Origin of the sequence: Chromohalobacter canadensis, assembly GCF_034479555.1 — a bacterium.
Lineage (GTDB): Bacteria > Pseudomonadota > Gammaproteobacteria > Pseudomonadales > Halomonadaceae > Chromohalobacter > Chromohalobacter canadensis.
The window spans coordinates 739,180-794,027 of sequence record NZ_CP140151.1 but is presented as its reverse complement, the minus strand read 5'-3'; the positions used below and the strand labels follow the sequence as shown (position 1 = coordinate 794,027).

Genomic DNA, 54,848 nt, shown 5'->3' with positions numbered 1-54,848 from the left:
TGCCGCAGAGCGTGTACAAGGTCGCACGCCCGAGGCGCGTGGCGGCCGACCCGCCGTGCTCAGCGAGCATTACGACGTGCGTCGTATGTTGCTATCGATGCGCGCGCGCCTGGAAAGCCTGCGCGCCTTGGCTTTGCTCTCAGCCAGCGAGATGGACCATGCCCGGCATGCGTCCACAGAGGACGAACGCCAACGCGCCCAACAGCGGGCCGATCTCTACACACCGGTGGTCAAGGCCTTCTCCACCGACCAAGCGGTAGACATCACCTCGTTGGGCATTCAGGTACATGGTGGTATGGGATACATCGAAGAGACTGGTGCCGCGCAGTATCTACGCGATGCGCGCATCGCGCCGATCTACGAAGGTACCAACGGCATACAAGCGCTCGACCTCGCTGGCCGGAAGATCTACCGCGACGGCGGGGCCGTCTTGAGTGGTGTGCTTGACGAGGTCGCTGCTTGCGCCGATGCGCTCACCGCCGAAGCTCAACTCGCTGACTTAGGGGTGTCGCTTCATCAGGGTGTGGTGGATCTACGCCGGGCGGTGGCAATCGTACTGGCGCGGGGCGACGATTCCGATGCCCTCCAAGCGCTGGCGACGCCGTTATTGGCGTTGACGGGTCATGTGCTGTGCGCCTGGCAGATGGGACGCGCGGCACTGATAGCGCAGACGGCGTTGGTAACCGGTGATGACGAGGCCTTCTATCGCGCCAAGTTGGCCAGCGCGGACTTCGTACTGCGTCAGTGGCTGCCCATCGGGCGGGCGCAGTTGGCCGCGATCGAGGCCAATCCTGGCGTGCTCGACGAAGCGTGGTGATGCGGCGTCTTCAGCGGGCCGGATCGACGGTGCCGCCCAGCGATGCGTTGCGGCGGAACCAGCCGGCGATGCTGGTGCGTGGAGCCTGGGTCGGCAGCACCTCGTGGGGGAGGCGGTCGGCGAGAAAACACACGAAGGTCCCGAGCTCGGGGCGTATGCGCGCAATTTCACGGTCGGGGTCATCGGGGTCGAACAACGCCATCTCGCCGCCGTGCGAGGCCGTCCACGCGGGATTGAGGTACAGCACGGTCGAGACGATACGGTTGCTGCGGCCGCGAAAGCTGTCGAGATGCTTCTTGTAAAAGGCGCCGGGCGGGTACAAGGCAAAGTGCGCCTCGAACTCGAAAAGCCCCAGGTAGAGCGCGCGATTGATGGCCTGCTGCAAGAATGTCATTACTGCCAGGTATTGGCGCTGGGCTCGGCTTTCGCGATCCAGCCAATGAATGGCATCGCCACGAACATCGCGTTTGATACGGTGCGCCTGGCCGCGGCCGATGCCGGCTTCGTCGAGCTGTGATTGTGTCTTCAGCGTCTGCAATTCTGCCTGCAAGCTGTGGCATAGCGCGGTATCGATGAAGCGTTCGCCGACGAACCAGCCCTGCGTGACCAGCGCATCCAGCAGCCGGGGTAACGCGGCCTTGTCGAGGTAGTCGGCGGGGTCATGTCGCGACATGCGAATAGGCTCCGGTGCAGTTTTCAAGACCGTGGCGGGGGTGGTGCGGGCAGATGACGCAACGGGCTACCGAGGGGCGCACGGTCGAGACTGATGGGGCGCGCGAAACCCACCGCCAGTAGTTCGACCAGCATCATCGCCGACAGCCCCCATATTACATGATCGGCGTAGGCATAGCTGGGCACATAATACGTGTGCTCACCGTGACGGATGACATCCGTGTGGCTGCGGCGATCCTCGAGGAACCACGTCAGCGGCACCTCGAAGATGGTATCCAGCTCATTATGGTCCGGCCTAAGGGGAAGGTCGGGAGGGATCAGGCCGACGAACGGCGTCACGCAGATGCCGTGGCGCGAGATGACATCGCTCAACCGGCCGAGACACGTGACATGAGAAGGCGGTAGGGCGATTTCCTCATGGGCTTCTCTCAAGGCCGTGGCCCACAGGTCGGCATCTTCGAGCTCAGCCTTACCGCCGGGAAACGCGACTTGTCCACCGTGTTGCGCGAGGTGGCCGGCACGGCGCGTCAGCACGAGCGTAGGCTCGCGGCGCTCGACGATCGCGAGCAGCACTGCGGCTCTCGGCAGATCGGCGTTCAAATAGCGCGGGTGATGCGCTTGCAGGCGTTCACGCAGTGTCTCTAACATGTTGCTTTTCACCTAATGGGGCGCCGTACCGCTCGCCCGAGGACGACCATGAATTTCTGTAGCCATTGTGGCCAAACCGTGCGTTTTGCGATTCCCGAGGGCGACGACCGCGGACGCTTTCTCTGCGATGCCTGCGGCACCATCCATTATCAGAATCCTCGAATCGTGGCCGGTACCTTACCGGTAGCGGGCGAACGCATCTTGCTGTGCCGCCGAGCGATCGCGCCTCGCAAGGGCTACTGGACGCTGCCAGCCGGCTTCATGGAGAACGGCGAGACCACGTCCGAGGCCGCTATGCGCGAGACACGCGAGGAAGCCTGCGCCGACGTCGACCTCGAGAACCTTTATACGCTCATCAACCTGCCGCATATCGACCAGGTCTACATGATCTTCCGTGGCGCGCTGCGCGGCGACTATGCGTCCGGTCCCGAGAGTCTCGAGGTGGCACTGTTCGAGGAGGCCGAGATTCCCTGGCACGAGTTGGCCTTCCCTACCATCGAACGCACCTTGCGCCACTATTTCGACGATCGCCGGGGCGGTGACTATCCGCTTCACGTGAGCGACATCACCGCCGAAGACCGCGAACGTTACCTGGGTAGCGCCTAAACGTCTGCCAGATGCCACGCCTCATATGCCGGTTCCTCGTACGGGTGGGCCAGTTTGAGTGCCGCTACGGCGGCTTCCAAGTAGTCGTCCTCGCAGACCAGTTCGACCTTCAACTCTTCGACATGGCTGAGCGCACCGACCTGGCCGATATGCGGGTCGGCGCCGTCGAGCGGGCGAAATTGGCCCTGTCCGGGCGTCTGGAAACAGCAGGCTTCGTAGTCACCGATGCGCCCGGCGCCGGTAGCGAAAACCGCTTCCTTGACGCTTTCGGCGTCGTCCACGGGAACGAAAAACGCGAGTTTGTACATGCAGGGCTCCTTGACGTCGCTATCAACGGGGCGCGTCACGCGGCGATGGCTCGCCGCGTGGACTGCGCGGGTGCCTTGATGATGGCATAATGCCGGGCAGCTGTCGGTCCAGGACGGAACCAACGATGTTGAAGTGGATATGCATAACGCTAGTGGTACTGATTGGTCTACTGCAGTATCACCTGTGGTTCGGTGAAGGGGGAGTGCGTGAACTCAACCATATTAGCCACCGTGCCGATGTGCTTGAAGAAAAAAATGACCGGCTGCAGGCGCGCAATGACCGTCTGGCGGCGGAAGTGATCGATCTCAAGAAAGGGCTCGATGCCATTGAAGAACGGGCACGCAGCGATCTGGGCATGGTACGCCGTGACGAACAGTTTTTCTGGGTGCCCGGCGTGACCGCCGAGCGTTCCATCATCGAGCAAAGTGCCACTACGGTACGGGGCGACCCCGAAAAGGCCGCGGCGATGCCTGAGGAGGTCGCACCGTGAGTCAACTGTGGTTGATCGTACCGGCGGCGGGGCAAGGCCGCCGCATGGGGGCCGCCTTGCCCAAGCAGTATCTGGACATTGCAGGCCGGCCGGTACTGGCGCATACCTTGGCGAGGCTACATGCCGCCTTTCCGGACGCGGCGCTGCGCCTGTGCCTCGATGCCGACGATGCCCACTTCTCGCCTGAGTGGGTGCCCTTCGCCGACTGGGAGCGCGTGCCCGGCGGCCGGGAACGTGCCGACTCGGTGACGAACGCTTTGGCCGCGCTCGAGGGTGTCGCGGCGGACGATGATCTGGTGTTGGTGCATGATGTCGCGCGGCCTTGCGTGGCGCTCGATGACTTACGTCGCCTGCGCGCCGTGCTTGAAACCTCGCCCGGCGGTGGGCTGCTGGCGGCGCCCGTGGCGGACACCATGAAGCGCGCCGATGCCGACGGCCATGTCGTGCATACCGTGTCGCGTGAGGGGTTATGGCATGCCATGACCCCGCAAGGCGCGACCTATCGCGTGCTGTGCCGAGCATTCGCGCATGCCCGCGACACGCGCGTGGCGCTCACCGACGAGGCATCGGCACTCGAGGCGCTGGGTCTGGCGCCGCGCTTGGTGCCCGGCCGCCGGGACAATCTCAAGATTACGCATCCTGAGGATCTTTCCCTCGCGACACGGCTTCTCAGCGAGGCCGCGTGGGATGCTCCGCTTTCCGACGAGATATGCTCATGACGTTACGTATTGGTCACGGTTTTGATGTGCACCGCTTCGGCGATGGCGATCATCTGATGATCGGCGGTGTGCGCATCGCACATACGCACGGTTTTATCGCCCATTCGGACGGCGACGTTCTGCTGCATGCGTTGTGCGATGCGCTGCTCGGTGCCTGCGGCCTGGGCGATATCGGTCATCATTATCCCGATACCGACGCGACCTGGGCCGGTGCTGACAGTCGCGAATTGTTGCGCCGGGTATATGATCAAGTCGCCGCCATGGGCTATCGAATCGCCAACCTGGATACGACCGTGATCGCCCAGGCACCGCGCCTGGCCGATCACATCGCGCTGATGCGCACGCGTATCGCCGAGACGCTCGGTGTGGCGGAAGACGCAGTCAACGTCAAGGCGACCACCAGCGAGCGGCTCGGTTTCACCGGGCGCAAGGAAGGCATCGCCGCCGAGGCAGTGGTGCTACTGACACGCGCGGACGCCACATGATCGATATGTCGCTCTGGCCACCCGATTGGCCACGTGTCCACGGCGAGCCGCTGGCCTCGGGCGATTTTCGCATGACGCCCGAGGACTTCCTTGTTGAGGAAATATTCGATTTCGCGCCGGAAGGGCAGGGTGAACACCTCTGGCTGTGGATCGAGAAGCGCGATCTGACGACACCGGAAGCCGTCAAGCATGTGGCGCGAGTGTGTGGTGTGCGTCCGCGTGACGTGGGCTATAGCGGCCTCAAGGACCGCATCGCGGTTACCCGCCAATGGCTCTCGGTGCATCTGCCCGGACGTGATGCCCCTGACGCGTTTGCCACCCAACTGAGCGACGTGGGGGTCGTGGTGCAAGAGACGCGACGTCACCCACGCAAGCTCAAGCGCGGCGTGCACCGCGCCAACCATTTTACGCTTCGTCTGAGCGGCGAGATCGCCTCGCATCCCGAGTTATCGCGTCGCTGGCAGGCCCTATGCGCGGATGGCGTGCCCAATTACTTCGGCCCGCAACGCTTCGGCCGCGAAGGGCGCAACCTGGTGCTCGCTCAGAAGGCTTTTGCGCGAGGTTGGCGTAAGCGTGACGATCCGCATGGTATGCAGCTTTCTGCGGCACGTAGCTTCCTGTTCAATGAGGTGCTGGCCATGCGCCTGCGCGCGCAGACCTGGCGAACGCCGCGTCCGGGCGATGTGCTGGCGTTGGCAGGTACGGCCAGCCGCTTTGTAGCCGACGAGATCGACTCTGCCTTGCACGAACGCGCTGCGCGTGGCGACGTCGCGCCTACCGGTCCGTTGTGGGGGCGCGGGCGTTTGGAGAGTGGCGCAGAGGTGGCCGAGGAAGAAGCGCGGCTCGCGGCGCGACATGAAGTACTCATGCAGGGGCTGGAAGCGGCCGGCGTACGCATGGATCGACGCACGCTATGCGTGCCGCTTGACGCACCGTCGCTGGAGCATGAGGCCTCAAACCGAGTGACGCTCGGCTTCGGCTTGCCGCGCGGCGCCTTCGCGACCTCGGTATTGCGTGAGTTGATGCATCACCCGTTGCTGTGAAGGGATATCGGCTATCAGAAAAGCGAGAGGATAGGTATGCGCAAGTTACTGTTATCCAATGATGATGGCGTCCATGCACCGGGGCTTCGTGCGCTGCATGACGCGCTCTCGGCACATGGGCGTCTGCGCGTGGTGGCACCGGACCGCGATAAGAGCGGCGCCAGCAACTCGCTGACGCTGACGCGTCCCCTGGCGTTGACGGCCCTCGACAATGGTTTCTATTCAGTCGACGGAACGCCTGCCGATTGCGTGTATCTGGGCGTCAACGGGGTCTGGGACGAGAAGCCCGATCTGGTGATTTCAGGCATCAACCATGGTGGCAATCTGGGCGACGACGTGCTGTATTCGGGCACTGTGGCCGCCGCCATGGAAGGACGCAATCTGGGCATGGCGGCGATTGCCGTATCGCTTTGCGGCGAGCGCTATTTCGAGACGGCCGGTCGCGTCGCGGCGACCCTGGTGGGCGCGGCGGAGTCACTGTCATTGCCCCCAAGGAGTCTGCTCAACGTCAATGTACCGGACGTGCCTTGGGAAGATATTCAGGGCGTACGCGTGACGCGGATGGGGTATCGCGGCCCGGCGGCCCGACCGATGAAAGTGAAAGATCCGCGTGGCCGCGAGCGTTATTGGATTGCCGCCGTCGGCGATAACGCCGATGATGGCACGGACACTGATTTCGCGGCTATCGACGCAGGGTACATATCGATCACGCCTCTACAGACCGATCTCACGCGCCATGCCGCGTTGGACGACGTACGGAACTGGCTGGATGCATTGTCGAATTCCTGACACACACGATACACACCGACTCGGTGGCATCGGCATGACCTCACAGCGTACTCGCAATCGCTTGATACGGCGCTTGCAGGCAGGTGGTATCCAAGATCGCCGGGTGCTCGACGTCATGGCGCGCGAACCGCGTCATGTCTTTCTCGACGAGGCGCTGGCGCACCGATCCTATGAAGATACTGCCTTACCGTTGGGCCATGGCCAGACGCTTTCGCAGCCGTGGATCGTGGCGCGGATGACCGAGCTTGTGCTGGCCGCGCAGCCGCGTCGCGTGTTGGAAGTCGGGACCGGCTCAGGCTATCAGACCCTGATTCTGGCGCGCCTGGTAGAGTCGGTATGGAGCATCGAGCGCATTGGTGCGTTGCATCGCAGCGCCGCCTCTCGCCTGGCCATGCTGGGGGCCGGTAATGTGCGCCTGCGCCATGAAGACGGCGGCCATGGATGGCCGCAGGCTGCCCCCTTCGATGTCATTCTCTTCACCGCCTGTGCCAGTGTGCTGCCTAAAGAACTATTGGACCAACTGGCTGACGGCGGAGAACTGATCGCGCCGCTGGAGGATGAAGTAGGTCATCAATGGCTGACGCGAGTACAGCGGTGCGGCTCCACCTTCGAACGTACACGGCTCGAGCGGGTCAGATTCGTACCGCTACTGGAAGGGGTCATAAAATGAAGCGTTACCTGACGCTTTTTTTCAAAGGCGCCGGGATGGGCGCCGCGGACGCAGTACCCGGAGTTTCCGGCGGCACCATTGCCTTCATCACGGGCATCTACGAGGAGTTGATCCACTCGATCAAGCAATTCGGCCCTCGTGCCTTTGGGGCGTGGCGTCGCGGTGGTCTGGCGGGGCTCGTGAAGCATCTCAATCTGGCATTTTTGCTGCCTTTGCTGCTAGGGATCGTGGCGAGCCTGGTGAGTGTCGCACATCTGGTCACCTGGCTGCTGGATCATCATCAGTTATTGCTCAATGCATTTTTCTTTGGATTGGTGCTAGCCTCGGCCGTCGTGGTGGGTAGACAGGTCGGCCATTGGCAGTGGCGGCATGGCTTTCCCTTGATTCTGGGCGTCTGCGTGGCCCTGTGGCTGCCCAGCCTTTTGCCCGCTCCTACGGGAGGCAGTCAGTGGATATTATTGGTGGGAGGCGCCATTGCCATCAGTGCGATGCTTCTGCCGGGCGTCTCGGGGAGCTTCCTGCTATTGGTGATGGGGCTTTACGGGACGGTCATGGAGGGCATCAAAAGTGCCGACCTGGCCTTGATCGCGACCTTCGGTACCGGCTGTGTCATCGGCTTGATGGTGTTCTCGCGAGTCCTGTCGTGGCTGTTCCATCATTACCGACTGGGAACGCTTTTGACCCTGGTCGGCTTCATTCTCGGCTCGTTACCGCAACTCTGGCCGTGGCGCGAGCTGGTTAGCTACCGCCTCGCAAGTGGCGATAAGATCGTGCCGCTCGACTATCGCTATCTCATGCCTTCGGACTATAGCGTGATAACCGGTGAGCCGGCCCAATTGCTGACGGCGGCCGTCTTGATGATCGCTGGCATGGTGTTGGTCATGGTCATCGGCGAACGCAGTCCATCCCCGTTTAAAGAGGACCGACCCCATGTCTGACGCTCGTCGACTACTGCCCGCGCTGGGACTCGTGGCACTGGGCCTGGCGGGGTGCGTAAGCTCCAGTGGCGCACCCCAGGTGCAGGATCTCTCGGTCAGCCGTAACAGCGAGCCGCCGAGTTCGTACACCGTCAAGTCGGGCGACACCTTGTATGGCATCGCCTGGCAGAACAACCTCGATTTTCGTGACTTGGCGCAACTCAATGATATTACGCCGCCCTATCGCCTCGATCCGGGGCAAACGCTACGCCTGCCCCCCGAGGGCGATGCCCGGGCGGCGTCAAGTCAAGCGTCCGACGGAACCAGTGGTGCGGTCGCAACCCCGTTGGGTGGTGGTGCCGATACGACTGGCGGCGTTCAGGATGATGACTGGCTGGCGCCGGCGGATAGCGCGTCGTCGCAAGGTCGCGACCTGGATATCGCGTCTATCGACGCGCAGGCCGTGGGCGCTGCTTCCGAGGCCAGCGAAAGCGGTGCGCCGGGGCCGGTCTACGACGCGAACGATGCAGCCGAGGAGTCCGCGAGCGATGACGAAGGCGAAAGCGAGGCCTCGGGTGCTTCAGCCGCCAGCGATGAGCCGCAAGAGGCGCAATCCGATGATACGAGCACGGATGATCAGGTGGCGGGCGAAGAGTCGTCCGAGTCCACCAGCGATGCCGGCACGAGCGTCGCCGGTGAAAGCGACACAACGACCGACCGCTCGCAACGCGAATATCAGCCGGTAGAAAATGTGGCTTGGCAGTGGCCCACAGAGGGCGATGTCGTCAACGGTTTCGATGACAATTCCACCGTGACGGCCGGCATTGATATCGCTGGTGAAAAGGGGCAACCTGTCAAAGCAGCGGGTCCGGGCATCGTGGTGTATGCCGGCAGTGGTGTCCGTGGATATGGCAACCTCATCATTCTCAAGCATAACGACCATTTTCTGAGTGCTTACGCGCATAATGATACGTTGCGCGTGGAGGAAAACGATGTCGTCGAAGCAGGCGAAAACATTGCCACCATGGGCGATACCGATGCTGATCGCGTCAAGCTGCATTTCGAGGTGCGCCAGGACGGCCAGCCTCAAGACCCAATGGAGTACCTGCCGTCGCGTTGAGCACGGTAGGACACAGACCCTGAACATGCGCACAACAATAAACGGGTAGTCCGCCATGGCCGGTGGCTCGCACGTCCCCGGCCGTGGTATCAAATCGGCAGTAGTAAAGTGGGGTATCGGATATGAGCATGCTGGAGCGGGATATTCAGGGTGTGGATCTCGACGACGTTGAAAATGAAGTAGAAGTCGACGCCGAAGAGGTCGCTAGCGACAAGGATGCCGACGCGTTCGAGAAAGCGTTGAATCGTGACGAAAAGAGTTACCATCAAAGCCTCGACGCAACACAGATTTACCTCAATGAGATCGGCTTTTCGCCGCTTTTGACTCCCGAAGAAGAAGTGCATTACGGTCGCCTGGCCCAAAAAGGCGATCCTGCTGGTCGCCAGCGTATGATCGAGTCCAATCTGAGGCTGGTGGTCAAGATCGCCAGACGCTATCTCAACCGTGGGTTGTCACTGCTCGATCTAATCGAGGAAGGCAACCTGGGGCTGATTCGTGCCGTGGAAAAGTTCGACCCCGAACGGGGCTTTCGCTTTTCGACCTATGCGACCTGGTGGATTCGTCAGACCATCGAGCGGGCGCTGATGAATCAGACGCGCACGATTCGCCTGCCCATTCATGTGGTCAAGGAACTCAACATTTATTTGCGGGCCGCGCGCGAGCTGACGCAGCGACTCGACCATGAAGCGACAGCCGAGGAAATCGCCGACTTTCTGGATAAGCCGGTCGGCACTGTCAAGAAGATGCTCGGGCTTAACGAGCGCGTATCGTCAGTCGACTATCCGATGGGCGGCGAGAGCGATAAGCCCTTGATCGATACGCTAGCCGATGAAAATGAAGCTGGCCCCGAGTCGTTGCTGGTCGGCAACGACGTCAAGCAGCACGTCGACGACTGGCTGGCGGAGTTGACCGACAAACAGATGGAAGTTGTCGTGCGTCGTTTCGGTCTGCGCGGGCATGAAGCCGCGACTCTCGAAGATGTCGGGGCGGAAATCGGTCTGACGCGTGAACGGGTGCGTCAAATTCAGGTCGAGGCGTTGAAAAAATTGCGCCGGGTACTGGAGAAGCAAGGATTGTCGCTGGACTCGATTTTCGAATGACGCGCACCAGGCATGATGAGCCGCATGGCTTGTCATGTCACGGGGCTGTCACGGCAATGACGCGCTTTCCACGCTATCCTTGGTACTTGCTTATTTGCTTGATACATTGATCTGAGGCAATACATGCGGCATTGTATGTAACCCCGATGCCCCTTGTTGGCGGTGACGCTGCCGGTCGTCGAGCCCGTATTCAGCCCGCCCCCGAGAAAATCTGTGGGAAGCAAGTCAGTCAAAAGCACGTTCGTCAAAAGACCGTGCGTCAAAAGAAAGGAACCCAAGCCGATGTCCTCTCGAGAGCCGTCATCGCCGAAATTTCGGCTGCGTTTATTGCCGGTGTTGGTCGCCGCCGCTGTCACCTCTCAGGCGCACGCTGCCGATTTGTGGACCATTACTCAGGATGCCCTGCAGAACAACTCCACCCTGGGTGCCTCGCGGTCGACTTTTCAGAGCGTCGATGCAGGGCGTGACGTGGCGCGTGGCAGCTTGTTGCCGCAGATCGATGCCACTGCGCAGGTTGCCCACAACAACACCCTGGAGAGCCAAAGCTCGTCGAATGCTGCGGGAGGTAGCGGATCGGGAGGCACTGGGACGGGTTCCGAAAGTAGCTATAACTCGACCAGCGCTAGCCTTGAATTGACCCAGGCGCTGTACGATGCGACTAGCTGGGCCGCGCTTGAAATCGCTAAGCGCGAAACCGGTCAGCAAGCGCTCTTGCTGCAGGCCGACCGCCAGCAGTTGCTCTACGATGTCGCCTCGGCGTATTTCGAGATCCTGCGCGCCAATGACGTGCTCGAGGCGAGTATTTCCCAAGAGAAGGCAATCAAGCGTCAGCTTGACCAGGCGCAGGAGCAATTCGATGTCGGGCTAGTGGCAACCACCGATGTCAACGAGGCGCAGGCGTCTTACGACCTAGCCCGCTCCCAGCGTATTTCCGCCGAAAACGACCTGCAGGTCAGTTTCGAAGCACTGGAACGCCTGACCGGCAAGCGTTACGACAGCATCGACGCCTTGTCGGACGATATTCCCATCGAGTCTCCCGAGCCAACGGGGCGCGATAACTGGATTCAGATGGCGATCGCCAATAATCCCAACGTGCAGGCGGCGCAAGCGGCGGTGGATGTCTCCCAGGCGGAGGTCGAGCAGGCGGAAGCCGGCCATAAGCCGACGCTCTCGGCGTTTGCCAATTATAACTATTCGGATAGCGACCAGGATTATCTGGACGGGCACAATGCGGACACGCAGGTCGGGCTCCAGGCCTCGCTGCCTATCTACAGTGGCGGGACGACCAGTGCCCAAGTGCGTCAGCAGACCTACTCGCTAGAGGCGACGCAGTACGATTACGAGGCCCAGCGTCGCGATACCACGCAGCAGGTACGCTCGCTGTTCACGCAGGTCATGAACGATGTCGAAAGCGTTGAGGCCCAGCGACAGGCGATTGTTTCCAACCGTAGCGCACTGGAAGCCACGCGTTCCGGCTACGAGGTGGGGACCCGCAATATCGTCGATGTGCTCGACGCCGAGCAGTCCTTGTATCAGGCGATTTCCGATTATGCCGATGCGCGCTATACCTACGTGACCGACATGGTGGAGCTGCGCCAGCAGGCCGGGGTACTCGATCAGGACGTGATTCGCGATCTCAACCAGTGGCTGCGGGAGACAAAGACCGTGACGCTACGCCTTCCCGAGGATGGCGGCATGAGCCAGATGGAAGACATCGGCGAGCGCCCCACGATGGAGGAGTCGTCCGCGCCCTGAGGCGAGTTCGACAAGTGCTATTCTCCACGCCGCACCTTTGGGTGCGGCGTTTTGCGTCGTACCGCGCACCACACCGTGTGGGCGAGGTAGAATAGGGCGCCCGTTATTGCCTTGTCAGAAGGAACGTTTGCCATGTCCCGGCCGTTGATCGCCGATATCGACCTTGGCGCCTTGCGCCACAATTACCGTCTTGCCTGCGATCAAGCGCCTCAAAGCCGCGCCATGGCGGTCCTCAAGGCGGGTGCCTACGGCCATGGCGCGCTCGAGTGCGCCAATGCCCTGGCCGATGTTGCCCCCGCGTTTGCCGTCGCGAGTATCGAGGAAGCCGTGGCGCTGCGTGAGGCGGGTATCGCGCAGCCGATCATGCTGCTGGAGGGATTCTTCGACGCCGAGGAATTGCCGCTCATCGACGCACATCGGCTCTGGGTCGCCGTACACAGCGATTGGCAGCTCGACGCCTTGCTGGCGTTTCGGCCTCAGGCGCCGATTCCGACCTGGCTAAAGCTGGATTCCGGCATGCATCGCCTGGGGTTCGCGCCGGAGGCCTTCGTGTCGCGTTGGCAGCGTCTGAAGGCGGCGCCGGATCAGGCCACCGACCTGCATCTGATGACGCACTTCGCCACTGCCGATGCGCTCGATCCTGGTTATTTTCGTCGTCAGATGGCGTGTGTCGAGGCGCTGCGCGAGCGGCTCGAGGCGCCGGTCTGCCTCGCCAATTCGCCGGCCACGTTGGCCTGGCCGCAGACGCACGGTGAATGGACACGTCCGGGCGTCATGCTCTATGGCAGTGATCCGCTGGAAGGTGCCAACGATGCGAGTCGCGCCCTCAAGCCAGTGATGACATTGCGATCTGAGGTCATCGCGGTGCGTGAATTGGAGACGGGGGAAGCGGTCGGCTACGGTGGGCGTTGGCGGGCACCACGCCCCTCACGCATTGGCGTGGTCGCGTGTGGCTACGGCGATGGTTACGATCGCCACGCAGGGGATGGCACGCCGGTGCTCGTCGAGGGACGGCGTGTGCCATTGGCCGGCAAGGTGTCCATGGACATGCTGACGGTCGATCTCACTGAGGTGCCCGAGGCGCACATCGGCAGCCAGGTCGTGCTGTGGGGTGAAGGGCTGTCCATTGATGAAGTGGCGCGTCACTGCGATACCATCAGCTATACGCTGATGACCGGGGTCTTGCCCCGCGTGCCACGTCGCTATCGGGTGGCCGACACAGTGTAAAAATCCGCTACAATGAGCGGCGTTTCGATGCCTCGAGAGAGATATGGCCAAGCACGTATTGCCTGATAATTTCGCCCATCCCCGCTATTGGCCCACCTGGCTGGCCATCGGGCTGATGCGTCTCGGTGCCTGGTTGCCCTGGCGCCTCAAAATGGCGGTAGGGCGCCTCATCGGCCTGTGTGCCTGGCGCTTCGCGCGCAGTCGCCGGCGCATTACCGAGACCAATCTGGCGTTATGCTTTCCAGAGTTGAGCGAGGAGGAGCGGTCTCGGCTGGTACGTGAGACCTTCATCGCCAACGGCAAGGGCATTCTCGAGACTGCTACTGGCTGGTGCCGTGATCCCGAGCATTTGCGCCATCGCGTGACTTTCAAGGGCGAAGAGCACATGACTCAAGCCTTGGCGCAGGGCAAAGGGGCGTTAATCATTGGGGTGCATTTCTCGACCCTCGACCTCGGCGGTGCGCTGCATTCGCTGTTCTTTCCTGCGGACGTCGTCTACCGGGCGCATGACAATCCGCTATTCGAGCGCTTCATGACGCGTGCACGACGGCGTATTTTCGGGCGTGCCATCGATCGCCATGACCTGCGCGGTGTGGTGCGTCGTATCAAGGAAGGGCACGCCGTGTGGTATTCGCCGGATCAGGATTTCGGCCGTGATGCCAGCGTCTTCGCACCCTTTTTCGGGGTCGAGGCTGCGACACTCAAATTGACGGCGAAGATTGCCCGTATGACGGGGGCGCCGGTGATGCCATTGATTTTTCATCGCAACCCCGGTGATGAGACGTACACGTTGGAATACCTGCCTGCGCTGGAAAATTTTCCGAGCGGGGACGATATTGCCGATGCCACACGCATCAACGGCCTCATTGAAGACGCCATTCGTCGCCACCCCGAGCAGTACCTATGGCTGCATCGGCGCTTCAAGACGCGGCCACGCGGTGAGGCCTCGCTGTATTCGAAGTGAAGGTAATGGCGAACGGTTCTCGCCATAATGATCTTGACGTTGAGCGGATTACGGACAACTCTTGAGGCGTCTCTCATGGACAATGAGAGCGAGGGTAGACAACATCCAACGGAAGGAAATCACTTATGCTCAATTATGCGATCATTTTTCTAATCATCGCCGTCGTTGCAGGTGTTCTCGGCTTTGGCGGTATTGCCGGGGCCGCCGCGACCATCGCCAAGGTCTTGTTCTTCGTCTTCTTGGTGCTGTTCGTGGTAACGCTCATTCGTGGCCGAGGTCGCTGACGCCACACGCATCAAGGCCTCATCGAAGAGGCCATTCGCCGGCAACTGTAAACTTTCCATAAGAAAACCCCACTAACCTTGCGGTTGTGGGGTTTCTTCAAGCTTACAACATCCAGCCCTAGCGAGGCCGGTCAGGCATCGATGCGCTTGTACTTCATGCGCTTGGGCGTGTCGCTGCCCACGCGCTGGCGGTAGTCTTCCTCGTACTCGCTATAATTGCCCTCGAAAAACTCCACACGGGACTCACCCTCGTAGGCGAGGATATGGGTCGCGATACGGTCGAGGAACCAGCGGTCGTGCGAGATGACCAGCGCACAGCCAGGGAAGGCGAGCAGCGCTTCTTCCAAGGCACGCAGCGTCTCGATGTCGAGATCGTTGGACGGTTCGTCGAGCAGCAGGACATTGGCGCCTTGCTTGAGGGTCTGTGCCAGTTGCAAGCGACCGCGCTCGCCCCCCGAAAGCTCCGATAGGCGTTTTTGCTGATCGTTGCCCTTGAAGTTGAAACGTCCCACGTAGGCACGTGAGGACATCTCGTAGCCATTGATGCTGATCATGTCCTGACCGTCGGATACCGCTTCCCAGACGGTCTGCTTGTCGTCGAGATGATCGCGCAACTGTTCCACGTAGGCGATATCCACGGTCTCACCGATAACGACCTCGCCGCTATCGGGCTGTTCCATGCCGGCGATTAGCTTGAACAGCGTAGACTTGCCGGCGCCGTTGCCGCCGACGATGCCTACGATGGCACCCTTGGGTAGCTGGAATGAGAGGTTCTCGAACAGCAGCTTGTCGTCGAAGCGCTTGGCCACATCGTGGAACTCGATGACCTTGTCACCTAGGCGCGGCCCGGGCGGAATGTAGATCTCGTTGGTTTCGTTGCGCTTCTGGAAATCGCCCGATTGCATTTCCTCGAAGCGGTTCAAGCGCGCCTTGCTCTTGGCCTGACGCCCCTTGGCGTTGCTGCGTACCCACTCGAGCTCTTGCTTGATCGCCTTGTTCTTGGAAGCCTCCTGCTTGGCTTCCTGCTCGAGGCGTTTTTCCTTCGATTCAAGCCACTGCGAGTAGTTGCCCTCGAAGGGAATGCCCTGGCCGCGGTCCAGCTCGAGAATCCAGCCGGCCACGTTGTCGAGGAAGTAGCGATCGTGGGTAATCGCCACTACGGTTCCGCTATAGTCGTGCAGATAACGTTCCAGCCAGGCCACCGATTCGGCGTCGAGGTGGTTGGTCGGCTCATCGAGCAGCAGCATGTCGGGGCTCGAGAGCAACAGACGACACAGTGCCACACGGCGGCGCTCGCCCCCAGAGAGGTTACCGACCTTAGCGTCCCAGGGCGGCAGGCGCAGAGCCTCGGCAGCGACTTCCAGCTTGCGTTCGATATTGTGCGCGTCGGCGGCCTCGATCAGATCCTCAAGACGCGCCTGCTCTGCAGCCAGAGCGTCGAAATCGGCATCCGGCTCGGCGTAGGCGACATACACCGCCTCGAGCTGCTCTTGGGCGTCCTTGATCTCGCTCAAGGCTTCTTCGACCGTCTCGCGGACGTTCTTTTCGTCGTCGAGCTCGGGCTCCTGCGGCAGATAGCCGATATTGATACCCGGCATGGGCCGCGCTTCGCCGTTATATTCCTTGTCCACACCGGCCATGATCCGTAACAGCGTGGACTTACCCGCGCCGTTGAGACCGAGCACGCCGATCTTCGCGCCAGGGAAGAAGGAAAGCGAAATATCCTTGAGGATTTCATGCTTGGGCGGGACGATCTTGCCCACCCGATTCATGGTATAGACGTATTGCGCCATGGAATTCCGGTTTGGTTGGGAAATGGATCACAAGTAACGATGATAGAGGGGGTGCGGCGTAAAGGCTAGCATGATGAAATCGCGTCTACTTGCCGCGTACCCATCGCTTGAAACTTCCTCTCAGGCCTGCTCACGCTCTGCCCGCAGACGCTCCAGCTCTTGCATGGCCTCGACGCGCTCGGTGACGTCTTTCTGCACCCCGACGAAATACGTCAGTTGGTCCTCGTCGTCGTAGACGGGGGTGATCGAGAGTTCGTTCCAGAACATTGAGCCATCCTTGCGGTAATTGCGAAGGATCTCCCGACATGGCTCTCCCTGGCGGAGCGCCTGACGGATTGCGTCCAGCTGAGGTTGATCGCGATCGTCGCCCTGCAGGAAACGACAGTCACGGTAGAGGATCTCGTCGGCACTGTAGCCGGTGAGTCTTTCAAAGCCCTGGTTGGCATAGATCAGGATGGTTTCGTCGCCTTCCTGTTCGGCCACCACGATGCCATCGTCTGACGCGTTGACAATACGTTCCAGTAGCGCCGGGCTGATCATGGGAGGTCGTTTCATCGTCTCTGCGTTCCTTGGGACTGTCATGCACTCATCATGGCCATGCCGGGGGTGGATTTCAACGCGACATGTCACATCTCGACCTCCGGCAGGCGCTGACTGGAGGCTGCCGCACCAAGGGCGCACAGCGCCAGGACCAGCAAGAGTCCACCGCTGCCGGTGAAGTGCGCGATGGCGCCCAGCAGCCCGCCCACCAGCAACATGAGAATCCCGGTGAAGGTATTGGAAAGCGCGACATACAAGGCACGCTTGTCGCTGCCTGCCATGTCGACCACATAGGTCTTGCGGCCCAGGCGCACCCCAGCATGGGCGATGACGAGCAGCGCGTACACCAGTGCGTACGGCCACACGCTGTCGCTCCACGCGCCGGGGAGCCAGGCGATGAATGCCGCCGCTGCACAGCACAACGCGGCAATCACGGCGCTATCGCGCATGACCTTGCGACTGGAACGGTCTGCAAGCTTGCCCCATATAGGGCTGGCGAGCATGCCCGCCAGGCCCGAGACCAGGATCATGATACCCAGACCACCGAGGTTGGAGCCGCTTTGTTGTTGTCCCAGCAGGGCGATATAGGGCAGCGCCAACGCGCTGGAAAGCAGCAGTGCCCGCGCCATGTTGAAATGCAGGAAGTGTCGGTCGGTACGCAGCAGACGCAGGCCTTCGCCGAGGCTGCTCCACACGTTCATGCCGCCTTCGGTGGCGCCGGGCTCTTCCTTGATGCGTGATGCCAAGAGAGCATTAAGCGCCCAGCCGAGCGTGGCGATGAGCAAGAGGATCGACAGCGCAATCTGCCCTGGACGATCGCCGAACAGCATCAGTACAGCGCCCACGGCTAGTGTGATGGCGCCTGCGGCGCTACCGCTCCATCCCATGAGCGTGCCGCGGCGTTGCTTGGAAATCGTCTTGCCCAGCACGTCCTTGGTGGCAATCGACGAGAGCCCACGGCCGAGCGATAGCACCACCAAGGCCGCGAGAACGATAGCGCCGCCCCAGGCGCCCTGGCCGAAAAGTGCCATGATGGCCATGACCAGCGCCGCGAGCGCTTGTACGATGCCGCCGGTGACCCATACGCCCTTGCGAATTGCCTTGAGGCGAATGTAACCGGCAACGAACACTTGCGGCAGCAGGGCGCCCGCCTCGCGGACCGGAACCAGAAAGCCTACCATCCACACCGGCGCGCCGAGGGCGCCCAGCAACCACGGCAATACCAGGCGGGCGCTGGAGAGCTCATCGGCGAGCTTGTTGCCCAGCGAGGCCAGTAAATGGCGCAGGAAGTTTCCGGGCTGCTCATGGCAGGCGGCATCAGGAATATCCTTGCATAGCCGACTATCTTCGTCGCCGGTCAAGCGCTCGTAGAGCCGCGTCAGGGAAGAGGCGCGATCACTCATGCGTTTTGTCCTTACGTTGTGCTCTTACTACGTTCAGTCCTTGCCGGCTGGCTGGTCGCGATTGTGTGACTTGTCCGAGGGGCGCGGTCACCGCATCATGGCCGCCTTATCCACCGACGAAGGCGCGTTCGCCATGTCCCGCATTCGCATCCATTATTGCACGCAATGTCACTGGTTGTTACGAGCCGGCTGGTATGCTCAGGAATTGTTGCAAACCTTCGGTGAAGATCTCGAGCACGTTGCGTTGGCGCCAAGTCACGGCGGCCATTTCGAGATCATCTACGATGACGACGACGTGATCTGGGAGCGCAAGCGCGATGGCGGCTTCCCCGATATAAAATGGCTCAAGCAGCAGGTGCGCGACCGGCTCGACCCCGAGCGAGACTTGGGGCATACCGATCGATAAAGCACTACCACCAATGCTTGCGCTTGAGTAGCCACATCACGCCTAACCCCATCACCACGGTGAGTGTGATGAAGACGGCGAAACCATAAGGGCTGTCGGCCCCGGGGATGCCGCCTACGTTGATGCCCAGTAGTCCGGTCAAGAAGCTCAAGGGCAGGAAAACGGTGGTGATGATGGCCAGCATGTACATGCGCTGGTTGAGCTGCTCGTTGTGCTCGCTCCAGATTTGCTCCTGAAGGATCAACGCACGTTCCTGCATGGCACTGAAATCCTCGACGTAGCGTGAGAGCTGGTTGGCGTTCTCGCGTAATGCCACTTGGGTCGTCTCATCGATCCACTGAGGACTTTGGGCAAGCTGCGAAAGACAGTCGCGTTGCGGTCCCATGAAACGTCGCAGGGTGATCAAGGGGCGGCGCAGCCGGGTAAGGTCATCGGCGTCGACATCGCCCTTGGCAAGTTGCAATTCTTCGAGCTCGCCGAGGGCGTTATCGAGTTGGTGGGAATAGTCACCGACCTGATCCACCAGCGCCTCGACCAGCCAGGCGAGCAGATCGGGCACCGATAGTGCGCCGTCGCCGGCATCCAGGCGTTCACGGACATCGCTGGCTGCCTTCAGCGGACGGCGGCGCAGCGTAATCATGCGCTTGGGCGTCATCCACACGCGCAGCGAAATCATGTCGTCCATGGCGGCGCCAGGGTTGTGGTTGACGCCACGCAGCGTGGTGACGATGCCGCGTCCGAACTTGGCGACGCGCGGACGCGTGTCTTCCTCGAGCAATGCCTCGACCACTGTCTCGTCGAGCTCGGCCAAGTCGTTGAGATAGGTCGCGACATCGTCATGGCGAAAGTCGAGATGCATCCATACGGGGGCCTCATCGCTGGTCCAGGCGGCCTGCAACTCGCTCACGCTCAATAATTCACCACCACCTTGACCGTTCAGCCGGTAGGCGGCCACCAGCGCGGTGTCCATGTCACTCATCGAGATCTCCTTGTCGACGATTAGCCTTGTACGCTAAGCATGAGTGAAATAGTCATCGCTGATATGCGTAAAATCAACCGCGCAGGCAAGACGCCTGCGCCAGCGTCAGTGCGTCTCTAATCATGCGTCGTCGAGGCTTGTTTCAGCATGGGCGCGAGGCCTTCCCACACATTGTCGAGGATAGTGGGCTGCGCTTCGGCGGTGGGATGAATGCCGTCGTCCTGCATCATGGCATCTTGTAGGGCGATACCGTCGAGAATGAAGGGCACCAGGGGGATGGCGTATTCTTCACTGAGCTGTCGGAAGACGCCACGAAAGGCATCGGTGTAAGAGGCGCCGTAATTGGGCGGTATTTCGATGCCCAGTAGTAGTACGCGTGCGTCCGCTGCCTGGCTTTTTTCGATCATGTCACGCAAATTGAGCTTCATCTGCTGTGGTGAAAGCCCACGCAGGCCGTCGTTACCGCCCAGTTCGAGCAGCACGATGTCGGGTGAGTGACGCTCGAGCAGTTCCGGCAGGCGTGCAGCGCCGCTCGAGGTGGTATCGCCACTGATGCTGGCATTGATGACTTGGTGCTGACGGCCCAGGCGTTGTCGAAGCAAGTTGACCCAGCCTGCGTCACGCTCGATGCCGTGAGCCGCGCTCAGGCTATCGCCGACCACCAGCAGGGTATCGGCGCGAACATTCACGGCATGCCCCGCGGCGAAACACAACATGGTGACCATCAGGACGCGCATGCCTCCGCGTATCCAGGAAGAGGAATTCTCACGCATGTCCGACGACTCCTTGAGTGAAGCTAAAACCCCCATTTTACACGCAAGTCACGTCGCGCAGCGCGTGCGCAGCGGTGAGCGTGTACTGACAATTCTCGACGACTTGGCGTTGGACGTCCATGGCGGCGAAAGCGTGGCCATCTTGGGTAGTTCCGGATCGGGCAAGTCGACCCTGCTAGGCTTGCTGGCGGGGCTGGATACGCCCAGTGAAGGCGATATCCGGTTATTCGGTGAATCGCTGAACGATCTGGACGAGGATGGCCGGGCGCGATTGCGCGCCGGTCGAGTCGGTTTCGTGTTTCAGAACTTTCAATTGCTGCCCACGCTGACGGCACTGGAAAACGTGTTGCTGCCACAAGAGTTGTCGCCGGGCCCCGACGACGATCAGCGGGCACGTACCTGGCTGTCTCGGGTGGGGCTCGGCGAGCGCCTGTCGCATCTCCCCAAGCAGCTCTCCGGCGGTGAACAGCAACGCGTGGCGGTGGCCCGCGCCTTCGTCAGCCATCCCAGGCTGGTTTTCGCCGACGAGCCCACCGGCAACCTCGACCGAGCCACGGGGGCGTATATCATCGACTTGCTGTTCGAACTCAACCGGGAAATGGGCACGACCTTGATATTGGTCACGCACGATCATGCTCTGGCGCGACGCTGCGAGCGATGCCTGCGCCTTGAAGAAGGGCGCCTACAGGCCATGAGCCACGACGAGGTGGTCTCGTGAAGGCGCTCTCGCTATCGCTCAAGGGGTTGTGGCGTGATCTTCGTGCCGCCGACGTGCGGGCGCTGTTCGTGGCGCTGGCGCTGGCGGTGGCGGCCTCGACGATGGTCGGTTTCTTCCTGGATCGTCTTGACCGAGGGCTGACCCGGCAGGCCGGGCAGTTGATGGGCGGCGATCTGGTGCTTGAGCAGAGCGATCCCTTCTCCGAGGAGCTTCGTCAGACGCTTCGCGATGCTGGGCTGATGCTCTCGCAGCAGGTCGACCTGATTTCGATGGTCAGTCGCGACGATGCCTTCCAGCCGGCCAGTCTTAAGGTCGTTGACGCCGCTTATCCGTTGTATGGGCAAGTGCGCGTCGATCGGGGCGAGGGCCTCGAAATGCTGGCTCACGGCCCCGCGCCCGGCAGCGTGTGGGTGGCGCCGCGCCTGGCGCGGCTGATGGAACTCGAGATAGGTGACTCGCTCGCGATAGGCGACAGCACGCTCATTGTAAGTGGCCTGATCGAGCGCGAGCCGGATCAGAGCGCGGGGTTTTCGGCCTTCAATCCACGCGTGATGATGCACCGCGATGACCTGGCGGCGACCGATCTGGTGCAGCCCGGCTCGCGGCTCGAATACGAACTGCTGGCCCAGGGGCCGCCCGAAGCGGTGGCGCGTGTACAGTCACGCCTAGAGAGCCTGCGCGATAACGGTGTCGAAGTCCGCGATGTGCGCGAGGATCGTCCTCGGCTGGGCGGTGCGCTGGATCGCGCCCAACGCTACCTGAGCCTATCGGGACTGGCCGCAGTATTGTTGGCAGGGGTCGCGGTAGCCATGGCCACGCGTCGCTATGTCGATCGCCATTTGGATACTGCGGCGTTGTTACGCTGTTTCGGCGCCTCTCAGCGACAACTCGTGACATTGTTTGCCCTGCAGCTCGCCTGGCTGGCATTGGCGGCTGCGGTGGTGGGGGCGCTCTTGGGTCTGCTGGGACAGGCTGGCTTGCTGGTGATTCTGACGAATTTCTTGCCGCTCGAACTGCCGCCGCCGGGACCATTGCCGCTATTGATGGGGGTGCTGACCGCGCTGGCGGTGCTCATCGGCTTCGCCGGTCCCACCCTGTTGCGTCTCAAGCGTGTGAGCGCGCTCAAGGTGCTACGGCGAGAACTCGATCCCGTGCCCATGGCCGGCTGGGCCGTGGTGGTCATCGCCAGTGGCGTTTTCGGTGCCTTGCTATGGTTGTATTCGGGCGATTTCACGCTCTCGCTGGGGCTTTTGATCGGCGGCGAACTGGCGCTGGCGGCCTTGTGGCTATTGGGCCACGGGCTACTCTCGGGGCTACTGCGACTGGTGCGAGGCGTCGCCGGCGAGCGCCGCCATGGCGCGCGGCACGCTTGGCGTCTCGGCGCGCGACAATTGGCCCGCCGTCGACATGCCAGCTTGGGGCAGTTGCTGGCCTTCTCGGTCACCTTCGCTGCCATGGCGATCATTGCCCTCGTGCGCGGCGATCTGGTGACGGCCTGGGAATCGCAATTGCCCGAGGATACGCCCAACTACTTTGCTATCAATATTCAGCCGGCCGAACGCGAAGGCTTTCGACAGATCGTTGAGGGGGCCAGCGATACGCGTAGTGCTTTGTATCCCATCGTACGTGGGCGGCTGGTCGCCATCGATGGCGATGCCGCCGAGGACGCCGTACCGGCCGAGCAACGTGACGCCAATGTGCTGCGGCGTGAGCTCAATCTAACCTGGCGTGAGACATTGCCCGAGGGCAACCGCATCGTCGCCGGCGAGTGGTTCGATGCAGGCGCGCCTGCCGAAGACGGCCGCCCGGTGCCGATCTCCATGGAACAGGAGCTGGCCGAGCGCCTAGACGTGACGCTTGGTGAGGTGCTGCGCTTCGATATCGGCGGCGAAACGGTCGAGGGACGCGTCACCAGCCTGCGCAGCCTCGACTGGGAAAGCTTCCGGCCCAACTTCTTCGTGATCTTTCCTCCGGGGACGCTTGAGCGCTTCAGCCACAGCTATATCACGGCGTTTCACCTGGAAGATGAGCGCCAGGCGGTCATCGGTAAGCTGGTATCGCGCTATCCCGGCGTCTCGCTGCTCAATGTCGACGCGATTCTCGAGCAAGTCCGCGAGTTGCTGGGGCAAGTGACGCGTGCCATCGAACTGGTGCTGGTATTCGTGTTGTTGGCGGGGATCAGCGTGCTCTATGCCGCGCTCACCGCAAGCCGCCCGATGCGCGCGCACGAAAGCGCTCTGCTGCGTGTGTTCGGTGCCGGCGATCGGATGATCGCTCAGATTCAAGGTGCTGAATTCGCACTGCTGGGCATCGCCAGCGGGCTGCTGGGCGCATTGCTGGCGGAAGCGGCGGCGCTGGGTGTCTACCTGATGTGGTTCGATCTACCGCCGCGCTTGCATTGGCCGCTATGGGTCGTGATGCCCTTGGGCGGTGGGCTGCTCATCGGAGGTATCGGTCATCTGTTGACCCGTCAGGTACGTCGTCAAGCGCCCATGGAAAGCCTGCGGCTATTGGGGGAAACCTGAGGTGGTACTAGGCACGCAAGAAGCCCCGCCGAGGATCGTTTGATCGTTCGGCGGGGAGGACCAAACTTGCAGGGCATTGTCGGTAAGCGGGCATCCATGCCCCATGCAATCCTTCCACTCGGCGACGAACTGCCGACGAGCAGCGCCACTGTAGCGTTCAAAGGCAAGGTGCAGAAGATGAGTTCACTCATCGCCACGTGCGGTTTTGGTCATCGCGTACATGCTTGAGCGATCCTAAAGCGACCATGAGAAATCATGCAGCGACGGATGACTGCCTTTCATATGAAAGGCATCGCGCGCTGCGCTATCATGGCCCTTCGTTGACCCCGTGCGGCGCCCGCCGCGCAGACCTTCCGTGATTCGAGGACTCTCGCCGATGTTCACCCGTGACATGCAGATTGCCGGTTTCGATGATGCCCTGTGGGACGCCATGCAGCAGGAGGTGGGCCGTCAGGAAGCGCACATCGAGCTGATCGCCTCCGAGAACTATGCTAGCCCGCGCGTCATGCAGGCGCAGGGTACGCAACTGACCAACAAGTACGCGGAAGGTTACCCCGGCAAGCGTTATTACGGCGGCTGCGAGCACGTCGATGTCGTCGAGCAGATGGCCATCGACTACGCCAAGGAACTATTCGACGCGAGCTACGCCAACGTTCAGCCGCATTCCGGCTCTCAGGCCAACGGCGCTGTGTTTCAGGCGTTGGTCAAGCCCGGCGATACCGTACTGGGCATGAGCCTCGACGCGGGTGGCCACCTGACCCACGGTGCCAAGCCGAACTTCTCCGGCAAACATTACAACGCTGTGCAGTACGGCCTCGACGACAACGGCCTGATCGATTACGACCAGGTCGCTAGTCTGGCGCGCGAGCACCAGCCGAAGATGATCATTGCCGGTTTCTCGGCCTATTCGCAGATCATCGATTGGGCCAAGTTCCGCGAGATCGCCGACGAGGTGGGGGCCTACCTGCTCGTCGACATGGCGCATATCGCGGGTTTGGTCGCGGCGGGTGTCTATCCCAGCCCCTTGCCTCATGCGCATGTGGTCACCACCACCACGCACAAGACCCTGCGCGGACCGCGCGGTGGTTTGATTCTCTCCGCCGAAAACGACGCCGAGATCGAGAAGAAGTTTCAATCCGCCGTCTTCCCCGGTGGGCAGGGCGGCCCGTTGATGCATGTCATCGCCGCCAAGGCAATCTGCTTCAAGGAAGCCATGGAGCCCGACTTCAACGCCTACCAGCAGCAGGTAGTGATCAACGCCAAGGCCATGGCCAGCGTGTTCATCGAGCGGGGCTATGACGTCGTATCCGGCGGCACCGAAGACCACCTCTTCCTGCTCTCGCTGGTCAAGCAAGGCCTGACCGGCAAGGACGCCGATGCCGCGCTGGGCCGCGCGCATATCACCGTCAACAAGAACGCCGTGCCGGGCGATCCGCAGAGCCCGTTCGTCACCTCGGGGCTGCGCATCGGCACGCCGGCCGTGACCACGCGTGGCTTCGGCGAGAGTGAGTGCGCCGATCTCGCCGGCTGGATCTGCGATATTCTCGATGCCATGCAGCAGGGCGATACCGCGCAGGCGGAGGCCGACGTCAAGGCCAAGGTCGAAGCCGTCTGTGCGCGGTTGCCGGTGTATCGTTAAACCGTGATGGCCTCCTGACGGAGGGCACATCCTGATGAGATCCCCCGCTTTTCGTGATGCTGCGAAGCGGGGGATTTTCTTTTCTCGCCACTGCTAAGTGGTATTCTCTTGCTAAGGAAAGCGGGCCTGTTTCCTCGCCATACGGGACTCTGCCTTTCAGTGTTGCATGTCGCTATTTCCCGTTAGCACTAAGGTCTAAGAGCAATACGGCCGAAAATGCTGGAACCTATGTCGGACATAGAGGTAAATTTGTCCAACAAGGCAGGCGGAGCCGTTTATGCGCCCCTCTTCACTTTCCGGTACCACGGCACGACCCGATATCGCCGAGTCGTTGGCCGAGGCGATTTTCAGTGGCCGTTATGCACCCGGTGACTTGATTCCCCGCGAGCTGGATCTCTGCGAGACGTATGGCGTCAGCCGAAGCACGGTGCGTAGCGTCTTGCAGAACTTGGTATCGGCGGGGCTTTTGGTGCGGATCTCAGGCCAGGGCACGCGGGTGCGTGAGCTGACCCAGTGGCATATGCTCGATCCGCGAGTGACCGAGTGGATGGCGCGCTATGCCGAGCCCAATCCGCGCTTCCAACGTGAAATCTATGCGTTCCGTGTGGCTGTCGAGCCGTTCGTGGCGTATCTGGCGGCCAGCGCTGCCACGGCGACCGATCTGCTGGCAATCGAGCAGGCCTACGAGGGCATGATGCGAAGCCTCGATGCGCCCGATCATTGCTGGGAAGGGCGCTCGCACGATGATTATGACGTGGCCTTCCATGAGGCGATTTTCGCTGCGACGCACAATGTGGTGTGGACGCAGCTCAGTCATGTGCTGCGGCCCACGATTACGGTGCTGGTCCAGCGCTCCAACCAAAGCGCCGATGAGCTCGCCGATAGCATGGAACGCCACCGCAAGGTAATGGAGGCGATTCGCCTGCGTCAGCCGGCGCGGGCACAAGCCTGTGCCTTGGCGGTTCTCGAGCGCACCGGGCAGGATCTGGGAATCGCTGAAACCCCGGCGGACTTACCTTCATTATCCCCGCTTGGCGGCGCCACTCCCGACGGGCGGTGAGCGTGTCATCACTTTTGCATCGACAAGGAGACCTCTCGTGAAGATTACCCAGCTCAAGACCTGGCAAGTACCGCCGCGTTGGCTGTTCCTCAAGATCGAAACCGATGAAGGGTGCTACGGCTGGGGCGAGCCGGTCGTGGAAGGACGCGCGGCCACCGTCGAGGCGGCGGTGCACGAACTCGCCGACTATCTGGTTGGCCAGGATCCGCACCGTATCGAATACCTTTGGGACACGATGTACCGTGCGGGCTTCTATCGTGGCGGTCCTATCCTGATGAGCGCCATCGCGGGGATCGACCAGGCGCTGTGGGACCTCAAGGGGCGCGATCTCGGTGTGCCCGTGTATCAGTTGCTGGGCGGCAAGGTGCGCGACAAGATGCGCATGTACGCCTGGACCGGCGGTGATCGACCCAGCGACGTGGGTGCAGGCGCCAAGGCGTTGGTCGACAAGGGATTCACGGCGTTCAAGATGAACGGCACGCCGGAAATGCAGATCGTCGATTCGCACCGCAAGATCGACGAGGCCGTGGCGCGGGTCGCCGAGGCACGCGAGGTGGTGGGCCCGGACGTGGGCATCGCCATCGACTTTCATGGGCGTGTGCATCGTCCCATGGCCAAGGTTCTGATGCGCGAGTTGGAGCCCTATCACCCGATGTTCGTCGAGGAGCCGGTGCTGCCCGAGCATCTGCCTAGCCTCAAGCACATTGCCGGCGGCCTGGGCTACCCCATTGCGACCGGCGAGCGGTTGCATACCCGCTATCAGTTTCGCGATCTACTGGCGGACGGCATGGTGGATATCATCCAGCCCGATCTCTCGCACTGCGGCGGCATCAGTGAGGGTATGAAGATTGCCTCGCTGGCGTCGTGTCACGATGTCGCGCTGGCGCCACATTGCCCGCTGGGGCCGTTGACGCTGGCTGCTTCGCTGCATGTGGATGCGGTGAACCACAATGCGTTCATCCAGGAGCAGAGCATGGGCATCCACTACAATCGTGATAACGATGTACTGGATTACCTGGTCGACAAATCCGCGCTGGCCATCACCGATGGCTTCTGCGCGATTCCCGAAGGGCCCGGCCTGGGAGTCGAGATCGACGAGGAATTCGTCGAGGAGCGCGCCAAGGTGGGGCATCGCTGGCGCAACCCGGTGTGGACGCACGAGGATGGGTCGATAGCGGAGTGGTAAAGGAGGCTTTATGAACGAGACACAACGCGCCGCGCTCGACGCGGCACTCAGGGAATTGCCGCTGGTGGCGATTCTACGTGGTATCCGCCCCGAAGAAATCGATAAGGTCTTCGACGAGTTGGTCGAGGCGGGGTTTCGTCTGATCGAGATCCCGCTCAACTCTCCCTTGCCATGGAAGAGTATCGAACGCGTTGCGGCACGTTGCCCTGAGCATGTGCTGGTGGGCGCCGGTACGGTGCTGGAGGCCACTGATACAGCCGAACTGGCGCGTCTTGACGCCCCGTTGATGGTCACCCCCAACAGCGACCCCGAGGTGATTCGTGCCGGTGTCGAGCAGGGGCTGGCTCCTCTGGTCGGCTGCATGACGCCGAGTGAGGCGTTGAGCGCGGCGCGTGCCGGTGCTACGGCGCTCAAGCTATTCCCGGCTGGGCGTCTGGGAACCGGTTACTTCAAGGATATCAGTGCCATCCTGCCGCCCGAGCTTCCGGTATTCGCGGTGGGAGGCATCGACAAGAGCAACATGTCGGATTGGCATGGCGTGGGCATTCGTGGTTTCGGTTTTGGGAGCAACCTTTACCGTCCCGGGCGCAGCGCCGTCGAGGTGGGCGAGGTCGCGCGCGAGCTCGTCGCCGAATGGCGGCGGCTCGAGGAACTCTACACCATGACCGAATTGTTCGAGCACGAGGGCGATCAATGAGCGCCGAGCAGCGACTGATCGTCATCGACTGGGGCACCAGCAATTTTCGGGCGTTTCTAGTCGATCGGCAAAGCGGTGCCTGCCTCGAGTCGCGGCGTAGCGAGGCAGGGCTCAAGGCGCTGGAAACCGCTGAGTTTCCGCATTACTGCCAGGCTCAAGTCGGCGATTGGCGAGAAGGCGGTCGGGTGCCCGTCTATCTGGCGGGCATGGTCGGTTCCAAGCGCGGCTGGAGTGAGGCACCGCAGCTCGATTTGCCCGTCTCGGGGCGTGATCTCGCCGCCCATGTCGTGGCCGCACCGGGGTTGGAAAACACCTGGATCGTGCCGGGCGTGAAGCACGTCGATGAGACGCACTGTGACGTCATGCGCGGTGAAGAGGTTCAGGCATTTGGTGCCCTGGCGCTGGCGGGCGTCTTCGACGCCGACTGCTGCCTGCCCGGCACCCACAGCAAGTGGGCGCGACTACGCGATGGTCGCCTGACGGCCTTCACTACGCTGATGACCGGCGAGCTTTACCATGCGGTACGCTTCCACACCCTGCCGGGCGAACCCGCCCGCGATGACGCGCCGTTCGATGAAGGTGCATTTCGCCAGGGACTGGCGCGTGCCCATAGCGAGGACGGCGTGCTGCATGCGCTATTCGAGGCGCGCAGCCGACACCTCTATCGCGGTCTGTATGCCGAGCAGGTAGGCAGCTTCATCTCCGGGGTGTTGATCGGTGAGGAAGTCCGTGCGATGCGCGCCACGCGCCCCGATCTCGAGCGCTTGCTGTTGATCGGCGCCGAAGCTCTACGGCGTCCTTATACGCTGGCGCTCGAAACGGCCGGTCTCGAGGTCACGCCGCTGGATAGCGATGCGGCGACGCTCGCCGGGTTGGCGGTGATTGCCGAACATCATCACGCCGAGTAACGCGTTCTGCCCAAGGTCAAGGCTTTATACGCCCCGTTATAGTGCATTAGATGCGCTGCGACGGGGCATTTTTGTGTCTGGAGGAAGGCAATGCACCGTTGCGACGCGTGCATGAGTCCTTGGTGGCCGGGCTCGCAGGGTTGCTTATCAGAGGGTGGCACGATCCGTGCTACCTTCATCTGAAGAGCACCTTTCATGATCGCATCGAGATCGTGTGGCGCATTCCAGGACATGTGAGGCGGTGCCAAGGGGAGAAGGCTCATGACGCAGTCGGTTTCGCATACGCCGTGGCTGGTGTTCACCGATTTGGATGGCACGCTACTCGACCACGACAGCTATACGTGGCAACCCGCCGCCGCCTGGTTGACTCGGCTCGCCGAGGCCGATGTCGCGGTGATTCCCACGACCAGCAAGACCCGCGAGGAACTACTGGCCCTGCGCAATGAACTGGGGCTCACGGCGACGCCGTTCATCGCCGAGAACGGCGCGGTGATCGGATTGCCGGCGCGTTGGCAACATGCTCGGCTGGATCGTGACCCCGCCGCGCCGGGTGGATTGATCGTCAAGACGCCGTCGCTGGATATAGGGTTCATCCGCAGACGGCTCGACGTGTTGCGTGAGCGGCTGGGCGTGCGCTTTCGCAGCATGGCGGAATTGTCCCTCGAGACGCTGTGCGAGTTGACTTCGCTGAGTGCCGACAAAGCGCGTCAAGCGTTGGCCCGCGAAGGCAGCGAGCCGTTGATATGGGACGACGACGAGGCCGCGCTGGCGCGCTTTCGACGGGCCCTGGAAAGCGATGGCTTGCGGCTGACTCGGGGTGGGCGCTTCTGGCATGTGATGGGGGCGGTCGACAAGGGCCAGTCGCTGCGCTGGCTGGTCGAGCGTTATACGGCGCTACGTGGTGTCAGGCCCGCGACCGTGGGGCTGGGCGATGGACCCAACGATATCAGCCTGCTCGAGGCCGTCGATCACCCGATACTGGTGCGCGGCAAGCATGGTGCGACGGTCAACGTTGCCACTGAAGCACCACTCTTCCGCACCCGGCAACCCGGTCCCGACGGTTGGGCTGAGGGCATCGCCGATTGGTGGCAGACCTGCATGGATGCGACGTCCGAAGACAAGACTCCCCAGGAGGGCACGTCACGATGAGCGATTTCTACCAGAACGGTATCGTCACCACCTTTCATAATCTCACCCAGCGTCCGGTGGAAGCCCTGGAAGCCGATTTGATGAGGTTTTCCAAGCGCCGGCCGATGGGCTTGATTCTGCCGTCGCTGTTCTCCGAACTCGAGGGGCCTGCGTTGTCGAATATCGTCGATGAACTGGCGCAGGTGCCGTATCTCTCGGAGATCGTGATCGGGCTGGATCGCGCCGATCGTGACCAGTTCTTGCGCGCCCGTGAATTCTTCTCGCGCCTGCCGCAGCATCATCGCATTTTGTGGAACGATGGCCCGCGTCTGTCGGCGCTGGATGCCGAGTTGAACGCCCTCGACCTAGCGCCGCAGGAGCCCGGCAAGGGACGTAACGTGTGGTACTGCAGCGGTTATGTGCTGGCTTCTGCGCGCACGGAAGCGGTAGCGCTGCACGATTGCGATATCGTGACCTATGACCGCGGCATGCTGGCGCGGCTGCTGTATCCGGTTGCTAATCCGCAGTTCAACTACGAGTTCTGCAAGGGCTATTACTCGCGGGTGGCCGATAACAAGCTCAACGGGCGCGTGGCGCGGCTGATGGTGACCCCGTTGATCCGCGCGTTGAAGATGGTCTTCGGGCCGCTGCCGTACCTGGAGTATCTGGACAGCTATCGTTACCCGCTCTCGGGGGAGTTCTCGATGCGCGCCGATGTGCTCGACGGCATTCGCATTCCCAGCGACTGGGGACTGGAGATCGGCGTGTTATCGGAGGTTCACCGCAACCATTCGACCAAGCGGCTGTGCCAGGTGGATATCGCCGATGCTTACGATCACAAGCACCAGCCCGTTTCACCGGACGATCCCAGCGGCGGTCTCAATCGCATGAGCCTGGACATCGCCAAGGCCATGTTCCGCAAGCTAGCGACACTGGGCGTGCCCATTCACTCCGAGACCTTCCGCACCATCAAGGCAACCTACTATCGTACCGCATTGGATCTGATCGAGGCCTACGATAACGACGCGCGCATGAATGGCCTGGCGCTCGACCGCCATAGCGAGGAGCAAGCGGTGGAACTTTTCACCGCGAACATTCTCGAGGCGGGGGCGTCGTTTCTCGAATCGCCTCGCGACAAGCCGTTCATTCCCAGTTGGAACCGGGTAAGCGCGGCGATCCACGACCTCAAGGAACGCATGTACGAGGCCGTGGAACTCGACAATCAGGGCCAGGTCTGACCCGCGAGGCATGCGTCAGATCGGGTTGTTGGCCAGCACCTTGCGCAAAAAGCGTTGCGTGCGTTCGTCCTGGGGGTTGGTGAAAAGCTCGCCGGGCGGGCCTTGTTCGATGATGCGGCCTTCGTCCATGAACACCACGCGGTCAGCGACTTCGCGGGCGAATTGCATCTCGTGGCTGACTACGATCATGGTTTGGCGCTCCAGGGCGAGGTGCTTCATCAGGGCAAGCACCTCGTCGACCCACTCCGGGTCGAGTGCGGACGTGGGCTCATCGAAGAGGATGACTTCCGCCTTGGCGGCCATCGCACGCCCGATGCCTACGCGTTGCTGTTGGCCGCCTGATAGCGATGCTGGATATGCATTGGCCTTGTCGGCGAGACCGATGCGTTCGAGAATCTCGCGCCCTCGGGCATGTGCTTCTGCTTTGGAGAGGCCATCGACGACGATCATGCCTTCGCAGATGTTGTCCAGCGCGGTCTTGTTGGCGAACAAGGCGTAGTTCTGGAATACGAACGCCGTACGCCGGCGTAGCGCGAGAATCTCCCGGCGTGTGGCGTGCTTGGCATCGAGGCTGAGATTGCCCACCGTGAGGCGCCCGGCGTCGGGCGTTTCAAGATAATTGATGCAGCGTAGAAGCGTCGACTTACCGGTGCCCGACGGGCCGATGACGACGATGATCTCGCCTTGCTCCAGTGTCAGGTCGATGTTCTCGAAGACGGTATGCTCGCCGAAGCGTTTGGTGATGCCGTTGAGTGCGATCATCGTTGATAGGCCCGGTTGAGACGTTTTTCCAGCCGTCGTTGTAACCACGAAAGAATTTCCACCACCACCCAGTAGATGATTGCCGCCAACAAGAACGCTTCGAAATAGAGAAAGCTGCCTGCCGCCTCTTTCTGTGTGGCGCCCATCAATTCCGTGACGCCTAGTGTGAAGGCCAGGGAGGTGGCCTTGATCATGTCGATGAAATAGTTCATGAGCGTCGGCGTGGCCACGCGCGTCGCCTGTGGCAGGACGATGCGACGCATCAGTTGCCCTTGGGTCATGCCGATGGACAGCGCTGCTTCCGTCTGGCTGCGGTCGACCCCGACGATGGCGGCGCGGATCGATTCCGCCATGTAGGCAGAAAAGTGCAGGGTCAGCCCCAGGATGGTAGCGGTGATGCCGTTGATCGCGACCAGGAAGGTCAGAATTTGCGGTAAACCGTAATAGAACAGGAACAGTTGCACCAGCAGCGGCGTGCCGCGAAAGAAGGAAATGAACAGCATGGCCAGGGCGTTGAGCCCTGGCATGCGCTGCACGCGTACGACGGCCAGCAGGCAGGCCAGTACCAGCGCCGCAACCATCCCGGCGCCGGCCATTTCCAATGTCAGCGGTAGATAGCCGAGTAAAATCGGCAACAACCCCAGCATGTAGTCGAGATCGAGAACGTGCATGATCGAGTCGCCTAAAAGCATACGACCGAGGCAAGCCCCGGCCGTTCAAATGAAGCGTGGTGTCACGGCGTGGTGATATCGGTACCGAACCACTTCTCTGAGATTTGCGTCAGCGTGCCGTTCTCGCGCAGGTCGGCGAGAGCGTCATCGACGCGATCGCGCAGGGCGCGTCCGTCTTCGTTGTCGCGGAAGGGCAGGGCGTTTTCGATACGCGAGAACGGCTGGCCGGCGAGCGCGAGCGGCAAGGGCTTGTCCTTGATCACCTGGGTGGCGCTGACCCGGTCCATGACGAAGGCGTCGGCGCGCCCCAGGGCGACATCCTGCTCGATGTTGGAGTCGTAGGTCTTGATGTCGATCTCGTCCGCGTAGGGCAGTTCGCGCAGCAACTGCTCGTAGTTGGAACCGAGGTTGACGGCGACGGTCTTGCCCTTGAGATCCTCGACTCCCTGGATGGCGTCGTTGCCCTCACGCACCACGACCTGTGCCCCGTCATACACATAGGGCTGCGTGAAGGCGTATTTGGCCTTGCGCTCGGGGGTGATGGTGATCTGATTGGCGATGGTGTCGATGCGCCCGGAATCCAGCATGCCCGCCAAACCCGAGAAACTCGCGGTGACGAACTCGATCTCGTCGCCGATCTGCTCGCCCACGGCGTTCATGACGTCGACCTCGAAGCCTTTCAGCTCATCCTGCTCGACGAAGGTGAAGGGGTAATAACCGCCCGACATGCCGACACGCAAGGTGTCGGCATGCGCGGTTGCGGCGATTGCACTCAAGGCAAGGCCGGTCAGGGCAAATTTGGCGATTTGGCTTAGTGTCATGGTCGGCTCCTAACGGGTAAGGCGGAAAGCGCAACTCTTAAGCGACGAGCCCGGTAGTGAGACGCGTCGTTTAGCGATGAGTGTAGCTTAAATAGTCCGATAGAGAATAATAGCAACATTTTATATTCCTTTTTGTTTTTGTGCATCCCGCGGAACTTTCCGATGCCATGTCGATGATTATTGCTGTCGTTTATAGCGAGACAGCATGTGTCGCGCCTATATATGAAAAAAAGATATAACGTTAGAACATTAAATGCGTTATCCTGTTTATAATATTCAAGCACTAGGGAGGCGATACGGACGCAATGAAAACCTTTGCTTTATCACGTGCGCATCAATCTGGTCAGCCGGACGTCGCAGGCTTTTTCGATCCGCGTACCTTCAGCATTCAATACGTCGTGAGTGATCCGTCGACTCAGCGGTGTGCGATCATCGATCCGGTGCTCGACTTCGATGAGAAGTCCGGTGCGACAGCGACGCTCCAGGCAGATGAGATTCTTGCCTATGTAAAACGCGAAGGGCTCGAGGTCGATTGGATTCTGGATACGCACCCGCATGCGGATCACTTTTCCGCCGCCCGTTACCTGCATGAAAAAACCGGCGCGCCCACCGCTATTGGCGGGCCGGTGACCCAAGTCCAGGCGCTGTGGAAGGAAATCTACAACTGGCCGGACCTGAAGGACGACGGTAGCCAGTGGGATCATCTGTTCGACGAAGGGGATACCTTCAAGCTGGGCGAGATCGATTGCCGCGTAATGCATTCGCCAGGTCATACGCTGGCCTCGATCACCTACGTGATCGGCGATACCGCCTTCGTTCACGATACCCTGTTCCAGCCTGACTTCGGCACCGCCCGCGCCGACTTTCCTGGTGGGAGTGCGCATCAGCTGTGGCACTCGATTCAGGCGATCCTCGCGCTGCCCGACGAGACGCGCCTGTTCACCGGCCACGATTACATGCCCGACGGGCGCGAACCGCAGTGGGAAAGCACCGTGCGCGAGCAGCGTGAGCACAACAAACATCAGCTCGGCGAGAGCAGCGAAGCCGAGTACGTCGAACTGCGCAACCGTCGCGATAGCGAGCTGCCCATGCCGAAGCTGATCCTGCACGCGCTGCAGGTCAATATTCTCGGCGGGCGCCTCCCCGAGCCCGAGAGCAACGGCAAGCGCTATCTGAAATTCCCGCTCGATGCCCTCGAAGGCGCGGCATGGGAGTGAGAAGGCGCCGTCGTCAGGCCATACCGCGCGCCGAATCTACCAACGGGAGTTAGTCATGAACGAATCGACAGTCGTGGACGAAACGAAGACCGAGAACGACAAACGCCATGACATCGTCATCATTGGCGGTGGGGCGGGAGGCATCGCGGTCGCCTCGAGTCTGCACAAACGACGTTCAGATCTCGATATTGCCATCGTCGAGCCCGCGCAGGATCACTTCTACCAGCCCGGCTGGACGCTGGTCGGCGGGGGCGTATTCACCCCGGAGCAGACCCGGCGTTCAATGCGCTCGGTGATGCCGAGCTTCGTGACTTGGCACCAGACCGCTGCAGAGCGGCTGTTGCCGGATTCCCGCCAGGTCGTGCTGGGTGACGGTTCAGCACTCGGCTACCGGGCGCTGGTGGTCGCGCCGGGCCTTGAGATCGACTGGCAAGCGATCGATGGCCTCGAGGAGACGCTGGGCAAGAATGGCGTGACGTCTAACTATCGGTTTGATCTGGCGCCATACACCTGGTCGCTGGTTCAGGCAATGCGAGGTGGCAAGGCGCTTTTCACCCAGCCACCGATGCCGATCAAGTGTGCCGGTGCACCACAGAAGGCGATGTATCTCTCCTGTTATGAGTGGGAGAAGCAGGGCGTTCTGAACAATATCGACGTTCACTTCCACAATGCCGGTGGCGTGATGTTCGGCGTTTCGGACTTCGTGCCGGCGCTGGATGAATACGTGCAGCGCTACGGCATCCATAAGCAGTTCCAGCAGAACCTCGTCGCCGTGGACGGTCCGGCCCAGAAAGCGCGTTTTCGCGTCACGAGCGAGGACGGTAGCGAAGAGATCGAGACCGATTTCGACATGCTTCACGTCGTTCCCCCTCAGTGTGCCCCACGGTTGGTGCGCGAATCGCCGCTGGCCAACGAGGGCGGCTGGCTCGACCTGGACGCCGACACTCTCCAGCACAACCGCTTCAGCGATGTCTTCGGTCTCGGCGATGCCAGCGGCACCGGCAACGCCAAGACGGCCGCCGCCGTGCGCAAGCAGGCGCCGGTAGTGGCGGACAATCTGGTCGCGTCACTCGATGGCAAGCCGATGCCCTCCGGCTACCCAGGGTATGGCGCCTGCCCGTTGACGGTCGAACGCGGCCGCGTGGTGCTGGCGGAGTTCGGTTACGGCGGCCAGTTGCAGCCGACCTTCCCCTCCTGGATCAACCAGGCCACACGGCCAACCAAGCTCGGCTGGAACATCAAGGCCCAGCAGCTCCCTTTCATCTACTGGAACCTGATGCTCAAGGGGCATGAGTGGTTGGCCAAACCGCAGCGTCGTTCCTGAACGGTGCATCTTGCATGAATGATAGCTCACGACACGGTTCGGATAACGAGGCTGGCCCGTCATGAATCAGCAGAACAGGGTCGGGTTGGCACGCTGGCTGCCGGTTCTCGATTGGGGACGGCGCTACAACGGCCAGTGGTTGGGCGAAGATCTGCTGGCGGCCGTCATCGTGGCGCTGATGCTGATTCCGCAGGCACTGGCCTACGCGATGCTGGCGGGACTCCCCCCGGTGGTGGGGTTGTACGCGAGCCTCGTGCCGCTGGTGGTCTACACGCTGTTGGGGACCAGCACGACGTTGTCGGTGGGACCGATGGCGGTCGTCTCTTTGATGACGGCATCGGCATTGTCGCAGGTAGCCGAATCGGGGTCGCAGGATTACATCGCTGCGGCCCTGGTACTGGCGCTGCTTTCCGGCGGCATTCTGCTGATCATGGGGCTCTGCCGGTTGGGCTTTCTGGTCAACTTCCTGAGTCATCCCGTGATGACCGGGTTCGTCAGCGCCTCGGGCGTTCTGATCGCGGCGAGTCAGCTCAATCAGCTACTTGGAGTCGACCTGTCGGGCTCGACGTTACCGGCGCTGGTGGCTCAGTTACCTTTCGTGCTGGAAGATGTCAGTCTACCGACAATGAGCATCGGGCTGGGATCGCTTCTGGTGTTGTGGTGGGTACGGCGGTGGGGCAAATCCGCGCTGGAACGCTGCCGGGTGCCGACTAGAATGGCGGGCGTGCTGGTCAAGTTGGCACCGATCGCCACCATCGTGCTGGCGACGTTGGTGGCCGGTGCGGCGGGATGGCTCGGTAATGGGGTCGCCGTCATCGGCGAAATTCCCGCCGGCCTGCCGCCGTTGACCCTGCCCGACTGGGAGCCCGCGCTGTGGCGATCGCTGATTGGCTCGGCGGTGCTTATCAGCATCGTCGGCTACGTGGAGTCGGTCTCGGTGGCGCAGGCGCTGGCGGTGCGCCGCGGCGAACGCGTCGACCCGGACCAGGAACTGATCGGGCTGGGCGGAGCCAACCTGGCGGCTTCGTTCACCGGCGGCATGCCGATCACCGGCGGCTTCTCCCGTTCCGTGGTCAACTTCGATGCCGGTGCCCGCACCCCGGCATCCAGTGCTTTCACCGCCGTGGGCATCGCGTTGGCCATGCTGTTTCTTTCGCCCTGGCTGCGACAATTGCCGATGGGAACGCTGGCGGCGACCATCGTCATCGCCACCGTGTCGCTGGTCGATCTGGCGGCATTCAAGCGTGTCTGGCGCTATGCTCGTGGCGAAGGCATCGCCATGTCGGCGACTGCACTGGCGACACTGATGCTGGGCGTGGACGTGGGGATCCTGGTCGGTGTTGCCATGTCGCTGGCGTTGCATCTTTATGGCACCAGTCGGCCGCACAGCGCGGAAGTCGGTCGCATCCCCGGCACCGAGCATTTTCGCAACGTCCGTCGCCATGCCGTGGAAACCGACGCCGGGGTCGCCATTCTGCGCGTCGACGAGAGCCTTTATTTTGCCAACGTTCGCCACCTGGAAGACCTGATCACGGCGGTGGTCAATCGCGATCCTCCGCCGCGGGATCTAGTGCTGGCCTGCCAGGCGATCAATGTCATCGATGCGACGGCATTGGAGAGTCTCGAAGCGCTCAATCGGCGTCTTCGGGACCGGCGGATCGGGCTGCATCTCGCCGAAGTAAAAGGACCGGTGATGGATCGGCTGAGTCGCACTGAACTGCTCGAAACGCTCAATGGCCGGGTCTTTCTGAGCACCTTCGATGCCTGGTGCGAGCTGCATGGCCGCGGGGCGGCGCCGCTGAGCCATCCGTGTATCGAATCGCCCGGCCCTGGGCATTCGGCGACAGTCGGTTGAGACGCGACAGCTGGTTTAGACAGTCATGGTGGAGACAACATCAAGAGGAATGAGATGGAATCGATGAGTGCGTTGCAGGGGTTGCTGGGCGGGGTCCTGATCGGACTTTCCGCTACTCTGCTCATGGGGCTGCTGGGACGGATCGCCGGGATCAGCGGCATTCTCTCCGGGCTGATTTTCGACCGCGGCGGGGACAGGTCCTGGCGTGTCGCGTTTCTGCTGGGAATCGTCTCCGGGCCGGCCTTGCTGATCCTGGCTGGCCTGGACTGGGGCAATGTGGCGGGCGACAGCGGGGCGATGATCGGCTCCCCGGCAAGCGGGCTGACAACGATGCTAGTGGCTGGCCTGCTGGTCGGGTTGGGCACGGGACTGGGTAGCGGCTGCACCAGCGGTCACGGGGTCTGCGGATTGGCGCGTCTCTCGCCCCGCTCGATGGCCGCAACGCTCGTCTTCGTGCTGGTCGCCATGCTGACGGTATTCGTTGCGCGGCACATGCTGGAGGGCTCGGCATGAAGGCACTGGCGGGTTATCTGGCAGGGTTGCTGTTCGGGCTCGGCTTGGCGATCAGCGGCATGACCGATCCAGCGCGGGTCATCGGCTTTCTCGATGTCGCCGGCGCCTGGGATCCGACCCTGATCTTCGTGCTGGGCGGTGCGGTCGTCACCACGTTCATCGGTTACCGGCTCGTCTGGCGACGCCAGATGCCGCTGTTAGAATCCCGGTTCCAGCTGCCCACCCGCCGTGATCTCGACGCTCACTTGCTGGGTGGTGCGGCGCTTTTCGGCATCGGCTGGGGGCTCTCGGGGTATTGTCCGGGGCCGGCGGTCGCCTCGCTTTCGGGGCTGAGCTGGCCGCTGGCGGCATTCATCGTGACGTTGATAGCGGGATGGTGGTTGGCCCGGCGAATGAACTCGCGTCATTGAGGGGAAACAATACATGCATGTGCTTCTCGTTGAGGACGATGAACTGGTGGCGGCCGGTATTCGTGCGGGGCTGGAAAGCCACGGCTGGGCGGTCGATACCGTCGCCTCGATGGCAGCGGCGCGTCATGCCCTGCAGGTCGTTACCAGCGATGTCGTGGTACTCGACCGCGGTCTTCGCGATGGCGATGGGTTGACGCTGGTCGAGGAATGGCGCGAGGCCGGCAAATGCGTGCCGGTATTGGTGCTGACCGCCCGCGATGCCGTCAGCGACCGCATCGCGGGGCTCGATGCCGGTGCCGACGACTATCTGGTCAAGCCCTTCGATCTCGACGAACTGGTCGCGCGATTGCATGCGTTACTGCGTCGCGCAGGCGGCCGGGCCCATCCGTGTATCGTCCATGGCGCGTTGCGGCTCGACCCTCAGACGCGCCAGGTCACCTGGCGGGGACACCCTGTCACGCTGTCGCGGCGGGAACTGGTGCTGCTGGAGACCTTCCTGCAGTCGCCGGGCAGCGTGCTGAGCGCGAATCAACTGCGCGATAGTCTCTACGGCCTCGACGACGAGGTAGAAAGCAACGCCCTCAATGTGCATATCCACCACCTGCGGCGTAAATTGGTGCCGGCGGTGATCGAGACGGTCCGTGGCCTCGGTTATCGTCTCGGCACGGCCGAGGCTCTGGCGGAGGCGGATGCCTCGTCGGTGGCGTCGCGATGAGCCTCAAGACGCGCTTGCTGGTGATTCTCGGCGTGACCTTGACGGTCACTTGGAGCCTGGCGGCAGCCTGGCTGTGGTGGGGCCTCAACGATGAGGTGGAGCGTACGCTCGACCGCCGCCTCGCACAGTCGGCGAACATGGTCGCGGGTCTGATGGCGCGATTGCCTGAGGACAGCTGGGCGGCTGATGAGACGCAGCGGGCATCCATCGTGGCACCGCTAAAGGGCGTCGCCTGTCAGGTGACGTCCGCGCAGGGCCAAGTGCTGGCACGTACGCATGCGAACATGGCCGCGATCCTCGATGTGGGCCAGCCGGGTTATTCCTATCGGCAGCGCCAGGGTGAGGACTGGCGTGTCTATACGCTGATACGCGATGGCGTGACGATCACCACCGCCGACCGCGTGACGGAACGGCGTAGTCTGATGCGCGATATCCTAGCGCTGGTGGTCGTGCCCTTCGCGGTGGCGCTGGTAATCAGCGGGGGTGTGCTGTGGTGGGGCACCCAGCATGCCCTGCGCCCACTCGAGAGATGGCGCGCGGCGCTGAGCCGTCGGCATCATGATGACCTTTCGCCAGTGGCGGATACCGGGCTACCGCGCGAACTACGTCCGCTTATTGTCACGCTCAATGAGTTATTGGCACGTATGCGTGCTGCCATTCATCGTGAACAGCGCTTCACCGATGCTGCCGCGCATGAGCTGCGGACACCGCTGACCGCCGTCAAGACGCACCTTCAGGTCGCGCGACGCGTAGAGGGCGATGCGATTCGCCAGGCCGTCGTGCATGCCGAGCAGGGGACCCAGCGCTTGGCCGCCACGCTCGATCAATTGCTGGCCCTGGCGCGTATCGAGGGCGCCGGGGTGCAGCACGAGACAGACGGTGCGACAGTGGCCGATATCGTCCGTAGCGCCGTGCACGATACGCAAGAGCCTGCTCGTATCGTCGTCCCGGCTAAACTCCCGGATGCGCGCGTGGGAGTGTCGCTGGAACTGGCCGCCACGGCGCTGCGTAACGTACTCGACAACTCGCTCAAGCATGGCCCGGCCGGTTTGCCTGTGACGTTGGACGTAGACTTGGCGACGCATGAGACGAATGCCACCGCATGGGTTGAGCTACGCGTGCACGACCAAGGGCCGGGCGTGCCCGATGAGGCGCTTGCTCATGTCACCGAGCGCTTTTGGCGGCATTCGGTGACGTCGGGTAGTGGTCTAGGGCTTGCGATCACGGCCGCGATTGCAGAACGTGCCAGTGGCGCGCTGCAATTTCAGCACCCTGCAAGCGGTGGCTTCGAGGTGTGCATGAAGCTGCCACAGGCCTGATTCTCGTGTCACCTGATGCGGGTGATCAGGGGCGTGGCGAGCCCATGACGGCGCGCATTTTTTCCGCGTCTGGCATTCCCTGAGCAACCTCTAGCTTGCCGTCCTGATGATAGACGATCGCCGGTGTACCCCGAAGGTTCAGCTCGCGCATGAGGGTGTTGTTGTCCTGAACTTGCTGCTCGATATCGGCCGGTTGTGCGGACGGGGCCACCTCGTCGCCGCGATTGTGTGCCGTGAAGGCGGCTACGGGATCGTCGGCGCCCAGCAGTGTGGCTGCCTTGGCGGGGCTATCCGACTTGAGAACACCCACCATGATGTGATGCAGCTGGACGTCACCGGCCTCGATCCAAGGACGTGCGGCGTCCCAGAAGCTTTTGCAGTATGGGCAGTTGGGGTCGGTGAAGACGTACACCGTGCGCGGGGCGTCGCTGCTGCCGTCGAGGATCCAATGACTGTCCTCGAGGCGTTGCCACACGGCGGCGTTCTGCGGTCCCTTGACGAATTCGTCGAGCGGCTCGCTCGACAGGTTGTTGCCTTCGGCATCGACAAGGTTGCCGACGATGGCGTGCTGGCCGTTTTCGGTGACATAGATCGCCACCGGCTGGCCTTGCGCGCTAGCGGCGTAACCTGTCAGGCCATCGGGAGCCTCGAAGCGTTCGTGCACTGTCAATCCTTGACCGACGAGTGCTTCGACGGGGGCGGGCAGGTTCTCGGGCTGGCTCCAGGCGGGCGTGGCAGCCAAGGCGAGAGCACTGATGAAACCTAGGCGTATGGTGCATGCGATCAAAGACATGCGGATTCTCCTATTAAGGTGGAGTCAGGCGTGACAAGGCGTGTTTCAAGGTGGCTTGCGAGAGTTCGCCGAAATGCGTGTCGACCAGGCGGCCATCGGCGTCATAGAACAAGGTAGTGGGCATCGCTTTGACACCGACGTGCTCTCCGAGCGCCAGCGTCTCGTCACGTAGCACGTTATCGAGATCGAGGGATTCGTTGTCCAGGTAGTGACGGATGACCTGGCGAGCCTCGCCCTGATTGACGAACACGAAGGTGACATCGTCACGGCGCTGCTGGGTATCGGCGAGCAGTGGCATCTCGCGCCTGCAGGGCGGGCACCAGCTAGCCCAGAGATTTACTACCAAGGGTTGATCGTCTTGTAGGGTAGGGAGGTCGGTGGCAGTGCCGTCGATTGTCATCAGCGACGTCTTGGGCAAAGCGCTATGCCCATCCTCGTCAAGCTTGACCAGAGCATAGACTGCCCCCGCCCAGGTGAGAGCACCGGCCAGCAGTGCGGCACTCAAAGCGCGACGTTGGCGAGGTGCGCGCCATAGTCGCCAACCACAGTAGACCAAGGCGGCGGCAAGCCCGCCCCATGGGTCGAAGCCACGGTCACGGATGTCGAGCATGGCCCACAGGGAATCGTAGGAATCCCAGTAGCGCACGATGAACACCAGGCGCGCGCCGACGAGGGCGACGAAGACTACTGTAAAGAGGGTGTCGCTGACACCGATGCGCTGTCGACGCCCGATCAAGGCGCCGGTGACGATAGCAACGGCTAGCGCGAAGACAAGCAACAATTGGCCGAGGCTGAGCGCCAGCGGTCCGATGGCCACGCTGCGGTCGAGGACCGTCATGCGTCGTCTCCCGTGCGGGGCGTGTCTTTTACTCGCTCGAGGCGTTCAAGGAACGCTTCCGCACTCAATTCACCCACGATGCGGTTGTCTCGACGTTCGCGGCCATCGGCGCCGTAAAGCAGCAGGGTCGGGGGACCGACCACGCCCAGTGCTTGCATGATGGCCTGGTCCGCGGCGTTATTGTCGGTAACGTCGATGCGTAGAAGTTGCACGTCTTCCAGCGCCGCTTGCACGCGTGCATCGCCGAACACTTCTTCTTCGATGACCTCGCAACTGATGCACCAGTCGGCGGTGAATTCCACGAGTGTCTGACGTTGCTGTGCTACCGCTTCCTCGAGACGCGCGTTCAACGCGTTACGGTCGTCGACGGTCTCGAAGCTGAGTGTCGAGGATGTCTCGGTGTCATGCGGGCCGCCGCTGCCCGTGAAGTCTGCCAAGGGCCGCAGCGGATCATGTTGGCCTCCCGCCGCGCCGACGAGCATGAGAATTCCCCATAGGCCGAAGAGCATGCCTAGGCTGCGTCCCAGCACCTTCAGCGCGTCGTGCAGTGCATGTGCCGTTGCCCAGGTGGCCTGGGCTAGGCAGATGAACAGAGCACCCCAGGCGGCCATCTCCAGCGCAGGGGGCAGGATGCGTGCCGCGAACCATATCGCCATGCCCAACAATACGAAGCCGAAGATAGCGCGTACGCGAGTCATCCACGCCCCGGGGCGCGGCAGAATTCGCGGCCCGAGCAGTCCTACTGCAAACAAGGGAGCGCCCATCCCCAGCCCCAATGACCAGAGGGCCAGGCCGCCTTGCCAGGCATTGCCGCTTTCGGCGATGTAAAGCAGGGCCCCGGCCAGCGGTGCCGTCATGCAGGGGCCGACCAGTAATGCCGAGAGTACGCCCATGATGGCTGCGCCTTTGAGACGCCCGCTGCGTTGGCGTTCTAGGCGCGCATCGAGCCGGGTACGTAATCCTTGGGGTAACGTCAGCTCGAACACGCCGAACATCGCCAGGGCCAGCAGCACGAAAAGCACGGCGAAGCTGGCGATGAATATAGGCGCTTGGAACAGCATCTGCAGGTTGGCCCCGGCCAGCGCCGCCGCGACACCTAGCGCTGCGTACGTCGTGGCCATGGGTAATATGTAGGCGAGCGAGAGCATGGCACCGTCACGCATGCGTGGCCGGCCGTCGCGTGTGGCACCCACGATGAGACTGGAAAGGATCGGCACCATGGGCAGCACGCAGGGCGTGAAGGTCAGCAGCAACCCCATGCCGAAGAAAGCCAGTAGCACCCAGCCCAGCCGGGCGTCGGCCAGCTGGGATGCGAGGCGTTGATCGTCGGCCTGAGCGGCATCGGAGGGGGGCGATGCATCGCTCGAGTTTGCCGCATCATCGGTGCCGGGCTCGAAGGCAGTGTCACGCGCATGATCCGTGGTGTTGGCGCTATCCGCTTTGCTGCTGGCGGCGAGCGTGTCGGCATCGAAGGTTCGGTGCTGCGGCGGATAACACAGCCCAGCTTCGGCACAGCCTTGCCAAGTCAGCGTCACCTGCTCGGCATCGCCCAGCGCGGCACGCAATGCCACTTGATGATGGTAGACCTCTGAGCGACCGAAATAGTCGTCCTCGATGGTCTCGCCCTTCGGTAGCTCGATATCCACCGGGCCATCTTCGGTTTCGACGCTGAAGCGATGCCGATACAGGTAATACTCTGGCGCGATGTCCCACTCGGCGATGAGCGTGCCGTCATCGCGCGATACCGACAACGAGAAAGCCTGCTCGGCGGAGAGGAAGTCGTCTTGGCTGGCAAACGGCGATTCGGCGAAGGCCGGGGTGGCGAAGACGAGCATGAGCGCGGCCAGACAGGCTGCGAGCCCATGGCTTGGGGAGCGAAAATGGCATATTGGCCGGCGCGAAGCGTGAATCATGATAGTCCATACGGGTGACGAGATGGCGCCTAGCATAACGGCATGGGATTAGCCGAGCATTAAGAGCGATGCATGTCAGCATGTCGCGGCGCTTGCCAAGCGAGCGGCAACGCGCTGAAGTGGTGTGATTGCAATCCGTGGGAGGGGCGATATGACGACAGGCTGGAATAACTGGATATCACGACAACCACCGAGCACCTCGCCGTCGCCCATCGACGACGTGCCGCTCGCGGGGCAAGAAGAGGCCCAGTGGTTGCCGCTGGCGCATGGCACCTACCGAGCGCTGTTCCAGTGGACGACGCCCAGCGCGCAGGCGGCCATGGCCAATGCCGGGCTTCTGCGCGCCGTGCGCGCGGTGAACCTGTTCGCGGCGGCCGACGTGCCGGCCGAGCGTCGCCACATGATCGTCCTCGTTTCAGGAGCAGCGACGCCGTGCCTGCTCGAGGATGCCGCCTATGCGCGTCATTACGGATTGCCGGACGCCTCGAACAACCCCAACCGCGTGTTGATCGAGGCGCTTCAGCGCGAAGGCGTCGGCGTCATGGTGTGTCTGCAAGCCTGGCACGGTCAGGGATTTGCCCGCGATACCCTGTTGGCCGATATCGAACTGGCGCAGTCTGGCATGACGGTGGGCATCGCGCTGCAAAATGCCGGCTTCGCGCTGGTGGCAGTTTAACGCGATCCCCCCAACTGGGCGTAATTCACCTCGCGGCGGAGCACGAAGACGTCGATGCCAGCCTGGTCGACGGCGTCGATAAGACGCTCGGTCAGCGTCTTATCCAGCACGAAGAGAAGTTCGATGGGCCGGTCGGCCAATTCGAAGAAATGCGCCGAATGCGTGCGCCCGTCGGCACCAGTGCCTTCACTGGCCGTGCGGCGCGTCATACGTTCGATGCCCAGCGTCTTGGCGTGTTCGGCCACGGCGTCGATGACGGGTTTGCCATGGTGACGACGCGACTCTGGCGCCATGAAGATGACTTCGTAACCGTGTTGCCATTCGCTCATTTCAAAACTCCCGTCAGGTGTTTGAGGGCACCGAAGGTGGCGATGCCTACGCCGGTCATGACCAACGAGCCGAGTACGTGCACGGCGATGCCCGATAATGCCATGAGGTAGCGCCCGGCCTGCAGGTTAGTGAACATCTCGGCAGAAAAGGTCGAGAAGGTCGTCAACGCCCCTAAAAAGCCGGTTACCACGAATAGACGCCACTCGGGGGAGAGGTGCGGCAACTGGGCGAAGAAGGCGATGGAAAGGCCGATCAGCCAGGCGCCTAGCCAGTTGGCGGCCAAGGTGCCGGGGGGGATCGAGGGGAAGAGGGCGTTGAGCCATATTCCCAGTAGCCAGCGTAGGTTGGCGCCGAGCGCTGCACCGGCGCCGATCGCCACGATGGAAAACCACATGCGTTCGATTCCTCGCAATTGAGAATGATCAACGAGGTGGGCGTGCGGGGGCGGCGAGGCTGAAAGAAATAACCGTGAATACCTGCGCACGACGCACCTCGAGTGCGTTGGCAGGCATCATTAGCACTGGCGAGAACGCGTCGGCGATGTGGTGCCGATGCCAGGCGGTTTGTCGCGATGGGCGCCGTGTTTCGGACGCCGATGACGACGGGAGGAATGCCATCTCCATGCGTACAGTAACCAGCACGACGCGCGTCGGCAAGCCTATGTCGGTGCGCCAGGCCGTTGCACCAGCCACAAGCTGCGATAGGGGCGCAGTTCACGCGGGGCCTGCGCATCCCAGGGCGCATCGGCAAGCAGATCGTACCAGCCGTCTTCGTCGAGGTCGGGTAAGGGCAGTGGCTGGCGTTTGTCGGTGACGTTATAGATCGCGAGCAGGCGACGTCCATCGGCCAGCGGACCTCGCTGCACGGCGAACAGCGTCGGCGGTGTGTCGACGATGTGCTGCTCGACCTGGGGATGAAAGCAGGGCTCCTGGGCGCGCAGCTTGAGACGTCGGCGCAAGGCCATGAAGACTTCTCGCGTGGGCGTGTTGCGGCTATCGAGGAGTTCGTCCAGGGCCTCCTTCTGCCAGCGCCGACGGTTGATGGTACGCAATTGTCCACTGCGCTCGACGCCTTCGTGGTCATTGAGCGTGGCGGTCAGGCAGTGGAAATAGATGCCCGGCACGCCCTGTAGTGCGAGCATCAAGTGCTGGCTACACAAGAAACGTTCCACTTGCCAAGGGTCGGCGCCGCGACGTGTGCCACGTAGCGCATCGAAGTAGGTAATGTTGACCTCGTAGGGCGTGTCCTTGCCATCGGCATTGGCCTTCATGCTCACATACCCACCGAAGCGGTGCATGAGCTCGAGCATGGCATCGATCTCGTGGGGCGGTAATAGCCCTTCCAGCGCGCGTACGCCGATGCCGTCGTGGCTGGCGGTGAAGTTGAAATAGGTGCAGCCAGGCGGCAACGCGGGGAGGCTGCGTGCCCAGGCTTCCAGCGCCGTGGCATCGCCGCTGGTGAGCGTGTGCACCAACAGTGGCGGCAGCGTGAACTGATAGATCATGTGCGCTTCGTCGGGGCGCGTGGGTGCGTCCGACGTGGTGGTATCGTCGAGGCGTTCGAGGCCGAAGTAGCTCATGTTCTCGCGGTGTGGCACGTTGGTTTCGGTGATCAGCAGCGTGCCGGGGGCGAGGTGGTCGAGCACGGCGCGTAGCAGCCGGACTACGGCATGGGTCTCCGGCAGATGGATGCACGAAGTGCCGATTTTCTTCCACAGGTAGGCGATGGCGTCGAGGCGTATGATGCGCGCGCCTTGTTCCACGTAGTAGAGCATGATGCCGATGAACTCGATGAGCACATCGGGATTGGCGAAGTTGAGATCGATCTGATCCTCGGAAAATGTCGCCCATAGATAGCGTGTCCCACGACGCGTGGAAACGGGCACCAACAGCGGCGAGCTGCGGGGCCGGGTGACATTCGACAGGTCGGTGTTCGGGTCCATTTCGATGAAGTAGTCGCGCCCCGGCTGGGTGCCGGCCAGGTAGTCGACGAACCACAGCGATTCCCGCGAGACGTGATTGATGACCAGATCGACCATCAAGTCGCCGTGCCGTGTCAGGCGGCGGATGTCTTCCCAGTCGCCTAGAGTGGGGTTGACCTCGCGATAATGGATCACCGAGAAGCCATCGTCGCTGCTCCAAGGGAAGAAAGGCAGCACGTGAACGCCGCTGAAGGTGCCCGCGAGGCGTGTCTCGAGAAACTCGTCGAGCACTTGCAGCGGTGGCCGCTCGCCGTCGAGCAGTAGATCGCCATAGGTGATCAGTAACTGATCGCGTTCGCTCCATAATGGACGCGAGCGTTCGGGAATTGCGTCACGTTGGTGCGATATCAGGCGTTGCAGACGGCGTAACACTTCATCGGCGCGCGGTCCGTAAATCTCGTCCAAACGTGCCTTGGCGCGCGCGGTGAAAGCGGCTTCATCGAGTTCGGTCTGCGGGGCTGGGGGAATAGGGTGGGGCATCGATGGTCCTCGTGAGAATCGGTGGCTCGCACGTCGACATTATCGTTGCTGTTGCAGGAGTCGTGCCATGCGCGACACGCCGGCGGATGGCCGGCGTGTACGGAGACGGCAAAGGTCATTTCTTCACGATACGGTAAAGTCCCAGCAGGATGATGGCGCCGAGTACGGCGATGACGAAACTGCCGAAGTTGAAGCCATCCACCGTACCGAAGCCCAGCGCGGTGCCGACCCAGCCCCCAACGATGGCCCCGAGGATCCCGATGATCATGGTGATGATGAGGCCACCGGGGTCGCGCCCCGGCATGATCAGCTTGGCGACAATGCCGGCCAGCAGGCCGAAGACGATCCATGCGATGATGCCCATTGGTTTCTCCCTTGGCGGTTGTGAAAGCGCGCTTACCGGTGTCTCGACCGAAAATGCATGCAACCTCATGAGCTTGGTCGGCCTGGCGACAGTGCGCAAGCGAGTTTCCGCGCGGCGCGGGGAAAGGCTACAATGTCGATCAATCTCAATGACAACGACTCATTCTCGATACTCAACCGCGGACGCGCCACGATGCACTGCCCCTTTTGTGGAAAGTATGACACCAAGGTGACCGATTCGCGCCTCGTGGCCGAAGGGGATCAGGTGCGTCGGCGCCGCCAGTGCAATGACTGCGGCGAACGCTTCACCACCTACGAGACGGCGGAGCTGGTCATGCCTCGCGTGATCAAGGGCGACGGCTCGCGGGAGACCTTCGATGAGCGCAAGTTGCGTGCCGGCATGCTACGCGCATTGGAAAAACGCCCGGTCAGCGCCGAATCCATCGAGGCGGCGGTCGAGCGTATCCGTCAGCGTCTGCGTGCCCGTGGCGAGCGTGAACTCGAGGCACGCGAGATCGGCGAGGAGGTCATGCGCTCGCTGAAGCGGCTCGATCAGGTCGCCTATATCCGCTTCGCTTCCGTCTACCGTCGCTTCCAGGACCTCGACGAATTTCGCGCCGAAATCGACCGCTTGGCGCAAGAGCCCAGCTTTGTGCCCGACGATAACGATCAGCGCTGATCTCGATACGTACCGACGCGAATCGCTCAAGAAGTGATCCATGAGGAGTGGCCCATGACACAAGACGCCGCTGCGTCGACGCTATCTCACGAAGTGTGCATGGCGCGCGCGCTGCAACTCGCCCGACGAGGGTGCTACACCACCCATCCCAACCCGCGCGTCGGCTGCGTCGTGGTCAATGGGGGACGAATCGTCGGAGAGGGCTACCATGTACGCGTCGGCGAACCTCACGCCGAGGTGCATGCCTTGCGCGCCGCTGGCGAGGCGGCACGAGGCGCCACGGTCTATGTCACTTTGGAACCCTGTTCGCATTACGGCCGCACGCCGCCTTGTGCCCAGGCGCTGATCGACGCCTGCGTGAGCCGTGTCGTGATCGCGATGGTTGATCCCAATCCCCAGGTGGCTGGGCGTGGTGTGGCAATGCTGCGTGAGGCAGGCATCGAGGTTGAGGTGGGTTGCCTGGAGGCCGATGCCGAGGCGCTCAATATCGGTTTCGTGAAGCGCATGCGCGAGGGGATGCCGTTCGTACGCCTGAAGATGGCGATGAGCCTGGACGGTCGCACCGCCATGGCCAGCGGTGAATCGCAATGGATCACCGGGGAGCGCGCGCGTACCGAGGTGCAACGCTTGCGAGCACGCTCGAGTGCAGTGATGACTGGGGTCGATTCGATCATTTTCGATAATTCGCGCCTTACGGTACGTCCTGCGCAACTCGAGCTGGACGAGGGTGAAGCGATCGCCGAGCACCAGCCGCTGCGCGTCGTGGTCGACTCGCGGCTGCGCTTGCCGGTGGCAGCGTCGTGCTTGCGTGAACCGGGACGCACTATAGTGGCGACCGTCTCGCCGGATGAGGCGCGCCGCGCGACGTTGGAAGAGGCCGGTGCCGAGGTGCTCGTCCTGCCCGAGGCGGCCGAAGAGCGCGTCGATCTACGCGCCCTGCTGGCGCATCTGGCGGAGCGAGAGCAATGCAACGAGGTGCTTCTCGAAACCGGCGCGACGCTGGCCGGTGCCATGCTCGATATCGACGCTATCGATGAGATGCACCTGTTCGTGGCACCGACGCTATTGGGCGGCGAGGCACGCCCGCTGTTCGCGTTACCGGGGCTCGAGCGCATGGCACAGCAGCGTCCGTTGCACATCGACGACATTCGTGCCGTCGGCCGTGACTGGCGCATCGTCGCGCGCCCCGTGATGTCAAAACCCGCCGCCTCCGACAGTGCCTGAGCGGCAATCGCATGTATGCTGCCACTGGCGCACAAGCGCGCTTGCAGGTACTCTGGGCGCCGACCTGACTGGGTGTCGAAGAGTAACGACGCCCGCGTCGTGACACCACGACACACCTTTGACGGCGCCGACGACAAGACCGTATCGGCGTACGAGACGAGCAGCGGAGACACCATGGCGCTTTCATCCAAACAGGGCTTGGCCTCCATCGAAGCCATTGTCGAAGACATTCGTCAGGGCAAGATGGTCATACTCATGGACGATGAGGATCGCGAGAACGAAGGCGATATCATCATGGCCGCCGAGTGCGTCGAGGCCGAGCATATCAACTTCATGGCCCGCCACGCGCGGGGCTTGATTTGCCTGCCGATGACCCGTGAGCGCTGCGAGCGTCTCGAATTGCCTTTGATGGTGCGCGACAACGGTTCCGGTTTCGGTACCAAGTTCACCGTCTCTATCGAGGCTGCACGCGGTGTCTCCACGGGGATTTCCGCCTCTGATCGCGCGCGCACCGTGCGCGCAGCAGCGGCGCGCGACGCCGTCGCGGCGGATATCGTTCAGCCCGGGCATATCTTTCCGCTGATGGCCGAGCCGGGCGGCGTACTGCGTCGTGCGGGACATACCGAAGCCGCTTGCGATCTGTCGGCCATGGCCGGGTTCGAGGCCAGCGGTGTGATCTGCGAGGTAATGAACGACGATGGCAGCATGGCGCGCCGCGACGAATTGGAGCGTTTCGCCGTCGAGCACGGCATCAAGGTCGGCACGATCGCCGATCTGATCCACTACCGCATCCATCACGAGCGCACCGTCGAGGAAGTCGAGCGTACGGTCGTCGACACGGCATTCGGTGAGTTGACGCTACACGTCTTCCACGACCGTATTCAGAACGCTCATCATCTGGCGCTGGTGAAGGGCGTGCCGCACAGCGAGACGCCGACCACCGTGCGTGTGCATATTGCCGATACGTTGCGTGATCTGCTGATGCTGAGTAAGCCGGAGAGCCATAGTTGGACGGCGTCCAGCGCCTTGGCCCAGATTGCCGAAGCCGAGGCTGGGGTCTTCGTGCTGCTCGACGATGGCCGGCCGCGTCTCGACCTCAAGGATCAGCTCGACGTGCTGCTGTCGCGTAAGCCGGCGCCGCGCTCCAGTGCCTCCGATGGTGCAGGTAACTATCTGACCATCGGCACCGGATCGCAGATTTTGCGCCAATTAGGCGTCGGGCAAATGCGCCTTTTGAGCTCGCCGTGGAAGTTTTCTGCGTTGTCCGGCTTCGACCTCGAGGTCGTCGAACGCGTGGGTGGCGATACCCCCGAGAGCGACCAGCCGGTAGAATAAGTCTCTCATTCATCCGACCGCCGGGCCATAGGGGCGCTGGCGGCCGCGCGTGTCGGTGAAGAAAAGCGCGCCTCGGCGGTGGTGATACCATGCGCCATGTTGAAGTAAGTGATCGCTTCACTGGCATGCACTGACACAGCTGATATATCGTGCGCGAAGTGTCGCGCATTCAGACCCGGGATTTGACAATGCAACCGATCTCTCAAGTCGAGGGTGGCTACACTGATGTCGATGGCCGTTATGTCATCGTCGTGGGCCGCTTCAATCATCACGTGGTCGATAGCCTGGTGGAAGGGGCAGTGGACAGCCTCGTGCGCCACGGCGTGGACGAAGAAAACGTCGATATCATCCATGTGCCAGGCGCCTGGGAACTACCCTTGGCCGTCAAGCGCGCCGTGCAGGTTCTCCAGCCGCATGCCGTCATTGCTCTGGGAGCGGTGATTCGCGGAGGGACGCCACATTTCGACTACGTGGCGGGCAATTGCAACAGTGCCATGAGCAGTCTGCAGCTGGAGCTGAACACTCCCATCGCTAACGGGGTGCTGACCGTCGACTCCATCGACCAGGCCATCGAGCGCGCCGGCACCAAGGCCGGTAACAAAGGTGCCGAGGCGGCGATGGCAGCGATGGAAATGGTCTCGCTGTTCAAGCGTATGGGGGGTGAGGCATGAGCCAATCACCCCGTGATGCGACCCCGGCCCAGGAAGCGCGCCGCGCGGCGCGTGAGCTGGCGGTGCAGGGTCTCTACCAATGGCAGATGACCGGCAAGTCGATCACGGCGGTGGAGTCGGAGTTTCGCGCGCAAATCGCCGATGAAGACCTTGAGGATCACGAAAACTGGCACAAGGTCATGGGCATCGCCGACCTGGCGTTGTTTCATGAGTTGCTGCACAACGTGGCTGGCGACCGCGAAGCCATCGACAAAACCATCGCGCCGCTGCTCGACCGCCGCCTCGAGGATCTTGACCGTATCGAGTTGGCGATTCTCCGGCTGGGCGCCTATGAGCTCAAGTATCGCCTTGAGGTGCCGTATCGCGTGGTGATCAACGAAGGCATCGAATTGGCCAAGGGTTTCGGTGCCACCGATGGCCACAAGTACGTCAACGGTATTCTCGACAAGCTGGCGAGCCGCTTGCGGAGTACTGAGGTCGCTGCGCGTCGTCGTTGACATGTTGGGTGAATTCGACATCATCGCGCGTTATTTCGCGACGCCCGATCAGTCCCTGCCCATCTCCGGTATTACGCTGGGGCCCGGCGACGACTGCGCGCTGCTAAGTCCCGCTGCGGGGACCGAGCTTGCCATGAGCGTGGACACGTCGGTGGCTGACGTGCATTTCCCTGGCGATGCGCCGCCCGAAGCCATTGGGCATCGTGCGCTGGCCGTCGCCCTTTCCGATCTAGCGGCAATGGGGGCGCGACCGCGCGGCTGTCTGATGGCTCTGACGCTGACGCATGGCGATCCCGCGTGGCTTGAGCGCTTCGCTCAAGGTTTTCTCGAGCTTGGCCAACGTATGTCGACGCCCTTGATCGGTGGCGACGTCACGCGTGGTACTCTATCCATCGCTGTCACGGTGATCGGTGATGTGCCGGTTGGGCAGGCGCTGCGGCGAAGTGGCGCCATGCCAGGAGAGCGCCTGGCGGTGACTGGTGCGCTGGGGGGTGGTCATGGCGGTCTGCGCATGTGGCAGGCCGGCGGCCATGACCTCGAGGATCCCTTGCTGGCGGCCTACTTGACGCCAACGCCTCAGCTCGAGGCGGGGCGTGCACTGCGGGGGTTAGCCTCGGCGGCACTGGATATTTCCGATGGCCTGTTGGCCGATCTTGGGCATCTATGTCACGCCTCGGGCGTGGGGGCTAGCCTTGACCCGGCGTGTATTCCCCTGGCGCCGACGCTGGAGATGACGCTGGGTAGCGAAGGCGCCTTGCATGCCGCGCTGAACGGCGGGGACGATTATCAGCTTCTGATCAGCGTGCCTGACACGGCCTGGGAAGAGGCTCAGCGACGCTGTGCCGACTGTAATGTCACGTTGACCGAGATCGGACATGTCGTCGCCGAGCCCGGTATCAGAGGGATTCCCGAGACATTTAAGGGCGCAGGATGGCAGCATTTCACGGGAGGCGGGCCATGAATCGCTCACCGCGCAGCGTCTGGCGCCGCCCGACCCATTTTCTGGCGTTTGGCCTGGGAAGCGGGGCTATCCCTTTCGCGCCGGGCACTTTTGGTACATTAGCTGCAATCCCATTCTATTGGTTGTTGTCGGGACTATCGCTTGATTGGTACCTGGGATTGGTGGGCGTGGCCTCGATTCTGGGCATCTGGCTGTGCGAAAAGACCTCGCGCGACCTGGGCGTTCACGATCATTCTGGCATTGTCTGGGACGAGTTCGTCGGCTATTGGCTGACCATGGCGGCGGTTCCCTTTTCGTGGGAGGCAGCGCTGTGGGGCTTCGTGGTGTTTCGCATGTTCGATATCATCAAGCCGTGGCCGATCCGCTGGGTGGATCGCCACGTAGCAGGGGGCTTCGGGATCATGTTCGATGATGTGCTCGCCGGCGTATATGCCTGGAGCACTATGCATCTGTGGTTCTGGCTGCATTAGCGTTTCTACACGTTCTTTGGCCGTACATGAAAAGCGCCTCGATCCAGGAGATCGAGGCGCTTTTCATGGAGGTGCGTATTTTTAGGCTACAGGTGCTGGTGCGGGCTGCGCATCGGCGAGTTTGAGCGTGGTGTGCGTGCGGTGGCGTACTTTGCGTAACAGCTCGCCGTGATCGGCCAATGTGTCGGCGCGCGCGGGGACGAGCTCATGGAGGCGCTGCTGCCAGGCATCGCTGGCAAATTTCTCGGGGAAGCACTGTTCGACGAGATTGATCATGATCGAGGTGGCCGTGGAGGCACCGGGTGAGGCACCGAGCAGTGCCGCGAGCGAGCCGTCGCTGGCGGCCACGACCTCGGTGCCGAATTGCAGCACACCGCCTTTTTCCGGATCCTTCTTGATGACCTGGACGCGTTGACCGGCAA

59 protein-coding genes (2 of these 59 only partly in view) are annotated in these 54,848 nt (G+C 62.1%); 40 read left to right on the top strand and 19 right to left on the bottom strand.

Features of this window, described 5'->3' with window-relative positions; translation table 11 throughout:
* Window positions 1-817, top strand: partial view of an acyl-CoA dehydrogenase gene (locus tag SR908_RS03840; RefSeq protein ID WP_246920207.1) — the 3' portion only. 950 nt of this gene lie to the left of the window's left edge; the window shows 817 of its 1,767 coding nt (coding positions 951-1,767); the start codon falls outside the window, past its left edge; its stop codon occupies window positions 815-817.
* Window positions 818-827: 10 nt separating this feature from the next.
* Here SR908_RS03840 and SR908_RS03835 read toward each other — a convergent pair whose 3' ends face one another.
* Both SR908_RS03835 and SR908_RS03830 read right to left on the bottom strand, forming a co-directional pair.
* Window positions 828-1,490, bottom strand: a complete 663-nt coding sequence (locus SR908_RS03835; RefSeq protein WP_246920210.1) for a 2OG-Fe(II) oxygenase — start codon at window positions 1,488-1,490, stop codon at window positions 828-830.
* Between the two features lie 23 nt (window positions 1,491-1,513).
* Complete coding sequence (locus SR908_RS03830; protein ID WP_246920212.1) at window positions 1,514-2,137, bottom strand: CoA pyrophosphatase; 624 nt, start codon at window positions 2,135-2,137, stop codon at window positions 1,514-1,516.
* A 48-nt stretch (window positions 2,138-2,185) separates the two neighbouring features.
* Here SR908_RS03830 and SR908_RS03825 point away from each other — a divergent pair, with 48 nt between their 5' ends.
* The gene (locus tag SR908_RS03825) at window positions 2,186-2,743 is read left to right on the top strand and encodes an NUDIX hydrolase (RefSeq protein WP_097021873.1); all 558 of its coding nucleotides are present in this window, start codon (window positions 2,186-2,188) and stop codon (window positions 2,741-2,743) included.
* Here SR908_RS03825 and SR908_RS03820 read toward each other — a convergent pair.
* Window positions 2,740-3,051 (bottom strand): NGG1p interacting factor NIF3, encoded by a 312-nt coding sequence (locus SR908_RS03820; RefSeq protein ID WP_097021872.1) that lies wholly within the window; start codon window positions 3,049-3,051, stop codon window positions 2,740-2,742. The genes SR908_RS03825 and SR908_RS03820 overlap by 4 nt on opposite strands.
* Before the next feature lie 125 nt (window positions 3,052-3,176).
* On the opposite strand from SR908_RS03820, the gene ftsB reads away from it, so the two are divergent.
* The 13 genes from ftsB to SR908_RS03755 all read left to right on the top strand — a co-directional run bounded on the left by ftsB (window position 3,177) and on the right by SR908_RS03755 (window position 14,615).
* Window positions 3,177-3,542, top strand: coding sequence for a cell division protein FtsB (ftsB, locus tag SR908_RS03815; protein WP_097021871.1), 366 nt, complete (start codon window positions 3,177-3,179; stop codon window positions 3,540-3,542).
* Complete coding sequence (gene ispD, locus SR908_RS03810) at window positions 3,539-4,261, top strand: 2-C-methyl-D-erythritol 4-phosphate cytidylyltransferase (protein ID WP_097021870.1); 723 nt, start codon at window positions 3,539-3,541, stop codon at window positions 4,259-4,261. Before ftsB ends, ispD begins: the two co-directional genes overlap by 4 nt.
* Entirely contained in the window at window positions 4,258-4,746 is a 489-nt protein-coding gene (ispF, locus tag SR908_RS03805) for a 2-C-methyl-D-erythritol 2,4-cyclodiphosphate synthase (RefSeq protein ID WP_246920214.1), read from the top strand. Before ispD ends, ispF begins: the two co-directional genes overlap by 4 nt.
* Window positions 4,743-5,789, top strand: coding sequence for a tRNA pseudouridine(13) synthase TruD (gene truD / locus SR908_RS03800; RefSeq protein WP_246920217.1), 1,047 nt, complete (start codon window positions 4,743-4,745; stop codon window positions 5,787-5,789). The genes ispF and truD overlap by 4 nt, the downstream gene beginning before the upstream one ends.
* 36 nt (window positions 5,790-5,825) lie before the next feature.
* The gene (gene surE / locus SR908_RS03795) at window positions 5,826-6,578 is read left to right on the top strand and encodes a 5'/3'-nucleotidase SurE (protein WP_075368053.1); all 753 of its coding nucleotides are present in this window, start codon (window positions 5,826-5,828) and stop codon (window positions 6,576-6,578) included.
* Window positions 6,559-7,248 (top strand): protein-L-isoaspartate(D-aspartate) O-methyltransferase, encoded by a 690-nt coding sequence (locus SR908_RS03790; protein WP_075368052.1) that lies wholly within the window; start codon window positions 6,559-6,561, stop codon window positions 7,246-7,248. Before surE ends, SR908_RS03790 begins: the two co-directional genes overlap by 20 nt.
* The gene (locus tag SR908_RS03785; protein ID WP_040242564.1) at window positions 7,245-8,186 is read left to right on the top strand and encodes a DUF368 domain-containing protein; all 942 of its coding nucleotides are present in this window, start codon (window positions 7,245-7,247) and stop codon (window positions 8,184-8,186) included. Before SR908_RS03790 ends, SR908_RS03785 begins: the two co-directional genes overlap by 4 nt.
* Window positions 8,179-9,285: a peptidoglycan DD-metalloendopeptidase family protein gene (locus SR908_RS03780; protein ID WP_246920219.1), complete on the top strand. Its 1,107-nt coding sequence runs from the start codon at window positions 8,179-8,181 to the stop codon at window positions 9,283-9,285. Before SR908_RS03785 ends, SR908_RS03780 begins: the two co-directional genes overlap by 8 nt.
* A gap of 122 nt (window positions 9,286-9,407) precedes the next feature.
* A complete protein-coding gene (gene rpoS, locus SR908_RS03775) occupies window positions 9,408-10,385 on the top strand; it encodes an RNA polymerase sigma factor RpoS (protein WP_246920221.1) in 978 nt (325 codons plus the stop codon).
* Window positions 10,386-10,667: 282 nt separating this feature from the next.
* Window positions 10,668-12,140, top strand: a complete 1,473-nt coding sequence (locus tag SR908_RS03770; protein ID WP_246920224.1) for a TolC family outer membrane protein — start codon at window positions 10,668-10,670, stop codon at window positions 12,138-12,140.
* Between the two features lie 132 nt (window positions 12,141-12,272).
* Window positions 12,273-13,367: an alanine racemase gene (alr, locus tag SR908_RS03765; RefSeq protein ID WP_246920225.1), complete on the top strand. Its 1,095-nt coding sequence runs from the start codon at window positions 12,273-12,275 to the stop codon at window positions 13,365-13,367.
* 43 nt (window positions 13,368-13,410) lie between these two features.
* Complete coding sequence (lpxL, locus tag SR908_RS03760) at window positions 13,411-14,331, top strand: LpxL/LpxP family Kdo(2)-lipid IV(A) lauroyl/palmitoleoyl acyltransferase (RefSeq protein ID WP_246920227.1); 921 nt, start codon at window positions 13,411-13,413, stop codon at window positions 14,329-14,331.
* A 125-nt stretch (window positions 14,332-14,456) separates the two neighbouring features.
* Entirely contained in the window at window positions 14,457-14,615 is a 159-nt protein-coding gene (locus SR908_RS03755) for a DUF1328 family protein (protein ID WP_075368045.1), read from the top strand.
* A gap of 131 nt (window positions 14,616-14,746) precedes the next feature.
* Here SR908_RS03755 and ettA read toward each other — a convergent pair whose 3' ends face one another.
* From ettA to SR908_RS03740, 3 genes are all read right to left on the bottom strand, one after another.
* Window positions 14,747-16,408 (bottom strand): energy-dependent translational throttle protein EttA, encoded by a 1,662-nt coding sequence (gene ettA, locus SR908_RS03750; RefSeq protein ID WP_246920231.1) that lies wholly within the window; start codon window positions 16,406-16,408, stop codon window positions 14,747-14,749.
* A gap of 120 nt (window positions 16,409-16,528) precedes the next feature.
* Window positions 16,529-16,963, bottom strand: coding sequence for a PAS domain-containing protein (locus SR908_RS03745; protein WP_246920235.1), 435 nt, complete (start codon window positions 16,961-16,963; stop codon window positions 16,529-16,531).
* Between the two features lie 71 nt (window positions 16,964-17,034).
* A complete protein-coding gene (locus SR908_RS03740) occupies window positions 17,035-18,351 on the bottom strand; it encodes an MFS transporter (RefSeq protein WP_246920238.1) in 1,317 nt (438 codons plus the stop codon).
* A gap of 133 nt (window positions 18,352-18,484) precedes the next feature.
* On the opposite strand from SR908_RS03740, the gene SR908_RS03735 reads away from it, so the two are divergent.
* Window positions 18,485-18,757, top strand: a complete 273-nt coding sequence (locus SR908_RS03735; protein WP_097022231.1) for a SelT/SelW/SelH family protein — start codon at window positions 18,485-18,487, stop codon at window positions 18,755-18,757.
* Between the two features lie 4 nt (window positions 18,758-18,761).
* On the opposite strand, the gene SR908_RS03730 is transcribed toward SR908_RS03735, so the two are convergent.
* Window positions 18,762-19,736, bottom strand: coding sequence for a zinc transporter ZntB (locus SR908_RS03730; protein WP_246920240.1), 975 nt, complete (start codon window positions 19,734-19,736; stop codon window positions 18,762-18,764).
* Window positions 19,737-19,852: 116 nt separating this feature from the next.
* A complete protein-coding gene (locus SR908_RS03725; RefSeq protein ID WP_378075554.1) occupies window positions 19,853-20,452 on the bottom strand; it encodes an arylesterase in 600 nt (199 codons plus the stop codon).
* A gap of 55 nt (window positions 20,453-20,507) precedes the next feature.
* On the opposite strand from SR908_RS03725, the gene SR908_RS03720 reads away from it, so the two are divergent.
* From SR908_RS03720 to SR908_RS03680, 9 genes are all read left to right on the top strand, one after another.
* Window positions 20,508-21,227 carry an ABC transporter ATP-binding protein gene (locus tag SR908_RS03720; protein WP_040242543.1) on the top strand — a complete coding sequence of 240 codons (720 nt, stop codon included), beginning with the start codon at window positions 20,508-20,510 and terminating at the stop codon, window positions 21,225-21,227.
* Complete coding sequence (locus SR908_RS03715) at window positions 21,224-23,752, top strand: ABC transporter permease (RefSeq protein ID WP_246920241.1); 2,529 nt, start codon at window positions 21,224-21,226, stop codon at window positions 23,750-23,752. Before SR908_RS03720 ends, SR908_RS03715 begins: the two co-directional genes overlap by 4 nt.
* 376 nt (window positions 23,753-24,128) lie before the next feature.
* Window positions 24,129-25,391 (top strand): serine hydroxymethyltransferase, encoded by a 1,263-nt coding sequence (glyA, locus tag SR908_RS03710; RefSeq protein WP_246920242.1) that lies wholly within the window; start codon window positions 24,129-24,131, stop codon window positions 25,389-25,391.
* 277 nt (window positions 25,392-25,668) lie between these two features.
* Window positions 25,669-26,451 carry a FadR/GntR family transcriptional regulator gene (locus SR908_RS03705; protein WP_246920244.1) on the top strand — a complete coding sequence of 261 codons (783 nt, stop codon included), beginning with the start codon at window positions 25,669-25,671 and terminating at the stop codon, window positions 26,449-26,451.
* Between the two features lie 37 nt (window positions 26,452-26,488).
* Window positions 26,489-27,637, top strand: a complete 1,149-nt coding sequence (gene dgoD, locus SR908_RS03700) for a galactonate dehydratase (protein ID WP_246920247.1) — start codon at window positions 26,489-26,491, stop codon at window positions 27,635-27,637.
* A gap of 10 nt (window positions 27,638-27,647) precedes the next feature.
* Window positions 27,648-28,334: a 2-dehydro-3-deoxy-6-phosphogalactonate aldolase gene (locus tag SR908_RS03695; protein WP_052445003.1), complete on the top strand. Its 687-nt coding sequence runs from the start codon at window positions 27,648-27,650 to the stop codon at window positions 28,332-28,334.
* On the top strand, window positions 28,331-29,242 hold the full coding sequence (locus SR908_RS03690; protein ID WP_246920252.1) for a 2-dehydro-3-deoxygalactonokinase: 912 nt from the start codon (window positions 28,331-28,333) through the stop codon (window positions 29,240-29,242). The genes SR908_RS03695 and SR908_RS03690 overlap by 4 nt, the downstream gene beginning before the upstream one ends.
* Before the next feature lie 261 nt (window positions 29,243-29,503).
* On the top strand, window positions 29,504-30,391 hold the full coding sequence (locus SR908_RS03685) for an HAD-IIB family hydrolase (RefSeq protein WP_075370503.1): 888 nt from the start codon (window positions 29,504-29,506) through the stop codon (window positions 30,389-30,391).
* Window positions 30,388-31,608, top strand: a complete 1,221-nt coding sequence (locus SR908_RS03680) for a glycosyltransferase family protein (protein ID WP_075370502.1) — start codon at window positions 30,388-30,390, stop codon at window positions 31,606-31,608. Before SR908_RS03685 ends, SR908_RS03680 begins: the two co-directional genes overlap by 4 nt.
* A gap of 15 nt (window positions 31,609-31,623) precedes the next feature.
* Here the strand turns inward: SR908_RS03680 and SR908_RS03675 are convergent, their stop codons facing one another.
* The 3 genes from SR908_RS03675 to SR908_RS03665 form a co-directional block, all read right to left on the bottom strand.
* Entirely contained in the window at window positions 31,624-32,370 is a 747-nt protein-coding gene (locus SR908_RS03675; RefSeq protein ID WP_246920255.1) for an amino acid ABC transporter ATP-binding protein, read from the bottom strand.
* On the bottom strand, window positions 32,367-33,041 hold the full coding sequence (locus SR908_RS03670) for an amino acid ABC transporter permease (RefSeq protein ID WP_097024183.1): 675 nt from the start codon (window positions 33,039-33,041) through the stop codon (window positions 32,367-32,369). Before SR908_RS03670 ends, SR908_RS03675 begins: the two co-directional genes overlap by 4 nt.
* A 62-nt stretch (window positions 33,042-33,103) precedes the next feature.
* Window positions 33,104-33,862 carry an amino acid ABC transporter substrate-binding protein gene (locus tag SR908_RS03665; RefSeq protein WP_246920257.1) on the bottom strand — a complete coding sequence of 253 codons (759 nt, stop codon included), beginning with the start codon at window positions 33,860-33,862 and terminating at the stop codon, window positions 33,104-33,106.
* Between the two features lie 305 nt (window positions 33,863-34,167).
* Between SR908_RS03665 and SR908_RS03660 the strand changes: the two genes are divergently transcribed.
* From SR908_RS03660 to SR908_RS03630, 7 genes are all read left to right on the top strand, one after another.
* Complete coding sequence (locus tag SR908_RS03660) at window positions 34,168-35,079, top strand: MBL fold metallo-hydrolase (protein ID WP_246920259.1); 912 nt, start codon at window positions 34,168-34,170, stop codon at window positions 35,077-35,079.
* A gap of 55 nt (window positions 35,080-35,134) precedes the next feature.
* A complete protein-coding gene (locus SR908_RS03655; RefSeq protein WP_246920261.1) occupies window positions 35,135-36,403 on the top strand; it encodes an NAD(P)/FAD-dependent oxidoreductase in 1,269 nt (422 codons plus the stop codon).
* Between the two features lie 61 nt (window positions 36,404-36,464).
* Window positions 36,465-38,258 (top strand): SulP family inorganic anion transporter, encoded by a 1,794-nt coding sequence (locus tag SR908_RS03650; RefSeq protein WP_246920264.1) that lies wholly within the window; start codon window positions 36,465-36,467, stop codon window positions 38,256-38,258.
* A gap of 54 nt (window positions 38,259-38,312) precedes the next feature.
* Complete coding sequence (locus tag SR908_RS03645) at window positions 38,313-38,771, top strand: YeeE/YedE family protein (protein WP_097023868.1); 459 nt, start codon at window positions 38,313-38,315, stop codon at window positions 38,769-38,771.
* Complete coding sequence (locus SR908_RS03640) at window positions 38,768-39,181, top strand: DUF6691 family protein (protein ID WP_097023869.1); 414 nt, start codon at window positions 38,768-38,770, stop codon at window positions 39,179-39,181. The genes SR908_RS03645 and SR908_RS03640 overlap by 4 nt, the downstream gene beginning before the upstream one ends.
* 13 nt (window positions 39,182-39,194) lie before the next feature.
* Window positions 39,195-39,896, top strand: a complete 702-nt coding sequence (locus SR908_RS03635) for a response regulator (protein ID WP_246920266.1) — start codon at window positions 39,195-39,197, stop codon at window positions 39,894-39,896.
* The gene (locus SR908_RS03630) at window positions 39,893-41,215 is read left to right on the top strand and encodes an ATP-binding protein (protein ID WP_246920268.1); all 1,323 of its coding nucleotides are present in this window, start codon (window positions 39,893-39,895) and stop codon (window positions 41,213-41,215) included. Before SR908_RS03635 ends, SR908_RS03630 begins: the two co-directional genes overlap by 4 nt.
* A 25-nt stretch (window positions 41,216-41,240) precedes the next feature.
* Here SR908_RS03630 and dsbG read toward each other — a convergent pair whose 3' ends face one another.
* From dsbG to dsbD, 3 genes are read right to left on the bottom strand one after another with little or no spacing between them, the layout of a single operon-like run.
* Window positions 41,241-42,008, bottom strand: a complete 768-nt coding sequence (gene dsbG, locus SR908_RS03625) for a thiol:disulfide interchange protein DsbG (RefSeq protein ID WP_246920271.1) — start codon at window positions 42,006-42,008, stop codon at window positions 41,241-41,243.
* A gap of 13 nt (window positions 42,009-42,021) precedes the next feature.
* A complete protein-coding gene (locus tag SR908_RS03620) occupies window positions 42,022-42,846 on the bottom strand; it encodes a TlpA disulfide reductase family protein (protein ID WP_246920274.1) in 825 nt (274 codons plus the stop codon).
* Window positions 42,843-44,681 (bottom strand): protein-disulfide reductase DsbD, encoded by a 1,839-nt coding sequence (dsbD, locus tag SR908_RS03615; RefSeq protein WP_246920283.1) that lies wholly within the window; start codon window positions 44,679-44,681, stop codon window positions 42,843-42,845. Before dsbD ends, SR908_RS03620 begins: the two co-directional genes overlap by 4 nt.
* Window positions 44,682-44,910: 229 nt before the next feature.
* On the opposite strand from dsbD, the gene SR908_RS03610 reads away from it, so the two are divergent.
* Window positions 44,911-45,435 carry a DsrE family protein gene (locus SR908_RS03610; RefSeq protein ID WP_246920286.1) on the top strand — a complete coding sequence of 175 codons (525 nt, stop codon included), beginning with the start codon at window positions 44,911-44,913 and terminating at the stop codon, window positions 45,433-45,435.
* On the opposite strand, the gene SR908_RS03605 is transcribed toward SR908_RS03610, so the two are convergent.
* From SR908_RS03605 to SR908_RS03590, 4 genes are all read right to left on the bottom strand, one after another.
* The gene (locus SR908_RS03605; protein ID WP_246920296.1) at window positions 45,432-45,764 is read right to left on the bottom strand and encodes a DUF190 domain-containing protein; all 333 of its coding nucleotides are present in this window, start codon (window positions 45,762-45,764) and stop codon (window positions 45,432-45,434) included. The genes SR908_RS03610 and SR908_RS03605 overlap by 4 nt on opposite strands.
* On the bottom strand, window positions 45,761-46,159 hold the full coding sequence (gene crcB / locus SR908_RS03600; RefSeq protein WP_246920298.1) for a fluoride efflux transporter CrcB: 399 nt from the start codon (window positions 46,157-46,159) through the stop codon (window positions 45,761-45,763). The genes SR908_RS03605 and crcB overlap by 4 nt, the downstream gene beginning before the upstream one ends.
* Window positions 46,160-46,423: 264 nt before the next feature.
* Window positions 46,424-48,226: a sugar phosphorylase gene (locus tag SR908_RS03595; RefSeq protein ID WP_246920300.1), complete on the bottom strand. Its 1,803-nt coding sequence runs from the start codon at window positions 48,224-48,226 to the stop codon at window positions 46,424-46,426.
* Window positions 48,227-48,341: 115 nt separating this feature from the next.
* Entirely contained in the window at window positions 48,342-48,590 is a 249-nt protein-coding gene (locus SR908_RS03590; RefSeq protein ID WP_040242479.1) for a GlsB/YeaQ/YmgE family stress response membrane protein, read from the bottom strand.
* Between the two features lie 192 nt (window positions 48,591-48,782).
* Between SR908_RS03590 and nrdR the strand changes: the two genes are divergently transcribed.
* From nrdR to SR908_RS03555, 7 genes are all read left to right on the top strand, one after another.
* Window positions 48,783-49,268, top strand: a complete 486-nt coding sequence (gene nrdR, locus SR908_RS03585; RefSeq protein WP_040243189.1) for a transcriptional regulator NrdR — start codon at window positions 48,783-48,785, stop codon at window positions 49,266-49,268.
* Between the two features lie 54 nt (window positions 49,269-49,322).
* Entirely contained in the window at window positions 49,323-50,492 is a 1,170-nt protein-coding gene (gene ribD, locus SR908_RS03580; protein ID WP_246920302.1) for a bifunctional diaminohydroxyphosphoribosylaminopyrimidine deaminase/5-amino-6-(5-phosphoribosylamino)uracil reductase RibD, read from the top strand.
* Window positions 50,493-50,666: 174 nt separating this feature from the next.
* Entirely contained in the window at window positions 50,667-51,827 is a 1,161-nt protein-coding gene (gene ribBA / locus SR908_RS03575; protein WP_040243187.1) for a bifunctional 3,4-dihydroxy-2-butanone-4-phosphate synthase/GTP cyclohydrolase II, read from the top strand.
* A gap of 188 nt (window positions 51,828-52,015) precedes the next feature.
* Window positions 52,016-52,498, top strand: coding sequence for a 6,7-dimethyl-8-ribityllumazine synthase (gene ribH, locus SR908_RS03570; protein ID WP_040242477.1), 483 nt, complete (start codon window positions 52,016-52,018; stop codon window positions 52,496-52,498).
* On the top strand, window positions 52,495-52,995 hold the full coding sequence (gene nusB / locus SR908_RS03565) for a transcription antitermination factor NusB (protein ID WP_040242474.1): 501 nt from the start codon (window positions 52,495-52,497) through the stop codon (window positions 52,993-52,995). Before ribH ends, nusB begins: the two co-directional genes overlap by 4 nt.
* A 1-nt stretch (window position 52,996) precedes the next feature.
* Window positions 52,997-53,956 (top strand): thiamine-phosphate kinase, encoded by a 960-nt coding sequence (gene thiL, locus SR908_RS03560; protein ID WP_246920304.1) that lies wholly within the window; start codon window positions 52,997-52,999, stop codon window positions 53,954-53,956.
* On the top strand, window positions 53,953-54,426 hold the full coding sequence (locus tag SR908_RS03555) for a phosphatidylglycerophosphatase A family protein (RefSeq protein ID WP_040242470.1): 474 nt from the start codon (window positions 53,953-53,955) through the stop codon (window positions 54,424-54,426). Before thiL ends, SR908_RS03555 begins: the two co-directional genes overlap by 4 nt.
* An 81-nt stretch (window positions 54,427-54,507) precedes the next feature.
* Here the strand turns inward: SR908_RS03555 and mqo are convergent, their stop codons facing one another.
* Window positions 54,508-54,848 carry the 3' portion of a malate dehydrogenase (quinone) gene (mqo, locus tag SR908_RS03550; RefSeq protein ID WP_246920309.1) on the bottom strand. 1,186 nt of this gene lie beyond the right edge of the window, so only the last 341 of its 1,527 coding nucleotides appear in the window; its start codon lies beyond the right edge, outside the window; the stop codon is at window positions 54,508-54,510.

What these genes read in the sequence shown, in the direction of transcription:
- SR908_RS03790 (WP_075368052.1), top strand. Translation starts at nt 6,559, where the DNA reads ATGCATTGTCGAATTCCTGACACACACGATACACACCGACTCGGTGGC.
- SR908_RS03665 (WP_246920257.1), bottom strand. Translation starts at nt 33,862, where the DNA reads ATGACACTAAGCCAAATCGCCAAATTTGCCCTGACCGGCCTTGCCTTG.
- SR908_RS03595 (WP_246920300.1), bottom strand. Translation starts at nt 48,226, where the DNA reads ATGCCCCACCCTATTCCCCCAGCCCCGCAGACCGAACTCGATGAAGCC.
- SR908_RS03690 (WP_246920252.1), top strand. Translation starts at nt 28,331, where the DNA reads ATGAGCGCCGAGCAGCGACTGATCGTCATCGACTGGGGCACCAGCAAT.
- dsbD (WP_246920283.1), bottom strand. Translation starts at nt 44,681, where the DNA reads ATGCTCGTCTTCGCCACCCCGGCCTTCGCCGAATCGCCGTTTGCCAGC.
- glyA (WP_246920242.1), top strand. Translation starts at nt 24,129, where the DNA reads ATGTTCACCCGTGACATGCAGATTGCCGGTTTCGATGATGCCCTGTGG.
- SR908_RS03770 (WP_246920224.1), top strand. Translation starts at nt 10,668, where the DNA reads ATGTCCTCTCGAGAGCCGTCATCGCCGAAATTTCGGCTGCGTTTATTG.
- ftsB (WP_097021871.1), top strand. Translation starts at nt 3,177, where the DNA reads ATGTTGAAGTGGATATGCATAACGCTAGTGGTACTGATTGGTCTACTG.
- SR908_RS03785 (WP_040242564.1), top strand. Translation starts at nt 7,245, where the DNA reads ATGAAGCGTTACCTGACGCTTTTTTTCAAAGGCGCCGGGATGGGCGCC.
- SR908_RS03820 (WP_097021872.1), bottom strand. Translation starts at nt 3,051, where the DNA reads ATGTACAAACTCGCGTTTTTCGTTCCCGTGGACGACGCCGAAAGCGTC.
- SR908_RS03650 (WP_246920264.1), top strand. Translation starts at nt 36,465, where the DNA reads ATGAATCAGCAGAACAGGGTCGGGTTGGCACGCTGGCTGCCGGTTCTC.
- truD (WP_246920217.1), top strand. Translation starts at nt 4,743, where the DNA reads ATGATCGATATGTCGCTCTGGCCACCCGATTGGCCACGTGTCCACGGC.
- nrdR (WP_040243189.1), top strand. Translation starts at nt 48,783, where the DNA reads ATGCACTGCCCCTTTTGTGGAAAGTATGACACCAAGGTGACCGATTCG.
- SR908_RS03660 (WP_246920259.1), top strand. Translation starts at nt 34,168, where the DNA reads ATGAAAACCTTTGCTTTATCACGTGCGCATCAATCTGGTCAGCCGGAC.
- thiL (WP_246920304.1), top strand. Translation starts at nt 52,997, where the DNA reads ATGTTGGGTGAATTCGACATCATCGCGCGTTATTTCGCGACGCCCGAT.
- SR908_RS03755 (WP_075368045.1), top strand. Translation starts at nt 14,457, where the DNA reads ATGCTCAATTATGCGATCATTTTTCTAATCATCGCCGTCGTTGCAGGT.
- SR908_RS03830 (WP_246920212.1), bottom strand. Translation starts at nt 2,137, where the DNA reads ATGTTAGAGACACTGCGTGAACGCCTGCAAGCGCATCACCCGCGCTAT.
- SR908_RS03645 (WP_097023868.1), top strand. Translation starts at nt 38,313, where the DNA reads ATGGAATCGATGAGTGCGTTGCAGGGGTTGCTGGGCGGGGTCCTGATC.
- ettA (WP_246920231.1), bottom strand. Translation starts at nt 16,408, where the DNA reads ATGGCGCAATACGTCTATACCATGAATCGGGTGGGCAAGATCGTCCCG.
- SR908_RS03730 (WP_246920240.1), bottom strand. Translation starts at nt 19,736, where the DNA reads ATGAGTGACATGGACACCGCGCTGGTGGCCGCCTACCGGCTGAACGGT.
- SR908_RS03825 (WP_097021873.1), top strand. Translation starts at nt 2,186, where the DNA reads ATGAATTTCTGTAGCCATTGTGGCCAAACCGTGCGTTTTGCGATTCCC.
- SR908_RS03740 (WP_246920238.1), bottom strand. Translation starts at nt 18,351, where the DNA reads ATGAGTGATCGCGCCTCTTCCCTGACGCGGCTCTACGAGCGCTTGACC.
- rpoS (WP_246920221.1), top strand. Translation starts at nt 9,408, where the DNA reads ATGAGCATGCTGGAGCGGGATATTCAGGGTGTGGATCTCGACGACGTT.
- lpxL (WP_246920227.1), top strand. Translation starts at nt 13,411, where the DNA reads ATGGCCAAGCACGTATTGCCTGATAATTTCGCCCATCCCCGCTATTGG.
- SR908_RS03555 (WP_040242470.1), top strand. Translation starts at nt 53,953, where the DNA reads ATGAATCGCTCACCGCGCAGCGTCTGGCGCCGCCCGACCCATTTTCTG.
- ribD (WP_246920302.1), top strand. Translation starts at nt 49,323, where the DNA reads ATGACACAAGACGCCGCTGCGTCGACGCTATCTCACGAAGTGTGCATG.
- SR908_RS03620 (WP_246920274.1), bottom strand. Translation starts at nt 42,846, where the DNA reads ATGACGGTCCTCGACCGCAGCGTGGCCATCGGACCGCTGGCGCTCAGC.
- SR908_RS03685 (WP_075370503.1), top strand. Translation starts at nt 29,504, where the DNA reads ATGACGCAGTCGGTTTCGCATACGCCGTGGCTGGTGTTCACCGATTTG.
- SR908_RS03705 (WP_246920244.1), top strand. Translation starts at nt 25,669, where the DNA reads ATGCGCCCCTCTTCACTTTCCGGTACCACGGCACGACCCGATATCGCC.
- ispF (WP_246920214.1), top strand. Translation starts at nt 4,258, where the DNA reads ATGACGTTACGTATTGGTCACGGTTTTGATGTGCACCGCTTCGGCGAT.
- SR908_RS03590 (WP_040242479.1), bottom strand. Translation starts at nt 48,590, where the DNA reads ATGGGCATCATCGCATGGATCGTCTTCGGCCTGCTGGCCGGCATTGTC.
- crcB (WP_246920298.1), bottom strand. Translation starts at nt 46,159, where the DNA reads ATGTGGTTTTCCATCGTGGCGATCGGCGCCGGTGCAGCGCTCGGCGCC.
- dsbG (WP_246920271.1), bottom strand. Translation starts at nt 42,008, where the DNA reads ATGTCTTTGATCGCATGCACCATACGCCTAGGTTTCATCAGTGCTCTC.
- SR908_RS03695 (WP_052445003.1), top strand. Translation starts at nt 27,648, where the DNA reads ATGAACGAGACACAACGCGCCGCGCTCGACGCGGCACTCAGGGAATTG.
- ribH (WP_040242477.1), top strand. Translation starts at nt 52,016, where the DNA reads ATGCAACCGATCTCTCAAGTCGAGGGTGGCTACACTGATGTCGATGGC.
- surE (WP_075368053.1), top strand. Translation starts at nt 5,826, where the DNA reads ATGCGCAAGTTACTGTTATCCAATGATGATGGCGTCCATGCACCGGGG.
- alr (WP_246920225.1), top strand. Translation starts at nt 12,273, where the DNA reads ATGTCCCGGCCGTTGATCGCCGATATCGACCTTGGCGCCTTGCGCCAC.
- SR908_RS03635 (WP_246920266.1), top strand. Translation starts at nt 39,195, where the DNA reads ATGCATGTGCTTCTCGTTGAGGACGATGAACTGGTGGCGGCCGGTATT.
- SR908_RS03610 (WP_246920286.1), top strand. Translation starts at nt 44,911, where the DNA reads ATGACGACAGGCTGGAATAACTGGATATCACGACAACCACCGAGCACC.
- SR908_RS03735 (WP_097022231.1), top strand. Translation starts at nt 18,485, where the DNA reads ATGTCCCGCATTCGCATCCATTATTGCACGCAATGTCACTGGTTGTTA.
- SR908_RS03670 (WP_097024183.1), bottom strand. Translation starts at nt 33,041, where the DNA reads ATGCACGTTCTCGATCTCGACTACATGCTGGGGTTGTTGCCGATTTTA.
- SR908_RS03630 (WP_246920268.1), top strand. Translation starts at nt 39,893, where the DNA reads ATGAGCCTCAAGACGCGCTTGCTGGTGATTCTCGGCGTGACCTTGACG.
- SR908_RS03680 (WP_075370502.1), top strand. Translation starts at nt 30,388, where the DNA reads ATGAGCGATTTCTACCAGAACGGTATCGTCACCACCTTTCATAATCTC.
- ribBA (WP_040243187.1), top strand. Translation starts at nt 50,667, where the DNA reads ATGGCGCTTTCATCCAAACAGGGCTTGGCCTCCATCGAAGCCATTGTC.
- SR908_RS03745 (WP_246920235.1), bottom strand. Translation starts at nt 16,963, where the DNA reads ATGAAACGACCTCCCATGATCAGCCCGGCGCTACTGGAACGTATTGTC.
- SR908_RS03780 (WP_246920219.1), top strand. Translation starts at nt 8,179, where the DNA reads ATGTCTGACGCTCGTCGACTACTGCCCGCGCTGGGACTCGTGGCACTG.
- nusB (WP_040242474.1), top strand. Translation starts at nt 52,495, where the DNA reads ATGAGCCAATCACCCCGTGATGCGACCCCGGCCCAGGAAGCGCGCCGC.
- SR908_RS03605 (WP_246920296.1), bottom strand. Translation starts at nt 45,764, where the DNA reads ATGAGCGAATGGCAACACGGTTACGAAGTCATCTTCATGGCGCCAGAG.
- SR908_RS03655 (WP_246920261.1), top strand. Translation starts at nt 35,135, where the DNA reads ATGAACGAATCGACAGTCGTGGACGAAACGAAGACCGAGAACGACAAA.
- SR908_RS03675 (WP_246920255.1), bottom strand. Translation starts at nt 32,370, where the DNA reads ATGATCGCACTCAACGGCATCACCAAACGCTTCGGCGAGCATACCGTC.
- SR908_RS03835 (WP_246920210.1), bottom strand. Translation starts at nt 1,490, where the DNA reads ATGTCGCGACATGACCCCGCCGACTACCTCGACAAGGCCGCGTTACCC.
- SR908_RS03640 (WP_097023869.1), top strand. Translation starts at nt 38,768, where the DNA reads ATGAAGGCACTGGCGGGTTATCTGGCAGGGTTGCTGTTCGGGCTCGGC.
- SR908_RS03720 (WP_040242543.1), top strand. Translation starts at nt 20,508, where the DNA reads ATGTCCGACGACTCCTTGAGTGAAGCTAAAACCCCCATTTTACACGCA.
- SR908_RS03725 (WP_378075554.1), bottom strand. Translation starts at nt 20,452, where the DNA reads ATGTTGTGTTTCGCCGCGGGGCATGCCGTGAATGTTCGCGCCGATACC.